The 57671-nt window shown below is 41.9% G+C and carries 59 protein-coding genes and 1 pseudogene (2 of these 60 cut by a window edge); 1 reads left to right on the plus strand and 59 read right to left on the minus strand.

Annotation, left to right across the window (positions count from 1 at the left end):
- The 6 genes and pseudogenes from metK to ftsW all read right to left on the minus strand — a co-directional run.
- Positions 1–489: the 5' end (the start) of a methionine adenosyltransferase gene (metK, locus tag A3I5_RS0106595; protein ID WP_018373819.1), read on the minus strand. The gene continues 702 nt to the left of window position 1, outside the view; the window shows 489 of its 1191 coding nt (coding positions 1–489); it begins with the start codon at positions 487–489; its stop codon lies off the left edge, out of view.
- 849 nt (positions 490–1338) lie between these two features.
- Entirely contained in the window at positions 1339–2535 is a 1197-nt protein-coding gene (tuf, locus tag A3I5_RS0106600) for an elongation factor Tu (RefSeq protein ID WP_018373820.1), read from the minus strand.
- A gap of 124 nt (positions 2536–2659) precedes the next feature.
- Positions 2660–3607: pseudogene (locus tag A3I5_RS0106605) on the minus strand (anti sigma factor C-terminal domain-containing protein); the annotation flags it as partial.
- A gap of 22 nt (positions 3608–3629) precedes the next feature.
- Positions 3630–4133 (minus strand): RNA polymerase sigma factor, encoded by a 504-nt coding sequence (locus tag A3I5_RS0106610; RefSeq protein WP_018373822.1) that lies wholly within the window; start codon positions 4131–4133, stop codon positions 3630–3632.
- Positions 4134–4526: 393 nt separating this feature from the next.
- On the minus strand, positions 4527–7223 hold the full coding sequence (ppc, locus tag A3I5_RS0106615; protein WP_026216970.1) for a phosphoenolpyruvate carboxylase: 2697 nt from the start codon (positions 7221–7223) through the stop codon (positions 4527–4529).
- A 211-nt stretch (positions 7224–7434) separates the two neighbouring features.
- Positions 7435–8652 (minus strand): cell division peptidoglycan polymerase FtsW, encoded by a 1218-nt coding sequence (gene ftsW / locus A3I5_RS0106620; protein ID WP_018373824.1) that lies wholly within the window; start codon positions 8650–8652, stop codon positions 7435–7437.
- A gap of 133 nt (positions 8653–8785) precedes the next feature.
- On the opposite strand from ftsW, the gene A3I5_RS0106625 reads away from it, so the two are divergent.
- Complete coding sequence (locus A3I5_RS0106625; RefSeq protein ID WP_018373825.1) at positions 8786–9268, plus strand: glutathione peroxidase; 483 nt, start codon at positions 8786–8788, stop codon at positions 9266–9268.
- A gap of 279 nt (positions 9269–9547) precedes the next feature.
- On the opposite strand, the gene A3I5_RS0106630 is transcribed toward A3I5_RS0106625, so the two are convergent.
- The 53 genes from A3I5_RS0106630 to eutS form a co-directional block, all read right to left on the minus strand.
- A complete protein-coding gene (locus A3I5_RS0106630; RefSeq protein ID WP_018373826.1) occupies positions 9548–10120 on the minus strand; it encodes a flavin reductase family protein in 573 nt (190 codons plus the stop codon).
- Positions 10121–10138: 18 nt separating this feature from the next.
- Positions 10139–10894: an ABC transporter ATP-binding protein gene (locus A3I5_RS11755; RefSeq protein WP_083903314.1), complete on the minus strand. Its 756-nt coding sequence runs from the start codon at positions 10892–10894 to the stop codon at positions 10139–10141.
- Positions 10887–11675 (minus strand): ATP-binding cassette domain-containing protein, encoded by a 789-nt coding sequence (locus A3I5_RS0106640; RefSeq protein WP_018373828.1) that lies wholly within the window; start codon positions 11673–11675, stop codon positions 10887–10889. Before A3I5_RS0106640 ends, A3I5_RS11755 begins: the two co-directional genes overlap by 8 nt.
- The gene (locus A3I5_RS0106645) at positions 11660–12469 is read right to left on the minus strand and encodes an ABC transporter permease (protein WP_018373829.1); all 810 of its coding nucleotides are present in this window, start codon (positions 12467–12469) and stop codon (positions 11660–11662) included. Before A3I5_RS0106645 ends, A3I5_RS0106640 begins: the two co-directional genes overlap by 16 nt.
- Positions 12462–13397, minus strand: a complete 936-nt coding sequence (locus tag A3I5_RS0106650; RefSeq protein ID WP_018373830.1) for an ABC transporter permease — start codon at positions 13395–13397, stop codon at positions 12462–12464. The genes A3I5_RS0106645 and A3I5_RS0106650 overlap by 8 nt, the downstream gene beginning before the upstream one ends.
- Before the next feature lie 854 nt (positions 13398–14251).
- Positions 14252–15862 (minus strand): nickel ABC transporter substrate-binding protein, encoded by a 1611-nt coding sequence (gene nikA, locus A3I5_RS0106655; protein WP_018373831.1) that lies wholly within the window; start codon positions 15860–15862, stop codon positions 14252–14254.
- Positions 15863–16216: 354 nt separating this feature from the next.
- On the minus strand, positions 16217–17320 hold the full coding sequence (locus A3I5_RS0106660) for an NADH-dependent flavin oxidoreductase (protein WP_018373832.1): 1104 nt from the start codon (positions 17318–17320) through the stop codon (positions 16217–16219).
- A gap of 392 nt (positions 17321–17712) precedes the next feature.
- Positions 17713–18300: a histidine phosphatase family protein gene (locus A3I5_RS0106665; protein WP_018373833.1), complete on the minus strand. Its 588-nt coding sequence runs from the start codon at positions 18298–18300 to the stop codon at positions 17713–17715.
- On the minus strand, positions 18297–19019 hold the full coding sequence (cobS, locus tag A3I5_RS0106670) for an adenosylcobinamide-GDP ribazoletransferase (RefSeq protein ID WP_026216971.1): 723 nt from the start codon (positions 19017–19019) through the stop codon (positions 18297–18299). Before cobS ends, A3I5_RS0106665 begins: the two co-directional genes overlap by 4 nt.
- Complete coding sequence (gene cobU / locus A3I5_RS0106675; protein WP_018373835.1) at positions 19016–19600, minus strand: bifunctional adenosylcobinamide kinase/adenosylcobinamide-phosphate guanylyltransferase; 585 nt, start codon at positions 19598–19600, stop codon at positions 19016–19018. Before cobU ends, cobS begins: the two co-directional genes overlap by 4 nt.
- Entirely contained in the window at positions 19593–20879 is a 1287-nt protein-coding gene (gene hemL, locus A3I5_RS0106680) for a glutamate-1-semialdehyde 2,1-aminomutase (protein ID WP_018373836.1), read from the minus strand. Before hemL ends, cobU begins: the two co-directional genes overlap by 8 nt.
- Before the next feature lies 1 nt (position 20880).
- Entirely contained in the window at positions 20881–21861 is a 981-nt protein-coding gene (gene hemB / locus A3I5_RS0106685; protein WP_018373837.1) for a porphobilinogen synthase, read from the minus strand.
- 2 nt (positions 21862–21863) lie between these two features.
- A complete protein-coding gene (locus A3I5_RS0106690) occupies positions 21864–22574 on the minus strand; it encodes a uroporphyrinogen-III synthase (RefSeq protein ID WP_018373838.1) in 711 nt (236 codons plus the stop codon).
- On the minus strand, positions 22571–23479 hold the full coding sequence (gene hemC, locus A3I5_RS0106695) for a hydroxymethylbilane synthase (protein WP_018373839.1): 909 nt from the start codon (positions 23477–23479) through the stop codon (positions 22571–22573). The genes A3I5_RS0106690 and hemC overlap by 4 nt, the downstream gene beginning before the upstream one ends.
- Positions 23445–24725, minus strand: a complete 1281-nt coding sequence (gene hemA, locus A3I5_RS0106700; RefSeq protein ID WP_018373840.1) for a glutamyl-tRNA reductase — start codon at positions 24723–24725, stop codon at positions 23445–23447. Before hemA ends, hemC begins: the two co-directional genes overlap by 35 nt.
- Positions 24726–25200: 475 nt before the next feature.
- The gene (locus A3I5_RS0106705; protein ID WP_018373841.1) at positions 25201–25632 is read right to left on the minus strand and encodes a precorrin-2 dehydrogenase/sirohydrochlorin ferrochelatase family protein; all 432 of its coding nucleotides are present in this window, start codon (positions 25630–25632) and stop codon (positions 25201–25203) included.
- Between the two features lie 8 nt (positions 25633–25640).
- Positions 25641–26216 (minus strand): cob(I)yrinic acid a,c-diamide adenosyltransferase, encoded by a 576-nt coding sequence (locus A3I5_RS0106710; protein ID WP_018373842.1) that lies wholly within the window; start codon positions 26214–26216, stop codon positions 25641–25643.
- 2 nt (positions 26217–26218) lie between these two features.
- The gene (locus A3I5_RS0106715) at positions 26219–27715 is read right to left on the minus strand and encodes a cobyric acid synthase (protein WP_018373843.1); all 1497 of its coding nucleotides are present in this window, start codon (positions 27713–27715) and stop codon (positions 26219–26221) included.
- A 2-nt stretch (positions 27716–27717) separates the two neighbouring features.
- Positions 27718–28518 carry an energy-coupling factor ABC transporter ATP-binding protein gene (locus tag A3I5_RS0106720; protein WP_018373844.1) on the minus strand — a complete coding sequence of 267 codons (801 nt, stop codon included), beginning with the start codon at positions 28516–28518 and terminating at the stop codon, positions 27718–27720.
- A gap of 17 nt (positions 28519–28535) precedes the next feature.
- On the minus strand, positions 28536–29201 hold the full coding sequence (locus A3I5_RS0106725) for a CbiQ family ECF transporter T component (RefSeq protein WP_018373845.1): 666 nt from the start codon (positions 29199–29201) through the stop codon (positions 28536–28538).
- A 173-nt stretch (positions 29202–29374) separates the two neighbouring features.
- Positions 29375–29659 (minus strand): energy-coupling factor ABC transporter substrate-binding protein, encoded by a 285-nt coding sequence (locus A3I5_RS0106730; RefSeq protein ID WP_018373846.1) that lies wholly within the window; start codon positions 29657–29659, stop codon positions 29375–29377.
- Positions 29656–30381: an energy-coupling factor ABC transporter permease gene (locus A3I5_RS0106735; RefSeq protein ID WP_018373847.1), complete on the minus strand. Its 726-nt coding sequence runs from the start codon at positions 30379–30381 to the stop codon at positions 29656–29658. Before A3I5_RS0106735 ends, A3I5_RS0106730 begins: the two co-directional genes overlap by 4 nt.
- A gap of 337 nt (positions 30382–30718) precedes the next feature.
- Positions 30719–31420 (minus strand): cobalt-factor II C(20)-methyltransferase, encoded by a 702-nt coding sequence (locus A3I5_RS0106740; RefSeq protein WP_018373848.1) that lies wholly within the window; start codon positions 31418–31420, stop codon positions 30719–30721.
- A 9-nt stretch (positions 31421–31429) separates the two neighbouring features.
- Positions 31430–32197, minus strand: coding sequence for a sirohydrochlorin cobaltochelatase (locus tag A3I5_RS0106745; RefSeq protein WP_018373849.1), 768 nt, complete (start codon positions 32195–32197; stop codon positions 31430–31432).
- Positions 32194–33648, minus strand: coding sequence for a uroporphyrinogen-III C-methyltransferase (gene cobA / locus A3I5_RS0106750; protein WP_018373850.1), 1455 nt, complete (start codon positions 33646–33648; stop codon positions 32194–32196). The genes A3I5_RS0106745 and cobA overlap by 4 nt, the downstream gene beginning before the upstream one ends.
- Before the next feature lie 16 nt (positions 33649–33664).
- Positions 33665–34423, minus strand: a complete 759-nt coding sequence (gene cobK, locus A3I5_RS0106755; RefSeq protein WP_018373851.1) for a precorrin-6A reductase — start codon at positions 34421–34423, stop codon at positions 33665–33667.
- Complete coding sequence (gene cobJ / locus A3I5_RS0106760) at positions 34420–35145, minus strand: precorrin-3B C(17)-methyltransferase (RefSeq protein ID WP_018373852.1); 726 nt, start codon at positions 35143–35145, stop codon at positions 34420–34422. Before cobJ ends, cobK begins: the two co-directional genes overlap by 4 nt.
- Before the next feature lie 786 nt (positions 35146–35931).
- On the minus strand, positions 35932–36990 hold the full coding sequence (locus A3I5_RS0106765; protein ID WP_018373853.1) for a cobalt-precorrin 5A hydrolase: 1059 nt from the start codon (positions 36988–36990) through the stop codon (positions 35932–35934).
- Positions 36980–37753 (minus strand): cobalt-precorrin-4 methyltransferase, encoded by a 774-nt coding sequence (locus A3I5_RS0106770; protein ID WP_018373854.1) that lies wholly within the window; start codon positions 37751–37753, stop codon positions 36980–36982. Before A3I5_RS0106770 ends, A3I5_RS0106765 begins: the two co-directional genes overlap by 11 nt.
- Before the next feature lie 2 nt (positions 37754–37755).
- Complete coding sequence (locus A3I5_RS0106775) at positions 37756–38322, minus strand: decarboxylating cobalt-precorrin-6B (C(15))-methyltransferase (protein ID WP_018373855.1); 567 nt, start codon at positions 38320–38322, stop codon at positions 37756–37758.
- Positions 38312–38926 carry a cobalt-precorrin-7 (C(5))-methyltransferase gene (locus A3I5_RS0106780; protein WP_026216972.1) on the minus strand — a complete coding sequence of 205 codons (615 nt, stop codon included), beginning with the start codon at positions 38924–38926 and terminating at the stop codon, positions 38312–38314. The genes A3I5_RS0106775 and A3I5_RS0106780 overlap by 11 nt, the downstream gene beginning before the upstream one ends.
- Complete coding sequence (gene cbiD / locus A3I5_RS0106785; RefSeq protein ID WP_018373857.1) at positions 38917–40041, minus strand: cobalt-precorrin-5B (C(1))-methyltransferase CbiD; 1125 nt, start codon at positions 40039–40041, stop codon at positions 38917–38919. Before cbiD ends, A3I5_RS0106780 begins: the two co-directional genes overlap by 10 nt.
- A gap of 28 nt (positions 40042–40069) precedes the next feature.
- A complete protein-coding gene (locus tag A3I5_RS0106790) occupies positions 40070–40750 on the minus strand; it encodes a cobalt-precorrin-8 methylmutase (RefSeq protein ID WP_018373858.1) in 681 nt (226 codons plus the stop codon).
- Positions 40750–41448 (minus strand): cobalt-precorrin-8 methylmutase, encoded by a 699-nt coding sequence (locus tag A3I5_RS0106795; protein ID WP_018373859.1) that lies wholly within the window; start codon positions 41446–41448, stop codon positions 40750–40752. Before A3I5_RS0106795 ends, A3I5_RS0106790 begins: the two co-directional genes overlap by 1 nt.
- Before the next feature lie 11 nt (positions 41449–41459).
- On the minus strand, positions 41460–42407 hold the full coding sequence (cbiB, locus tag A3I5_RS0106800; RefSeq protein ID WP_018373860.1) for an adenosylcobinamide-phosphate synthase CbiB: 948 nt from the start codon (positions 42405–42407) through the stop codon (positions 41460–41462).
- 1 nt (position 42408) lies between these two features.
- Positions 42409–43767, minus strand: coding sequence for a cobyrinic acid a,c-diamide synthase CobB (locus tag A3I5_RS0106805; protein WP_018373861.1), 1359 nt, complete (start codon positions 43765–43767; stop codon positions 42409–42411).
- Positions 43768–44128: 361 nt separating this feature from the next.
- Positions 44129–44581 carry a cupin domain-containing protein gene (locus tag A3I5_RS0106810; protein ID WP_018373862.1) on the minus strand — a complete coding sequence of 151 codons (453 nt, stop codon included), beginning with the start codon at positions 44579–44581 and terminating at the stop codon, positions 44129–44131.
- A gap of 17 nt (positions 44582–44598) precedes the next feature.
- Entirely contained in the window at positions 44599–45693 is a 1095-nt protein-coding gene (locus A3I5_RS0106815) for an ethanolamine utilization protein EutH (RefSeq protein WP_018373863.1), read from the minus strand.
- Positions 45694–45709: 16 nt separating this feature from the next.
- Positions 45710–45991 carry a EutN/CcmL family microcompartment protein gene (locus A3I5_RS0106820; protein ID WP_018373864.1) on the minus strand — a complete coding sequence of 94 codons (282 nt, stop codon included), beginning with the start codon at positions 45989–45991 and terminating at the stop codon, positions 45710–45712.
- A 13-nt stretch (positions 45992–46004) separates the two neighbouring features.
- A complete protein-coding gene (locus A3I5_RS0106825) occupies positions 46005–46634 on the minus strand; it encodes a hypothetical protein (protein ID WP_018373865.1) in 630 nt (209 codons plus the stop codon).
- A 22-nt stretch (positions 46635–46656) separates the two neighbouring features.
- On the minus strand, positions 46657–47286 hold the full coding sequence (gene eutD, locus A3I5_RS0106830; RefSeq protein WP_018373866.1) for an ethanolamine utilization phosphate acetyltransferase EutD: 630 nt from the start codon (positions 47284–47286) through the stop codon (positions 46657–46659).
- Positions 47287–47306: 20 nt separating this feature from the next.
- Positions 47307–47954: a hypothetical protein gene (locus A3I5_RS0106835; RefSeq protein ID WP_018373867.1), complete on the minus strand. Its 648-nt coding sequence runs from the start codon at positions 47952–47954 to the stop codon at positions 47307–47309.
- 122 nt (positions 47955–48076) lie between these two features.
- The gene (locus A3I5_RS0106840) at positions 48077–48352 is read right to left on the minus strand and encodes a BMC domain-containing protein (protein WP_018373868.1); all 276 of its coding nucleotides are present in this window, start codon (positions 48350–48352) and stop codon (positions 48077–48079) included.
- A 39-nt stretch (positions 48353–48391) separates the two neighbouring features.
- Entirely contained in the window at positions 48392–48682 is a 291-nt protein-coding gene (locus tag A3I5_RS0106845; protein ID WP_018373869.1) for a BMC domain-containing protein, read from the minus strand.
- 32 nt (positions 48683–48714) lie between these two features.
- The gene (locus A3I5_RS0106850) at positions 48715–50196 is read right to left on the minus strand and encodes an acetaldehyde dehydrogenase (acetylating) (protein WP_018373870.1); all 1482 of its coding nucleotides are present in this window, start codon (positions 50194–50196) and stop codon (positions 48715–48717) included.
- Between the two features lie 3 nt (positions 50197–50199).
- Positions 50200–50766 (minus strand): BMC domain-containing protein, encoded by a 567-nt coding sequence (locus tag A3I5_RS0106855; RefSeq protein ID WP_018373871.1) that lies wholly within the window; start codon positions 50764–50766, stop codon positions 50200–50202.
- 16 nt (positions 50767–50782) lie between these two features.
- A complete protein-coding gene (gene eutL, locus A3I5_RS0106860; RefSeq protein ID WP_018373872.1) occupies positions 50783–51436 on the minus strand; it encodes an ethanolamine utilization microcompartment protein EutL in 654 nt (217 codons plus the stop codon).
- A 20-nt stretch (positions 51437–51456) separates the two neighbouring features.
- On the minus strand, positions 51457–52380 hold the full coding sequence (gene eutC / locus A3I5_RS0106865; protein WP_018373873.1) for an ethanolamine ammonia-lyase subunit EutC: 924 nt from the start codon (positions 52378–52380) through the stop codon (positions 51457–51459).
- Positions 52381–52396: 16 nt separating this feature from the next.
- The gene (locus A3I5_RS0106870; protein WP_018373874.1) at positions 52397–53767 is read right to left on the minus strand and encodes an ethanolamine ammonia-lyase subunit EutB; all 1371 of its coding nucleotides are present in this window, start codon (positions 53765–53767) and stop codon (positions 52397–52399) included.
- A 27-nt stretch (positions 53768–53794) separates the two neighbouring features.
- Positions 53795–55225, minus strand: a complete 1431-nt coding sequence (gene eutA, locus A3I5_RS0106875) for an ethanolamine ammonia-lyase reactivating factor EutA (RefSeq protein WP_018373875.1) — start codon at positions 55223–55225, stop codon at positions 53795–53797.
- Positions 55226–55325: 100 nt separating this feature from the next.
- Positions 55326–56774, minus strand: coding sequence for a sensor histidine kinase (locus A3I5_RS0106880; protein WP_231869670.1), 1449 nt, complete (start codon positions 56772–56774; stop codon positions 55326–55328).
- Complete coding sequence (locus A3I5_RS0106885; protein ID WP_018373877.1) at positions 56761–57336, minus strand: ANTAR domain-containing response regulator; 576 nt, start codon at positions 57334–57336, stop codon at positions 56761–56763. Before A3I5_RS0106885 ends, A3I5_RS0106880 begins: the two co-directional genes overlap by 14 nt.
- Before the next feature lie 27 nt (positions 57337–57363).
- Positions 57364–57671, minus strand: the 3' portion of a protein-coding gene (eutS, locus tag A3I5_RS0106890) for an ethanolamine utilization microcompartment protein EutS (RefSeq protein ID WP_026216973.1). It continues 37 nt past the right edge of the window; 308 of the gene's 345 nt are visible here — the last part of the coding sequence; its start codon lies beyond the right edge, outside the window — the gene reads right to left on this strand; its stop codon occupies positions 57364–57366.

Consider the following 57671-nt stretch of genomic DNA (forward strand, 5'->3'; position numbering starts at 1 on the left):
CAAATCCGCTAACTTTTTCACCAATTGATGACTAAGCGAAATGGGTAAAGGCATGAGCTCAGGCGTCTCATCAACTGCAAAACCAAACATAAGCCCCTGATCTCCTGCTCCAATCAAATCCAGTGGATCCTGTCCACCAGTTTCACGGACTTCTAAGGCTTCATTGACCCCTTGAGCAATATCAGGCGACTGCTCAACCAGTGACGGATGTACCCCCACTGACTCCGCAGCAAAACCGTACGCAGCATTAGTATAGCCAATATCAGCGATGGTATCACGCACCACACGGTTAATATCTACGTACGCCGTGGTCGAGATCTCCCCAAAAACATGAACCGAACCTGTATAAACAGCTGTTTCAGCTGCAACGTGAGCTTCTGGATCCTCAGCTAAAATAGCATCCAAAATGGCATCCGAAATTTGATCAGCAATCTTATCAGGATGCCCCTCTGATACCGATTCCGATGTAAAAAGTTTACGTTCAGACATACTATGTCCTCCTTGAAATAAAGTTATACCGACCTTTCCTCACAAAAACCCAAGTGCTACAATGAATTTTTGAGCTTCGATAGTAGGTTCTAAAAAATAGATAAGTCGACTAGATCATCCAGCTGATAACGGTTAACAACAGATGACAAGACACTTTGGTGGTTGACACGCTGCGCTTAACTACAAAATACTTTTAATGACTAGTGTTAAGACACAAATAGTAGCGAAACAAAATACCCTAACCACTGAAAATGTTAAGCATGAAAACCACCTTTCAGGACTCATTAACCCTTCTAGTCTATCATTTTTTGAGATAAATGAAAAGATATTAAACACATGAAAACAATCGGTCATTAGAAAAAGTTTGAAAATAGCATATATACTTTTGGGGATTTTGAGTCCCTATTTCAATGGACTTGTTCAGAAAGGCATTGAAAAGTCACTATCTTTGATTTTACGGACGATTTCCGATATGTCTAGATAGTCCATCTATTCCATTTTTTACTTATGCGTTTATCCTGATGATTAAACTGCTCTGTCAAAGTCTTTTATACGGGAATGGGAAAGAACTCGAGCAACCAAAAAAGAGTTCGTTTTCCCACTCCGTACCGTTACGGCGGTAACACTGATCCAAACTGAGAAGAACCTTCGTCTTGCCCTTTCCAACAGTAAACTCTAATCGCAGTAGCTGATTGGCTTCTCATTCACCTCTTTCGTAGGTTTTAACAAGCCTAATCAGCCTTACCAGCTTTTGAATATAAACTTTTAAATCCTAAAAAGCAAAAACCCTGCTCGAAAGCAGGGTCAATTAGGGTTGTCTGACTCTAATTGTTAATCTGGGAAACTTGATTAAGCTTCGATTTCAGTTACCATACCTGAACCAACTGTACGTCCACCCTCACGGATAGAGAATGTAGTACCTTGTTCTACGGCGATTGGGTGGATAAGTTCAACTGAGATAGTTACGTTATCACCTGGCATTACCATTTCAGTACCTGCTGGCAACTCGATTGAACCAGTTACGTCAGTTGTACGGAAGTAGAACTGTGGACGGTAGTTGTTGAAGAATGGTGTATGACGTCCACCTTCTTCTTTAGACAAGATATAAACTTCGCCTTTGAATTTAGTGTGTGGGTTGATTGAACCTGGTTTCGCAATAACTTGACCACGTTCGATTTCGTCACGTTGAACACCACGAAGAAGGATACCTACGTTATCACCGGCAAGACCTTCATCCAATTGTTTACGGAACATTTCAACACCAGTAACAACGGCTTTAGTAGTTTCTTCCTTGATACCAACGATTTCAATTTCGTCATTGACACGAACAGTACCACGGTCGATACGACCTGAAGCAACTGTACCACGACCAGTGATAGAGAATACATCTTCGACTGGCAACAAGAGTGGCTTGTCAGTGTCGCGTGCTGGCTCTTCGATGTACTCATCAACAGTGTCCATCAATTCCATGATGATGTCTTCGTACTTAGTGTCGCCTTCAAGGGCTTTAAGAGCTGAACCTTGGATAACTGGAAGATCGTCACCTGGGAAGTCGTATTCTGACAAGAGGTCACGGATTTCCATTTCAACCAATTCAAGCAATTCTTCATCATCAACAAGGTCAACTTTGTTCATGAAGACGATAAGACGTTTAACACCAACCTGACGTGAAAGCAAGATGTGTTCACGTGTTTGTGGCATTGGACCGTCAGTTGAAGCAACTACAAGGATCGCACCGTCCATTTGGGCAGCACCAGTGATCATGTTTTTAACGTAGTCCGCGTGTCCTGGGGCGTCAATGTGGGCATAGTGACGTTTAGCTGTTTCATACTCAACGTGTGCAGTGTTGATGGTGATACCGCGTTCGCGTTCTTCTGGAGCAGCATCGATAGATGCATAGTCTTTTGGTTGGTTAACTGAAGAAGGAAGACGACGTGCCAAAACAGTCGTAATCGCAGCAGTCAAAGTAGTTTTACCGTGGTCGACGTGACCGATAGTACCAATGTTAACGTGTGGTTTACTACGGTCGTATTTTTCTTTTGCCATTTGAGTAAAAGCCTCCAATAAAATATATTTTATAGATAGACCGTAGGCATTACAGTCTAACTTTACCTTACTATTTTAACAAATTACAGTTAAAATGCAAGCCTTTTACCTGTTTTTTCAAAGATTATTCTTTGTCTAGCTGGTAATAAGGCTGATTTGGTGTGCTGGCTCCGATAGAGGAAGCGTAAATCCAGCTAGCATTCTCCAGTTGGGCAAAGTTTTCGGATTTTCCTGTGAGAATAATACCTGCGAATTTAGCAGTGTCAACATCTGGATTATTTTTCAAATAATGCTCTGCATTTTTTTTAAACAATCCCGACGCCATCCATTTTTTATCAATGGCTTCTGAAAGATTCTTGCGAAATGCTTTAAAAACATAATCAGCTGTGTCAAGTTCTTCGTACTTTGTTCCTTCGTAATGGGCGTTCCCCCAAGCTCTTACTCCATATAGTATCTCTGGTGGCCAGTACTCTGTATTAAGCTTCGTATTTTCTTCACCAATCCAATACCAGTTTATTTTTAGATTATCTGGTATCAACTTGTCAATTTCCTTAGCTGTATAGGGACGATCAAACGTGACTGCTAATTCAACCAATTGATTAGGCATTTCTGCTATCATCGGGTGCTCCAAAACAGGGGTAATTGGGGCTTGATCATTTTGATAATTGATATTATAGAACGTCGGGTACTTTTGAAAAAGCTGCCGAGTGTAATAGATCGCAGAATCCCTCCTCTGTTGCTCAACACCGCTTCCAAGACTACCTTCTGACAATATATTAGACCATATATTAAATGGTAAATTGTAACGATCAAAGGCAACATCAACTCCATTCAAGTCCTTTTTACGGTTGATCGTTAATTGTCCCGAAAATATATTTGTTTTCTCCATTCCTCCACTTACTTCCTCAACATTAGGACCAGTTATCATTGACAGAGTGCTACGTTTCATCATTAAATCTTGATATTTTTTTTCAAAACTGTAATTCAGTAAGAAATTTCCACCAACAAGAACAAAGACAGTCATTATTAAACTGATCATCACTATTTTAGATAAATTCTTCTTTTTTTTCTTTTTGGCAATCTTTTCAAATTGATCAAAAGTTTTCATAATATAATCCTTCCTTTTCTAAAATATGTTTGAGTTTCTCCCTACCACGCATCAGGTCAATTTTCACCTTACTGGTAGAGATATCAAGAATATGGCTGATTTCCTTAACTGAAAAGCCTTGGAAATAATAGAGTTCTAAGACCAGTTGCTGACTTTTATTGAGCTTAGAGATGGCCTGATGTAAGGTTTCGCCATTTTCCTGATCATAATAGAGCAAGTCTTCCTTTCTGAAAAACTCCTTTTTGAGAATATCTTGATAGGTCTTATCTCTGCGATAAAGATCAATATAGCGCCTAACAGCAACTCGGTACATCCACGCCCGGAGTTTACCAGCTGGTAAAACCATCTCGCTCTCCAAGAGCTTGACAAAGACGTCTTGGGTCACATCTTGAGCATCGGCTGGTGAAGCGCCAGACTTGACCAAATATCCAACAATTTCATGAGCCCATGAAATTAATTCTTTTTCATAATCATCCAGATGTATCACCATCACCTCCTACTCAGGCTTTTCGAGAAGATTGAACATATATGCTCCTTTCACTAGTATAACGGTTTCAATGCTATTTTGGTTACACTTTAGCATCAAAATTCTCAAAATTTTTGAATACAGTTCATTGAAGTCAGAGCCTATGTTCCCTGATAAAAGGATTGAGTAAGAAAAAACACTGAAAAAGACTCCACTATGAAAAAAACAGAAATCACAAAAAATACGAACGACAGGCTCCTTCTATGCTTGAAAGGATCACTATCATTCGTTTTTTTATTTCCTGACTTTTATTGTTTCGGTAGCTGCGGCTACAATTTATTTTCTTCGAATATCACATCCACTAGGCTGATCTTATCCAAGAAAAACTACTGATGAGTAAGATTCTAATGTTTTTTATCAACCAGAGTTACGCAAGCCTGTCGCGACACCATTGATGGTGGTGTGAATGAGTTTTCGGACTTCCTCTTCTGGCATCCCTTTTCGAATGCGTTTGATCAGTTCAATTTGCAGGTAATTGAGGATATTAAAATAGGGCATACGGTAATCTAGGCTAGCTTTCAAAAAGGCATTGTCCGCTAGGAGCTCTGCTTCTTCCTCAATGGCCAAAATCACATTTTTAGTCAATTGCCATTCATCCAAAATGGTGTGAAAGACCGCCTGTACTTCTTCTTTTTGGCAAAGTTGTGCATATTTGAAGGCGATGTTCATATTGGTCTTGGACAGCACCATATCTACATTGGATAAAAGCGATTTAAAGAAGGGCCAAGTTTTATACATCTTTTGCAAGAGGGCTAGATTGCCTGAATCTTTGTCGATAAAGTGTTTAAAGCTTGAACCAACCCCGTACCAGCCTGGAAGCATAATCCTATTTTGCGACCAAGAAAAGACCCAAGGAATCGCTCGAAGCCCACTAATATCAGTAATAGTCTTGCGGGCTGCTGGCCGAGAGCCAATATTGAGCTTGGAAATGGACTGGATCGGACTAGCTTCAAAGAAATACTCATAAAACTCAGGCGTCTCAAAGACCAAATCACGATAGATCCTATTGCTATCTGTAACGACCTCATCCATAATAACCTCGTAATCATGAGATAGGCTGATGTCACTCTCCTTGGTTGAAACCATGCGGTCCAGGGTAGCAGATAAAAGCATCTCAAAGTTGAAATAAGCTGCATCCTTGTTGCCGTACTTATTTCCGATGACTTCACCTTGTTCGGTCAAACGAATGCGGTCATTGATGGAGCCAAACGGTTGAGAGGTAATTGCATCATAAGACGGACCACCACCGCGGCCAACTGTCCCTCCACGTCCGTGGAAGAAGGTGATTGCCACCCCAAATTGCTTCCCGATACGAGTCAAGTCTTGCTGCGCTTTATAAAGCGTCCAACCAGATGAGAGATAGCCTCCATCTTTATTAGAGTCTGAATAGCCCAGCATAATCTCTTGATAGCCATGATTGGCCTGAATCCATTTTTGAACCATCGGAATCTGTAAGTATTCCTTCATGATGGGATTGGCATTTTCCAAATCTTCAATGGTCTCAAACAGAGGCACAATCTGCACACGCGCACACTCGGCGTCCACGAGTCCTGCTTCCTTGAGCATAATGGCCAATTCTAGCATATCTGACACGCTTTCAGTATGAGAAATGATCGTTTGCTTGATGACGTCTTCACCCAGCTTGTCCTTGAGCTCACGCGCCATCTGGAAAATCGCTAACTCGGACTGGAGCAGTTCTGATTTTTCAGCATAGGTTGCTGATAAAATCCGAGGATCATCGGACAATTGCTTGAGCAAGAGAGCAACCTTATTCTCCTCTGAGAGATTGGCATAGTCCTGTTCGATGTTAGCAGATGCTAATAACTCAGCCACACAGGCTTCATGAACCGAGGAATCCTGACGCATGTCAATAGAGGCCAGGAAGAAACCAAAGACTTCTACTGCCTCTAATACTTCTGTAAATGTCCCTGAAATGAGGTTCTCCGCGTGATTTTCCACTAAAGAATCACGGATAATATGCAAGTCCTTTTTGAAATCTGACAGGTCAGTATAACGTGGCATTAACTCCTGATTGTAAAGCAGATAGGCTCGCGTATTCTGGATATTTTCACGGATATAGTAAAAAGCCTTGCGGTAGGGTTCTTTCTCACGATAAATGGAGACATCTTGAGACTTTTCAGCGAGTTCTTTGACACCATCACTGGTCTTGACAAAGTTTGAGGACAGTGCAACCTCTCGATAGAGCTCGTAGAGCTTGTCATCATAATAATTTAAGATGAGTTCGGCCTGAGTCAGAGCTGATTCCTTGAGGGTTTCAGCAGTCACAAAGGGATTGCCATCACGATCCCCTCCAACCCACATTCCCATACGAATAGGACGTGGATTCGTTAACGCAATGCCCTTCTCAGCTGCTAAACGCTTATACTCGGTGTTCAGATTGGTAATGGCTCTAATGATTGAAAAGTCATAATAGGACATAACATTAGTGATTTCGTTAGTCACCTTAAGCTTTTTCTCACGAATCATGTCTGTCTGAAGCATGATTTCAATGTAACGCCGAAGGTCAGCATACCACTTGTCTTCATTGACCAGACCAAGCTGAACATCTCGGTACTTCCGTAAAAGTCCATGCAAATGATTGGTCAATTCCAACATCGTCTCGCGCTGAACCTGAGTTGGGTGAGCAGTTAGCACAGGGACAACATGGACATTTTCCAAAATCTCAGCAGCATTGTCAGACTGTGAAACAGCTTCAATGGTCGTTGATAGACGGCCGAGGTAATCCTCTTTGTTATTGTTCTTGCGGTTAATCTCGTAGGCTAAGTCAACGTCCTCAGAAATATTGATCAAAAGAGGCAAGATAGAGAAATAACGGCCAATAATATCCATCTCTTGGCTGGTCAAAGACTCTACTAAGTTGTCCAATTCCTGAGAATGGTCCATCGTTGCTAATTTTTTCAGTTCTTGAATTTTAGCAAAAGTCTCTGATGCGACGAGCTTTTCAGTTGCTTCATCAAGGAGTTGGGTCAACATTGCCACCTCTTTTTGAATTATCTTCTTGCTGTTATTACTTTCTAACTTTGGACTGGCCATGACAAGCTCCTCAATTGTTTTTTTAGTGTTTTTTCTATCATACCATTTTTTTAGAAAATGGCTACGATTTGCCTCATCATTTTCAGAAAAAAGAAATAAAAAAGGAACAAGACCGAACTCCTTCATCGAAATCAGGTCTTGTTTCTTGAAATTATCTTACGTTATCAATAGATTTGTTCGGAATTTACAACAATTTCTAAAGGGTCCATGTCTAATACTGACTAACTTCTATTTCTCGTTCTAGGGAGTCGCGCTTTTCACTGGCATCGATATTTAGCACAAAGGCGATAGCTAAGGAAATGGTCAAAAGGCTGTTCCCTCCTTGGGAAAGAAAAGGAAAGGTAACACCCGTTGATGGAATCAAGCCTGACATACCACCAATATTAACAAAAGTCTGCATGAGGAGCATTCCACCAACACCAAGCGCCATCATGGCGTTAAAAGAGTTTTTGGCACGAATACCGACCAAGAAAATCCGCAAAATCAAAAAGAAAAGCAGAGCTAAAACAAGACCAGCACCGATAAGCCCCAACTCCTCTATCACGATAGAAAAGACAAAGTCCGTATGGGCTTCTGGTAAGAAGCCATTCTTTTGAATGGAGTTGCCTAGACCTCGGCCAAACCAACCACCATTGACAATGGCGTAATAAGAATTGGTCAACTGCAAACCAGCCCCTTGCGGGTCAGCAAAGGGATCATAAAAAGCGCTGAAGCGTCTGGCAACATAGCCAAAGACTGGAACACGGGTCATGACATCAACACCGACAATCCAAATCAAGCCAAGAAAAGATCCCGCACCTAAAACGATAGCTCCAATAATCACCTGAAACCAACGATGCCCAATACCCGAAACAGATACCATAATGGCAATCGTTAAGGCGATAATCACAGCGTTTCCCAAGTCAGGCATGATAACAACCAGACCTACCAAGAGAGCTGAAACTGTCCGCCAATCGTTTAACGTTCGCGGAATCATCTGGTTCTCCGTAATGACCTGATAGTCGTACTTAGCGATCATCTCCTCCTTGGTGGAAAATTTATAAGCCAAAAACCAGACAATAATAAGCTTAAGGTACTCAGCCGGCTGTAAAGTCACACCGGGGGCCACACTGAGCCAGCCATAAGCGCCATTACGGGTTTCCCCTAAAAAGCGAGCCAGAATCAGTAATATTGCCTCAACTATAATCACTATCCCTATAATGTTGCTATTCCCCAGAAAGGTTAATTTCATACGGTAGATAATCCAAAGCAAAGCCAAGCTTAGCACAAAAAAGCCTGCTTGGTTTACCACTGCGCTAAAAGGACTAGCACCATTTAATACCGAACTTGCACTGGTCGTTGAATACACAATAATTAAGCCCAATACTGATAAAATCAAGTAGGGCAATAAAATTGAGTAATTCAAGAGATGCCGTTTATCAATCTTCATACTTCACCATATTTCATTCATTTATCGTCAAACTTCATTATAGCATTTTTCACAGTAGAAACAAACTGGAAAGAAAGGTTTGTGGTAAAATAATAATCACACAAATTGTTGCATTTTTAAGGAGTAAACTACTATGACAAACATTTATCAAATCCCCATCGAGCTCCAAAATGGAGGTCAGACAACCTTAGACTCCTATAAAGGCAAGGTGCTCTTGATTGTTAATACCGCAACTGGTTGTGGCTTGACTCCTCAATACGAAGGTCTCCAAAAACTCTACGATACCTATCAAGAAAAAGGCTTAGAAATTCTAGACTTTCCCTGCAACCAGTTTATGAATCAAGCACCTGGAACCGACACTGAAATCAATAGCTTTTGCGAGCTCAATTACCAGACGACTTTCCCACGATTTAAGAAAGTAGATGTTAACGGTAAAGACGCCTGTCCTCTCTTTGTGCATCTCAAAGACCACAAATCCGATCCTTTACTTGGAAAGGCTATCAAGTGGAATTTCACCAAATTCTTGGTTGACCGAGAGGGGCAAGTCGTTGCCCGCTTTAACCCACAGACTGAGCCTGAAAAAATGGAAGAACAGATTAGGCAATTGTTAGGATAGGGTTGTGAAGTAACGTCCGAAATATCAGTCAGGCGCTGGCAGATTTAAGAGAAAATCCTAATTTTTACAAGAGTGCTGAAAAACAATATCCAATAAACCAAAACGAATGTGAGCACTTCTTTCAAGTCTGTGAAAGATGCTCATCATTCGTTTTTTATCATTTCTGTTTTTTCAGAAGACACTGTATCTGTCGGATGTTTTTCTAGAAAACTTGATCTCACTTTCAAATATCTGGTGTCAAGTTTTTGACTTCTTTGTTCATCCTAATCGTCAGGAAATTTACTTTTCCTTGTCTCTGATTTCTTTGATGATACTTCCCATCTTGACAAAGTCATCATTATAGTAACGATACAATCTTGCAGCTCCATCTCCTATATAGCTAATGGGTGAAAAGTCCTGGCTTTTAAACGCATTGTTTTCATCAATTAAGCTTTCTTCAACCACTCGGCGTGTGACACGTCCGATGATATTGGTCAGCGCTCCACATTCGACGAGTTCAATGACCTCACACTCGATAGAGACAGGACAAGCGTCAACAAGAGGGGCGTCTATTGTCTCTCCTACAGTGTAACGTAAACCTGTTATGGCAAATTTATCTTTTCGGCTATTAAAACCTGCTATTTCTGCTTCTTTGGTTAGTTCTTGTGTTGGAATATTAACGGTGAACTGTCCGTGCTTTGCAATCTCGGTTACCGCATTTCCTTTTGTTCTCATAGCAACGACCATCATACTGCCTAATGAATAAGCTGAACTGGACGTAGAAATATTGTAACCATGGACGTCGTCTTTGTATCCTAGAAAGAATACGGGAAAACCAAAGTATAATTTTCGTGTTTCAAATGTTTGTTTCATATTTTTCCAATCTTTTCGTTATTTCGTCTCTAATGTGACCATCATTTTTCTTAATTGGCACTTAGAATATTTGGGATTTTGACTTTCTACTAGCAGATTTTGTGTCGCAGGGTGATGAATCTGAATCGGATTTTCAAAACGAGTGATTTCATCTACAATTGTCCCATCAAACATGACCAATATTCGATTACAAATCGCATAACAAAGGTTAAAGTCATGTGAGATAAAGATATAAGTCTGCTGATAGGTTTCTTTTAATTGATAGAGTAAGCGTAGCAACTGTCCTTGAATCAAGGGATCTAAGCCACTTAGCGCCTCATCAAAGATAATCACTTCTGGTTTTAATAAGAGCGCACGCGCAATGCAGACACGCTGCAATTGCCCACCGCTTAATTGTCGCGAGGTCTTGGTCAGATAGGACTCATCTAGGCCAACATCGTTTAAAATAGAAACCAGCTCATCTTGCGCTACTGTATCCTGCCTAGCTTCGGTTAAGATTTCCTTAACCGTAAACAGAGGGTTCACCGCATGAGTAGCATCTTGAAAGACCAGTAAGACTTTTGCTCCTTCTTTTGCGCTATAAGGTTTTCCGTCTAATAAAATTTCCCCAGAGCTTGCCTTTTCCAGTCCAACAAGTAAACGGGCTAGGGTACTTTTACCAGTACCACTTTCCCCCATGATACCAACATTCTCGCCTTTTTTCAGGGAGAAATGGCAATCTTTGAGCACTTCTTTTTTGTTAAATTGCTTAAATACATGTCGACACTCAATCATCATTTCTCACCAGCCTTTCATAAGGATTTCCAAGAATTAGCTCTCTCGTATAAGGGTGCTTAGGATTTTCTAAAATCTCCTCAACATTTCCCTGCTCTACAATCTCGCCTTGATAAAGGACAAAGATAGTCCCTCCTAAAGATTTTGCTAAGTCATAATCATGCGTTACTGTGATAATAGTCTTTCCTTGCTCTTGCAATCGTTTTAAAATAGTAAGAATATTATCGCGATTGTAAGCATCTAAAGAAGAGGTTGGCTCATCAAGAATAATGGTATGGGAATCTAAACAGAGGAGAATCGCTAGCATAATCCGCTGCAACATACCGCCACTCAGTTCAAATGGATAACTTTCCAACAACCGATCAATGTGACCCAACCGCACTTCCCTCATCGCTAGGCTTGCTTTTTGTAAACACTGCTCTTTTGAGTAAGAAAAATGGCTCTGCATCGTCTCTATAAAATGTATCTTGATTTTCTGAAAGGGGTTAAACATGGCCATTGGATTTTGCATCATATAAGCGAGTTCTTTCCCATGCAAGTGCTGCCATTCTTTGGGAGTAAGCTGCTGTAAATTCTTCGTTTTATAGTGAATCGTACCTGTTAATTGGGCATTGGCAGGAACTTGTCCCACCATCAGTTTGGTCAGAAGTGTTTTTCCAGCGCCACTTTCACCGATAAAGCTATAGGATTGCCCCAACTCTAGGCTCAGATTAATGTCATTTAGCAAGAGCTTTTGTTCCAGCCGCAAGGACAGCTGATGAATACTTAGCCTTTCTTCCATCGCCTTCTCCATCCTTTCTCATCAACATATTCTCCAGCTAGATTAAAAGAGATAACGGTTAAAAAGATGGCCAAGCCAGGTGACATCATCATCCAGACAGCCGTTCTAAAATAAGGTCTAGCATCATGCAACATCATTCCCCATTCTGCAATATTCGGCTGAACACCGATCCCAAGAAAGGAAAATCCTGAAATCATCAAAATAATATTGCCAATATTCATCAAGGAAATCACCAAAATCGGTTTGTAAATAAATGGCAGGATGTGGTGTCTCAAAATGTGAACAGTGGATAATCCCATGGTCTGGGCTGCAATCACATACGATTCTTGCTTGGCACTTCGGACGAGATTTGTCACCAAGCGCGCATAATAGATCCACTCAACCGCGACAATAGCGACCACCATGTTGGCCATACCTTGTCCCAAAATCCCTATAGTTGCTAAAGAGAGCAGAAAACTCGGAAAAGACGAGATGACATTTGAAAACCAGAGAAAAACTGCTTCTACTTTGCCCTGATACCAACCAACAACCAACCCTACTCCAACTCCCAATATCCCCTCTAAGATAGTAATGACAAGAGAAAGAAAGAGAGAAAATCTTGCTCCAGCAATCAAACGGGAAAAAACATCACGTCCTAACTGGTCGGTTCCTAAAAAATGAATGGCACTAGGAGGAGCAAGCTTATTGGCTACATCTACATATTGCGGATCAAAAGGTGTCAGAAGAGGAGCAAATAATGCGCAGAAGACAAGCACTATCAATATGAAGCTAGAAAATACGAACCGCTTACTCATGTGCACTCCTTTCTTTTTTCCTTACCCGAGGATCAATCCTCCGAATGAAATGCTGATTCACTAGATTATTGAGTAAAAATAAGAACCCAAATAGAAGCATACAGGCTTGAATAACTGGAATATCAACCGCTTGTAGGCTATGGACAAAGACACTGCCTATCCCATTCCAAGCAAAAACTTCTTCAACAATCAACGATCCTGTCAGTAAATAAATATAAGTTAAGCTTAGCCCAGTCGCTAGAGCTGGCATGGCATTTGGAAGCAGGTGGTGCTTGATAATAAACCATATCTTGACACCGCGTAAGCGTGCATTTTCGACATGAAGACTTGTCAATTGCTCATTAATTGCCTTTCTAACGAGAGCTGTGTATTGCCCGATTAAAGAAAAACTCAAGGTGATACTTGGTAAAAGGACACTCGTAAAACCTGCCTTTCCCGATACAGGGAGCCATTTTAAGTGAACAGCGAAAAGGAGAATCAACAGATAGCCTAGCCAAAAACTTGGCATTGATACGCTCGCAAAGGAGAAAAATTGAACAATGCGGTCAAAGTAAGAATCTTTGTAGATACCGCTCAAAATACCTAGTGGCAAGGAAATCACTAGAATCAAGAGAAAAGAAACGAGACCAAGATAAAATGTCGATAAAAAGCTTTCTAAAACGAGTGGTAGCACAGGCACCTTCCAGAGATAGGAGATTCCAAAATCTCCTAAAAAAGCCTTTTGCAGCCATGATAGGTACTGCTCTAACCATGACTTATCAAGCCCCAGATACTCACGTGCCTGTTCTAAAGCTTCGGGAGTAATCGCAATTCTTGAAATCCGCAAGTAATTTTCAGCAGGATTGCTTGAAGATAACTTCGTCAAAAGAAAAGTCAAAACAGAAATCATTAGTAAAGCTGTTAGAAATGAAAAGCATTTTTTAAGCATCACATCTCCTTAAAACAAGATACGAGAGCGTGAAAAGCACAAAGTGCACTCAAGAGTATCCATATCTGTAAAGTGAGCGAAGCTCACAACAGCTACGGAAATATAGGAAATCTGACGAAGAGTCTCTGGGACTCTAGGAAGATTTCTACCTAAAGGTAGCCACAGCTGTAATCAACTGAAGTTGGAACACCTGCGTCTCTTTTTCACACAGTGCTTAGCTCGAGTTCAACCAAGATATGAGGACGTTAAGAAAATGTAAGGAAAAATAGAGAATCGGAGAAGATTATCGTAGTAATCAATACGATTCATCTTTTTTCCAACATTTTTAGTCCGAATTCAATTACACAAGATACAAAGCCCGTTAAAAACTCAAAACAAAAATAGGCGGCCGAACAGGCAGTGGAACAAAAATCGGTAATTTTGAAGAAATTCGATTTCCCTCGCTCTCCAGTTTCTTGGCTCGGGCTAAAATAATCCACTGGATTATTTTACTCCCAGCCCCGCCGCAAGGCTGGGAGTAAGACTTGTTGCCCGTGCCAACTTAGTCTTCCCCCTGCACAGATCATTAGGTGCTTTAACACCAATGAACCACTGCTGATTAGGTTTGTAAAAGCCCATTTATCGGCGCATTAGAAATCAATCAGCTACTGCGTCAACAGCTTTAATCTAAAAAAGATAAGCACAGACCTACAAAATTAACTTGACGAAAACATGGCGGAAGCCCTTTCTCCCTTCAAAAGGGTAGAAAACATCTTATATCTTACTTGTGAATACAGGTTCTAAAATAGATTTCCTGCGAAGCATTGCTTCTTATTTTGGTAAAAGGAAGAATGTTTCGCAGAAAGTCTAGTGCCTTATTTTGTCTTGCTAATGTAGCGCACAGGCAAGGCATTTTCCTCTGGTGCAAAACGGACACCTTCAAGCTCACCAGTACGGTAAACGGATACCACTGACTGATAAGTAATAGGGATATAGAGCGCTTCTTCATGTAAAAGCGTCAAAGCTTTTTTATATCCTTCATCAACCTTTTCTTCGTCCGGTTCAACCAAGGTAGCTTTAATCACTTGATCCAGTTCTGGTTTGATGGCAAGGGATTCTAGTGAGATATTCTCAGGATGACCGTGTGCTGCTTTTGCTGTTAGCGCAGACATCCAAGCATGCGGATCCCAAGGTGCTCCCCATGAATAAGTCAGCATCAGATCAAAGTTTCCTGTCTTGGCATTGGCCCAATAGTCATCTTCTTCCATCGCTTTTAGCTGCACATCAATGCCAAGTTTTTTCCATTCCCCTTGAAAATATTCTCCAAGATCTTTATCGGTTGCTTTTGTAGAGATATACGGCATATTGAGGGTAAGTTTTTGCCCATCTTTTTCACGAATCCCGTCAGCTCCTTTTTTCCAGCCAGCTTCATCAAGTAATGCTTCTGCTTTTGCTAAATCATACTCATAGGGCGTTAGACCTGCGTCAGAATGCGGGGTTGATTTTGAAAAGATAGTGTCTGCTGGTGTCTCGGTTCCCCTAAAGAGGTCATTTGCAATAGACTTTTTGTTCATGGCATGGTTCATGGCAATCCGAACGTTCTTATCTTTAAAGACAGGTTGCATAGCGTTTAAAAGTAGCAAACGAGTAGACATTGGTTGAGACACAGCAGTCGTATACTTGTCGTCTTTGGCATATTGAGCAAAGGTGTCTAAACCAATCAAGCCATTTCCATATAATAAATCTAAATTACCAGCATCAAATTCGAGCGCACGTGTTTGCGCATCTGGAATGATTTTGATGGTCACTTCTTTTAATTTTGGTTTTTCGCCCCAGTAATTCTCGTTGCGCTCAAAGGTAATGTACTCATTTGATTTTTTATCCTTGACAATCCATTGACCTGTACCAATTGGCTTTTGGATATTATCTTTTGTCGTGTCATCCCCTTTAGGAAATCCTGCGTCTCCTAAAAAGCGGATCGGACGAATCATTGCCAAATCATACATGGTAGCACTATAGGGCTGTTTCAGCTTTATTTCAAATGTATGATCATCAACCACTTTGTAGGTGTCTAGCTGATCTGTAAAACCAAACCAATTGTGGTTGCCTTTGTTTGCTTCTGAAAAGATAGTGTCAAAATTTCTTTTGACATTTTCTGCTGTAAAGTCTGAACCGTCGGAGTATTTTGCTTGACGAAGTTTAAAGGTATAAGTTTTTCCGTCCTCACTCATTTCCCATGATTCGGCTAACGCAGGCTCAATCACGCCATTATCACCATAGCGAACCAAGCCTTCATAGACCATATCTTGGATGACAAATTGATCTGGGTTATAACGATGAGGATTGACATCTCCAAAATCTTCTCCCCATGCTAGTGTCAAGGTATCTTTGCTTCCTCCTTGTGAGGTCGATATGCCCTTTGCTTGACAAGCAACTAATACAAGAGAGCATAGCGCGATAACTGCTATTAGTAATTTCTTTTTCATCATAACTTCTTTCTATTTCGCTTAGTAAGTTAGAACCTGTATTCACAAGTAAGATAGATTGATTCAAGGAATCGTTTTTTGAAAATCTAGGGAATAGGGGGGTTATACTCAATAATAATCAAAAAGCAAACAAATTGAACTGAGTTCAGCCTAAAACCTCGGAAAATAGAGACACAGGTGTTCCAACTCTAGTTGGTTACAGCTGTGGCTACCTTTAGGTAGAAATCTTCCTAGAGTCCAAAGACTCTGTGTCAGATTTCCTATATTTCCGTAGCTGTTGTGAGCTTCGCTCACTTTACAGATATGGATACTCTTGAGTGCACTTTGTGCTTTTTACGTCCTCGTATCTTAATATTAGTAGTTTCCTTCAAGGTAATCTCGTAATTCTTCAACAAATGAGGCTGGAAGCTGTAAATGCTCCTTCAACTCATCGCGATAACGTAAAATCATTTCCCCTTCTTTCTTTTCCAAAACCTTTTGTGTCCAATCAGGCTCCAACAATAGAGCCTTTCCTAGAGCAACTAAAGGAACACCTGCATCTAGGACTTTTTGAGCGTCTTCTCCTGTCTGAATGCCACCCACAGCAATCAAAGGAACGCGATGACCCACTTTTTTGATGATCGGATACAAAATAGGCTCTTCTGCCGTGACATTTCGAATCGATGACTGCCACGCATTGCCAATAGAGAGATGCAGATAATCCACCTGTAAGCGAATCAATTGCTCCAATAATTGCAAGGTATCATGCAACTGAATCCCTGGCTCTTCAATTTCTTCGGGTGAAAAACGATAACCGATTAAAAATGGACGTCCTGCTTCTTCTTTGACCAACTGCTTGGCTTTTTTGAGCAATGTTTTTGCAAAGCGCATACGATTGTTTGCTGTGCCACCCCATTTGTCTTTACGAATATTCGAGTGCGGGGAATAGAATTGTTGAATCAGATAGGTATTTGCTCCGTGCAATTCCACACCATCAAAACCAGCCTTAATGGCACGACGGATAGCCTCTAAAAAGTAGCCTATCATCTCGTCTACTTCCTCATAGGTCAAGGCACGTGGTTCTGCAACATAGCCATGTAAGGCTTTTACAGCACTTGGGGCAACTGGTTGGCCTTCTATCAGATTTGGCAACACCATGCGCCCTCCATGATAGACTTGGAGTATCGCTAAGCAGCCCTTTTCCTGGATGGCTTTTGCTAGGCGGCTCAGGCCTTCTATTTTATCATCTTCTGCCACGCTAAAACTATCTGGAAATGCTTGCCCTTTCGGATGAACATAGGCACTTCCTGTAATAATCATGCCAGCAGCCTCTGCTCGTCGAGCATAGTAATCAATATCTGCCTGAGAAACATAACCTCCTGGCTCGCAGGCACTAATGGTCATCGGAGCTAGTACAACCCGATTTTTCACCTCTAAACCATTTGAAAAAACAAGTTTATCTTGAATGGATACTGTCATCCGTCTCCTCCTTCATAAGATACAAAGGGCGTGTAGAAATGCGTTGGAAAATAAGGGAGTGACCGATGAGTCCGAAGACTCAAGGGAACTCACGCATTTTACCGAGCATTTTAGCCCGTGTTCAGTTCTAAGATACAAAGCCCGTTAAGAAAAGCGCTGGAAAATCGCGGTAAGTCAGTCATCTTTGATGACGTTGACGCACCCCGACCAAGACGACTAGGGTTTTCACAGATGAAATCGAAGAAAACCCAGACGGCTACGGTCTTAGTCATACCAAAATCAATCTAGCTTTTAGGCCGAATTCAGTTGTAAGATACAAAGGGCGTTCAAAAATGCGTTGGAAAATAAGGGAGTGATCGATGAGTCCGAAGACTCAAGGGAACTCACGAATTTTAGCCCGTGTTCAGTTTTAATATTTCTACATCCCACTGTTTTTCAGAAACCTCTTTCAAGTAGGTCACCGTACCTTGTGGAAAGTCAATCTCCCAGAATACAGCTGATCTATCGATGAGATATTGATAAATTAATCGAAGAACACCTAGATGCGCCACAATGGCAATGGTGTCCTGCGCATGTTTTTCGACTAAAAACTCTGTGGTTTGCCAAACTCGGTTTTGAAATTCATTAAACGGTTCTGCACCAGATGGCGTGACCTCAAACGGTGCCTGTAACCAAGCATTCCACTCGTCTGGAAAGCCTGCTTGGATTTGGTCGGCATTTAACCCTTCCCACTCTCCAAACCCTTTTTCGTCTAAGCTTTTTAGAGCGTCAAAGGACGTAGGAAAGACAAGCTCTGCTGTTTGATGTGTGCGCCGCAAACTACTCGTGTAGACCTTATCTACTGGGTGTTCTGCCATAATCTGGCCAAGAATAGCTGCCTGTTTTTTGCCTCTGTCATTGATGGGTACATCGGTGCTTCCATAAAAATATCTTGCTTGATTATAATCTGTTTCGCCATGTCGCATCAAATAAATCTTCATATCATCAACCCCACTATGAACAATATCTGAGCAATCTCAACGAAAGCCCCCAATGTATCTCCTGTATGCCCATCTATCTTTTGATAGACAAATCCTCGGTAGACAATTGCTCCAAAAAATACGAGAGCATAGGCTATCAAGCCTTTTTGAGCAAAGGCAGCAAATGATAGAAAAATGGGAAGTACTTGACTGAGTGCTATTTGTCCGACAGTAGTCCCTGCAAAAAATTGTCCTGAACCTCCGCCTTCTCTGGCATATGTCATCCGATACAGCTGCAAGGCTAACCCTGCTTTCCCAATCATGGAAAGAAAGGCGACGATCAGCCACTTTGGCTCAGGGAGATAGTCATAAGACACAATCATGATGCTATAATACAAGACCAACGCCAAGACACCGTTACTGCCAATCCGGCTGTCTTTCATAATCTCTAGCATTCTTTCTTTTTTTCGAGAAGAAAAGAGGCCATCTGCCATATCGGCTAATCCGTCTAAATGAAAACCACCTGTCAAAAGAACATCAAATAAAAGTGTCAAAATCCAAGCTATCTTCCCCGGCAAGAAAAGCTGAACCAGATAGTACCAGCCTGCCGACAAGAGTCCCAGCAAAAGACCAAACAGGGTAATGACTGGAATCCCTTTTCGAACATAGGCAATATCGACCTCTTTATTGATGACAATACGACTAAAAAATTGCGTGTAAAGAATCAGTGCCTGAATCATTTCAATCGTTGTGATAGCCCACAAATAACAAGATAGACTTCACTTGCCTCCTTTGCCAATCGTTGATTGATTTTTCCTAAAAGATCGCGAAAATAGCGTCCTAATTTCGTCTCGGGCACAATGCCTAACCCAATTTCATTCGTTACAACGTAGAGGGTTGCCTTGGTGTTAGAAAGCACTTCTAAGAGATTTTCCCACTCTGTTTCGATGGTTTTGGTCACGAGTTCTTGCTCATCTTTGGTCAAAAAATCATCGTCTGCTAGCATCAGCTTTTCTGGAAAATGACGCTCAACAGCATCAAACAGCACATTAGTGGTCAGCATCGTGGCACAATCTAGCAAATAATAATCATAGTCTTGCTCTTTTATCCACTGGCTAAGCCCTGCATATTGCTCATGAGTTGCCCAAGTTTTCGGACGGCGTTCTTGGTGCAGACGCACACGTTCTTGCCACTCCTCATCCTTGTGCTTGATGACACCTGTTGCAATATAGCAGACCCGCTCTTTGTCCCATAATTGCGCTTCCGTAAAACTCGACTTCCCGCTTCTTGCGCCACCTGTTACCAGTACCAACTTACCCATAGATTTCTCCAAATACGTGGTCAAATGCCTGTAATGTCCGGTCAATGTCCTCTTTTGTATGCTCTGTGGACATGAAATTTGACTCATATTGCGAGGGTGCTAGATAAATCCCTTTTTCGAGTAGCAAACGATGGACTTTTGCAAATAGGTGGTGATCACTCGCCTTAGAATCTTCAAAATTGCAGACAGGATGGTCGTTAAAGAAAAAGCCAAACATCGTTCCTGCACTTACAACTTGAAGAGGAATCTGATATTTCTCTTTCAAGCGCTCTAAGCCCGTACACAGCTGCTCAACGCGATCAAGCATTTGCTGAAACAAGTCAGGAGTTAATCGCTTGACGGTCTCATAGCCTGCCGTCATCGCAATCGGATTGCCTGATAGGGTACCCGCTTGGTAGATGGCTCCAAGGGGCGCCACCTGATCCATATACACTTTTTTGCCACCAAAAGCAGCTACTGGAAAGCCACCACCGACAACCTTGCCAAGACAAATCAAATCTGGCTCTACTTGATACAGTCCAATCGCTCCTGTGTAGCTAGCACGGAAGCCCGTCATCACCTCATCCACGATAAAGAGCGCTCCGTACTCCCTTGTCAGATCACGGATAGCCCGAATAAATTCCTCACTTGCCTTAATCAAGCCCATATTGCCAGCTACCGCTTCAATAATCACCCCAGCAATTTCTGTACCGTGTTGCTCAAAACACTCTTTGAGCGCTGCGATATTATTATAAGGCAAGCTGATGGTCTGACTTGCAGTGGCAGCCGGCACACCAGGAGAATCGGGAAGGCCAAAGGTTGCGATGCCTGATCCTGCTTCCACAAGAAAGGAATCACTATGTCCATGATAGCAACCGATAAACTTTACGATTTTATCACGCTTGGTGACTCCACGAGCTACCCGAATGGCACTCATGGTGGCTTCTGTTCCAGAATTGACCATGCGAAGACGTTCTAAGTAAGGCACACGCTCTTGTAACAGTTTTCCAAGTTTGGTTTCTAAAGGACTTGGCGCACCATAGCTCGTTCCTTTTGCCACTGCTTCTTGCACTGCCGCAATGACCGGATCAGGGGCATGGCCTAAAATCATTGGCCCCCATGATAAAACATAGTCAATGTACTCTTGCCCATCTATGTCATACAGATAAGCCCCTTTTGCTTTGTCAATGAATAAGGGAGTTCCACCTACTGCCTTAAAGGCACGTACTGGGCTATTGACACCTCCTGGAAAAACGTCTTGCGCTTCTAAAAAGGCTTTTTTTGATTGTTCTTGCTTCATCTCACACTCCTTTTTCTGAAAGATATGCAGCAACATCTTTCGCAAAATAGCTAATGATTAAATCAGCACCTGCTCGCTTCATGCCGATGAGAGTTTCGAGGACCAGTGATTGTTCATCAATCCACCCATTTTGAGCAGCCGCTTTAATCATCGCATATTCCCCGCTGACATTATACGCTACCAAAGGAAGCTGCGTTTGATTTCTCACATCTCGTAAAATGTCTAAGAAGGCTAGGGCTGGTTTGACCATTAAGAAATCAGCTCCTTCTTCTTCGTCACTCTTAGCTTCTCGAAGAGCTTCCAAGCGATTGGCAACATCCATTTGATAGGTTTTACGATCCCCAAAAGCAGGGGCGCTTTCACCTGCATCACGAAACGGTCCGTAAAAACTTGACGCGAATTTAATCGCGTAAGACATGATCGGAATATCCTGAAAACCAGCTTCATCTAAGCCCTTACGGATGGCATAGACATAGCCATCCATGGCATTTGATGGGGCAATAATATCTGCTCCTGCACGCGCTTGACTAACCGCGACTTTGACGAGACGTTTCAGCGATAGGTCGTTATCCACCACCTCGCCTTTTAAAATGCCACAATGACCGTGACTTGTAAATTCACAAAGACAAGTATCGGCAATCACAATAATGTCAGGATAGGCTGTTTTGATGAGAGAAATGGCTTGCTGGACAATACCCTTTTCTGCTGAAGCTTGTGAGCCCTGTTCATCTTTTTTCTCAGGAATCCCAAATAAGATAAAGGCCTTTATCCCTAATTGAACGCACTCTCTCACTTCCTCGACAATAGCTGTGAGGGGAAATTGGTAAACGCCCGGCATGGAAGGGACTTCCTGTTTTTGGTCTATCCCTTCTTTGACAAACAAAGGCTGAATCATATCATCTATTGATACATGTGTTTCCCTCACTAAATCTCGCATGACAGGATTTTTTCTCAAACGTCTGTGTCTTGAAAATGGCTCCATTGCTATTTTCTCCTTTTTCTAATAATATCTTCGACCATATTTTCAACCGATGGGCTGTCTGGCATAAAATGGACAGCTTGTCCAGCTTCTAGCACCGCTTTTGCTGTGCTGGTGCCAATCACTGCTATTTGGTGTGTCTCTGGCAATTGGGGACAGACCTCATAAAAGCTCTGCCAAGCTGATGGACTGGCATAGGTCCACAGGACATTTTCTTCTATCAAGTACTGGCCAATCTTTTCTTGGCTAACGGTATTGGGCTTGGTATCGTACAAAGGCCAAGCAATCACGTCGTGACCATGTTTTCGTAAGGTATCTGCAAGGACAGGATTGGATAAGCTACTTTGTGGTAGTAAAATCGTTTGTCTGACTAACTTCAAGTCTAACCATTCTTTGGCAAATTCTGTGGCATATTGATAGGTGGATTCAAAGTCAATGGTATGCCCCAAGGCCTGCACTGCTTTGCTCGTCTGATGACCGATCGTTGCAATACGAGTTTTGTCTCCAATGTATGGGGCAAAAAAGTCAACAGCAACAGCGCTGGTAAAAAAGAGCCAGTCAGCTTGTGGCAGCCGCTGTAAGACCCACTCTGGCAGCGGATTTGCTTGACAGGTGATTAGGGGAAGATGGCACACCTCAAAAGAATGCCTTTCGAGCCGTTCTCTCAACTCTTCATCAAGAGGGTGCTCTCTGGTAAACAGAATCTTTTGTGTCATCTTATGCCAAATGCTCCCTGCTTTTCTAGCTGTTCAACCACCTGACTTGCTAAGTTCTGTGTCTTTTCTCCTGAAACTCTTGCATAGACACAGGTCCCATCTGCTGTAGCAAGCATGGCATCTAACTGATAGCCACTGGATGTTTTTTGAGCCAAGGCCGCCAGAGGAAAGGTGCAATCCGCCTGCATCAAGGCTAGAACTTCTCGCTCTAGCGTGACCTCATCTGCCGTTTCCTTATCATGAACTTCCTTTAACAGATGGAGCACATTCATATCACCTTGTCGGCATTCAATCGCCAAAGCCCCTTGAGAAATAGCAGGTAAGCAGTCACTGACGTCTAATACCTCTATGGGAAGAGCCTCGTCTTCTAACCAGCCAATCCGTGATAGACCAGCCATCGCAAGAACAATGGCATCGTATTCTCCGTCTAAGACCTTTTGAACCCGCGTATCAATATTGCCACGTAAGTCACGAATCTCTAAATCTGGGCGCAGTTTCAGGAGCTGTACTTTTCGGCGCAAACTACTTGTTCCAACGCAAGCCCCTTTAGGAAGACGCTCTAAGGTCATGCCTTTTTGATGAAAAATCAGACAGTCTCGCGCATCTTCACGCTTTGGAATAGCCCCTATCTGACAGCCCTCAACCAATAAAGCTGGCATATCCTTTAGGCTATGGATTGCCAAATCAATTTCCTTGTCTAGTAAAGCTCGCTCAATCTCTTTGACAAACACTCCTTTTCCACCAATTTCTTGTAAACTAACGTGACTCAGCCGATCTCCCTTCGTCGTATAAGGAACGAGTTCAAAGGTAATTTCTGGGTGAAACTGCTGAATCTGGTCTAATACTTGCTTGGTCTGGGTTTGAGCTAACTTACTGTTTCTCGTTCCCACTTTGATGACGGTCATGGCCTTCCTCCTCCTTTTGCTTGCCTAAGCCAAAAATCTTGCTAATCAGGGCAATATCATAGGCTGCATTTTCACCGATAGACATTTCTTTTAACTGCAAAATCGGCTCTTTAATGATTTGATTGACAATACTTTTCATATGCTTGGCGATTTGCTTTTGCTCACGCGGTGTCAAATCTGGCAATTTTCGATTGAGACTTTCTAGAGCGGCTTCCTGAGCTTGAATGGCATGTTCTCTTATCTCACGAATCAAAGGAACAATTCCCAACTGCTGCCGCCATTCATCAAATTTTATCAGCTCACCTTCCACCTCATCTGCTATTTTGGCGGCGATTTGCTGCCGTTCAGCTTGATAGAGTTCAAGCTGATTGGTCAGATTTTCAATATTGTACAACTGCAAATCCGAGTTTGGATGAATCGTCCTTGGAAGACATAAATCAAAGGCAATCACATCTTTTTTCATCATGGAAGCAAACAGGATGTATTCACCTGCCTTGACTGCTGAAAACAGGACATCAGCTTGCTTAGCAACAGCTGCTAACTCCTCCCAAGAATGGGCAGAAACACGTGAATCTTCCAGAAATGGACTGGCTTTTTCAATTGTTCTATTGACTAGCATAATATCGCTAAATGGTTTTTTCAAAGCATACTTTGTCACCAGCTGACCAATCTCCCCTAAACCAATAATCGCAATCTTTTTTTGTGTGTAATCTAGCTCCAGATTATCCAGCTGCTGCATAGCCGTCAAACCAATGGAAATCGGACGTGCATTGATACGGTATTCATCGTGCATCCGTTTGGCAAATGTTAGGACCTGCTTAGACACTTCATTTAAAATAACACCTGTTGTTCCCGCCTCTTGCGCCTTTAAAAAAGCCTGCTTTACTTGTCCAAGAATCTGCGTCTCTCCTAAAATTTTCGACTCTAAACCGATCGAAACACGAAGCAAATGCCGCAAGACATCATCGTTTTCTTTAAATAATAGATAAGGCTCAAGGTCTGCTACTTCTATCTGAAACCAATTGGCTAAAAAATGCTTGGCATAGTAGCGACCTGTATGAAGCTGATCAACCACAAGGTAAAGCTCTGTGCGGTTGCAGGTTGAGACAATGACATTTTCTAGCACACTTTTTTCTTTGGCTAATGCTTGAAGGGCGTCTTCTCTCTCCTCATCTGAAAAATGCACTCTTTCTAAGACTGAAAGTGGTGTTTCTTTATGTGTCAGCCCCACATATAATAAATACATACCTATTTCCCTCTTCTATCTTTACTGATGGATATTTGATATTCGCCTTGTCACATCTTGCGGAATTGAGTTCCGCAAAAATAGTCACGCGCTGGTTGGAATTCTATTGATTTATTAGCGGTAGCTCGCTGGGGTCTCACAACGAGGCTGGGACAAAAGTAGCTCCAACCTCCTGTATTTTTAGATTTACTAACAAGACGCAGTGGTTGAGTGGGCTCTAATACGTTGATAAATCAACTTTTAGAACCCTACTCAACGGTTCGCTGTCTCCAATCGTTTGCTTACAACGTGCGCAACTCTTGGACAGCCCCGTAACTGTGCGGAGGTGGGATAGAAATTATCCAGTGGATGATTTCTATCTGAGCCTTGAAATAAGAGAGCGAAGAAAATCGAATTTCTTCGAAATTACCGATTTTTGGCCCACCGCCTGTTCGGCCGCCTATTTTTACCGTGCTCGCTTAACGGGCTTTGTATCTTACAGCTCCTCTAATAGTTTTTCTAGTTTTGTTCGGACTTCTTTGGAGCGTTCTGGTGAGAGGCCATTGGTTGAAATCATGACAGAAAAATCTTGTGCTTTAGCGATAGCGACATTATAGAAATCTGAGAAGTGTTTATCTCCTGTGTTATTGACCAATTGACTAGGATGCGCGTCCATCATGACTTGGCGATTGACAGAAGCGTCATTTGTACAGGCAAAGACCAGCTTCGCATCTGCTAAATCCCCTTTTTGGTAGGTTCTTTTTACCCAAGTAATCGTTTCTGCATCAATCTTCTCATATAAGCTAGGACTGATCACAACTACGTTTGCCTTTTCTGCTATCAGCGTTTTAATTTTCCTTGCTGCTACACGGCCTCCACCGACTACCACAACCTTCTTATCTTGAATATTGATCATAACTGGATACATAAGAACTCCTATGTTTTACTACGAAAAATTTTAGCACTGCGCTTATAAACAGTATCCGAAACGTCTAAGCGATGATTTACCAAACGCGCGATAACAAAGAAATAATCAGATAGACGATTGATATAGGTTAGGCCAACGGGATTAACAGCTTCATCTGCCTCAATAACAGCCACCATACGCCTTTCCAATCTTCGCGTCATGGTACGCGCCATATGAAAGGAACTGGCAATCTTATGCCCACCTGGGATGATAAAATGTTCTAGCTTAGGTGGTATGTGCATATAACGATCCAAGCGTTCTTCTAACCACTGAACATCTGCTTCTTTTTGCTTATACGGACGCAACTCTCTGGGGGTAGCCAAATCACTGCCACAGTCAAATAAGTGCTGCTGGATTTCTTCACACTCATTTCTCAAATCCGCTAAGCAGTCATAGTTGCCCATTTCTGCTACAATCTGCCCTAACAGGGAGCATACTTCATCCATGGTTCCATAGGCTTCCACGCGAACATGTGTTTTGGAGACACGATCGCCACCATAAAGCCGAGTAAAACCGGTATCTCCATACTTTGTATAAATCCTCATAGTTACCTTTCTTGATTGATGATCTGATAAATGCTCTTCATATCCAAGGCATTTCGCAACAAGTCTGCTAATTTATCGTATTCGCGATCTTTAAATTCTTCTAAGGTCACGACTTGTTCGGCAATAGGCGCCAAGCCCTTTTGTTCTCGAATCATATTAAGATAGGCTCTTGTCCACTCCAGATTGTCAAAAACGCCATGCAAATAGGTTCCTTGAACCTGACCACCGTGTGCTACCGCACCATCTGTCCGCCTTGTGTTTTCCCCATTTTGAACGGTAATGGTCGAAAATGGCGTAACGCCCTCATCAAGGGTTGTCTCTCCCATGTGGATCTCATAGCCAGCTAAAACCTGCCCCTGATGCTCTGCTTGAACTTGGGTTGTGCGCTTCACCGCATTGAACCTTGTCGTTGCCCCAATGATTCCTAAGCCTGAGATTTCATCTCGGTCTGACTCGACATGCAGGGGATCCGAGATTTTTTTACCGAGAAGCTGGTAGCCACCGCAAATCCCAAAAATTTGAACACCCTTTTCCAAACAATGCAAGATTTCTTTTTCCAATCCCGATTCACGCAGATAGAGCATATCTTCAATGGTATTTTTACTTCCTGGTAAAATTAATAAATCAGGCAAACCAATCGCATCACCTGGCATCACATACCGAACGGAGACATCAGGTTGGATTTCTAAACTATGAAAATCAGTGAAATTGGACATTCTCTTTAAGCCGACAATAGCAACATCCAGATCTTTTTTGACATCAAAGCGACGACTTTTCTGAACAAGGGCAACACTGTCTTCACTATCAATCGCTAAATCAGCATAAGGGACAACTCCCAGAACAGGAACGTCCGTTAGCTCTTCAATCATGTCAATCCCTGATTGCAGCAGTGCAACGTCTCCGCGGAATTTATTGATAATGACCCCTTTTATACGTGCTCGATCTTCTTTTGGCATCAGTTCGATCGTTCCATAGATCGAGGCAAAAACACCACCTTTATCAATATCAGCCACCAAGATGACAGGCGCATCAACCAATTTTGCCATGCCCATATTGACAATATCGTGGCTATTTAGATTGATTTCAGCTGGACTGCCCGCTCCCTCTAGGACAATGACATCATTTTCGCTGCCCAATTCTTCATACACTTCCTTGATTTTAGGAAGCAGTTCTTGCTTGAATTCGTGGTACTCTACCGCGTCCATATCGGACAATACCTCTCCCATGAAAACGACTTGCGATTTTCTGTCTGATGTTGGTTTTAACAGGACAGGGTTCATTCGAACATCTGGATCTACCCCAGCTGCTTCAGCCTGAACAACTTGAGCCCGCCCCATCTCATAACCTTTTTTTGTGATAAAAGAATTTAAGGCCATATTTTGTGATTTAAAGGGAACAACCGCAAAACCGTCCTGCTTCAAAATCCGACATAGGCCAGCAACAATGATGCTTTTTCCTGCATCAGAAGCTGTTCCTTGAACCATGATTGATTTAACCATTTTCACTCACCTTTCAATTTCTTAAAAAAATCCATTTCACTCTCTGCCAGAGGGGTCTGTAGCGCTTGGTGCAATTTGACAATCCAAGGAGCTTCTAATCCTGCTTCTTCTAACAAAGCAACCTGCTGGAAAAACTCTCTTTTTTCACCTTCTGTAACAACTCTTCCCTTATTTAATAAATAAGCGTAGTCGCAACAATCATACATCAAGTCCATATCATGACTGGTTAAAAGAATATTTGTCCCACTTTTGACCAATTTCTTCATCGTTTGCGCCATTTGCTGGCGTCCTTTAGGATCTAATCCAGCTGTCGGCTCATCTAAGAGAAGATAGTTGGGCTGCAACGCCAACATGCCAGCTATAGCGACACGCTTTTTCTGGCCGTAGCTGAGGTACTGCAAGGGTTTATCCCCTAAATGCTCAATATCAAGCATCTTCATAGCTTGTAAAACACGACGCTCTATTTCTTCTGGTTGATACCCTAGATTTTCCAAAGCTAGTCCAATATCGTCTTTGACAAGGGTATAAAACAGCTGCTGCTCAGGATTTTGAAAGACCATATTGACCTGTTGACGATAGTGATACAAGGCCTTTTTCGTCCTTGAAACAGGAATGCCATTGTAAATCACTTGCCCTTCTTGAGGTAACAAAAGCCCCATAATCACTTTCATCAAGGTGGACTTACCAGAGCCATTGGCTCCTAAAATCCCTGTGATCAGACCTTCCTTAAAATCCATCGAAATATCTTTCAGCGTCAGATTTTCCTTATCGTAAGAAAATGAGACTTGTTTTACTTGCAGCATTTTGTTTCCCCAGCTTTTTAATGTGTATCAAATTTCAACGTTAAGACTTCATTTAATCGCTCATTGTCGTCTAGTAACTTAGTAAATAGGGTACTGGCCAGCATTCCCCATGCTTTATAAGACTTCCTTTTGTAGAAAAAGGCAAACTTCAAATCAAGCGTGTCGCGAATTGTCAAGCATTCATACAGTACCAAAAAAATAAAGCGGTACATGAGAATGATAATGTCCAATAGCACAATAGGAACATGGATTTTCTTAAAAAGTTGAACCATTTGAACAAATGGTACGGTTAGAGTAAAAAAGTAAGTAGATGCTAAAGAAGCATAGATCCTCATCAAGATAAAAGTCGCTTGTGGTAAGGCAGCCTTACTCACACCTAGATAGCCATTTCCAAAAGGAAAGGCAAGAAGAAGGCTTGCTTTTTCTTGATGATAAGTCACAACAAAGGTCAATAAACTGATAAAGATAAACACACTAGCGTGAAGATACCATTTTAGATAGCTCGTGATAGACATACGAGCCACATAGCACGTCAAGGGTATCAGAATCACTACCAATAGTCCTTGTAACGGAATAATACCTGAAAAGCTAATGACTAATGAAAAGAGGTAAAAGATCCCCTTATAGGAAACAGGAACATCTTTCCATCTATTTTGATAAGCATATTTATCAATTAAAAACATGTTATTGACCTCAATCGTGACAGCTGATGTTGTTGAATAAAACTTGAGCTCAGCGCTTCGTAATCTGTAGCCGCTGCAGACTTTGTCTGCTTACAGATATGGCTACCTTTAGGGATAGTTCATCCTAGGAGCGATTGCTTCGTTGTTAGAACTCCTAATTTTGCTTTGCTCGTTCACATCTTAGCTTCCTTTTTACCTTTGTTGTAGCCGATGACATAAAAGATAATTCCTGCTCCGATACTTCCTTGTAAGGTAAATAGCAGACTTTCCACCTCTGATCCTGCGGGTTCAAAGATGGGGGAAAACCACGGTTCATAATCTTCCTGTAGAGAAGAAATGGCTGTTTCCGCTGCATCGTCTGTTCCACTGTATTCAACACCTTTTGGTGCAAAAACAAAGGCAGATAGAATAATAGCAACTGCTGCTAAAAGTAAGAGTAGATTTTTATGTTGTTTCATGCGAATAGCCCTTCCTTTTCTTTCACATGCTCTGAGATGAGATTATAGAGAACGACGGTCAATAATCCTTCTACAATGGCAATTGGGATTTGTGTTGTAACAAAGACACCCATAAATTTCATAGCTGAACCAACGACTCCTGCTGTAGGATCTGGGAAAACGAGCCCCAACTGCAATGAGGTTGTAGCATAAGTTGCTAAATCAGCCACCACCGCACATAAGAACAAGGCGACACGGCGAGAGAGTTTCATTGATAAGGCTAATTTATAAATAAAGTAACCAACGAAAGGCCCTACAACAGCCATTGAAAACGCATTGGCTCCAAGCGTGGTCAATCCTCCATGTGCTAACAATAGAGCTTGAAATAATAAGCAAATGGTTCCCAAAACGCTGACAACAGACGGTCCAAACATCGCTGTTCCCATCCCAACTCCAGTCGGATGAGAGCTAGAACCTGTCACAGAAGGAATTTTCAAAGCAGATAAGATAAAGATGAAAGCCCCTGATAAGGCTAGCATCGTTTTAGAACTAGGATTTTTAGCAACGATTTTTTTGATATTGATCACACCCATGACAAAGAAGGGCAGGAAAATAACGAACCAAATGACAGACCACATAGGAGGCAGGTAGCCTTCCATGATATGCATAGCTTGCACAGGACGTGCAGACAACAGATGCAGAAGTATCGATAAAATAAGAAGATTTTTGACTTGTTTTTTCATATTGAATTCCTTTCATGAAGATAAAGATACGAGCCAGTTAAAAACTCAAAGCAAAGATAGGCGGCCGAACAGGCGGTGGGCAAAAACAGAATTTTTAACGGCTTCACTACTTAATTGAACTCGAGCTACAACTCACTGACAAAAAGAGACGCAGGTGTTTCGGCTTTAGCTGGTTACAACTGAGGCTCCCTTTAGGGATAAATCTCATTGGTTGCAAGTTAACCTGCTTCGATTTCCTATTTTGTCTAGGAGTTGCTTCAACAGTCTAGGAATAGACTATTGAAGGTTGGACATAAAACGAGTAATACTCGTGTCAAACGCCATCGTATCTTAGTTTTCACAACACATTTTTCTTGACAATCATTGTTGTAAAGTAGCTCAGTTTGCTGTCGGGTGCTAGCTTATCCACTCCTTTCATTATGATTTGTTTTTCTGATGAAGAATGGCTCACTAAAAATGTCTGCTCTAATAGCTGGTGTTTCGCTAGTAAGGGAAGAACGACATCTAGGTGGTTGGCCACCTTCATCAAAACAACTGTATCGTGCAATCGCAGGGCTGCGTCCATCTTTTCGACATCAGTTGTGGCAGGAACGACTGCAAAAGATTCTTCGTCCATTGTTAAGGGCTGCCCCAGTTCAGAAGCCATGCTCGTAAAAGAAGTAATCCCTGGAATCGTTTGTGTTTCAATATCTTCTTTTAAAATATCTAATAAATAGCTGTAGGTACTATATACCATAGGATCACCCAGAGTAATAAAGCCAACATTTTTCCCAGCTTGAACATCTTCCACAATTTCAGCAGCAATCGCTTCCCACTGTTTTTTCTTTTCATCTAGTGAAGCAATCATCGGAAAATGGCGTTGCTTAATTTCCAACTGCTCACTTAGATAGGGTTCAGCGATTGAAAGCGCTAGGCTTTTGCTTCGTTTTTTAGCTTCTGGTGTATAGACAATGTCCAAATCTCCCAGCAAACGACTAGCTTTGACAGTCACTAACTCGCTATCACCCGGACCGATACCAATTCCATAAAATTTTGCCATCTGCGCCTCCTACTGTATAATTTCTTCTAAATGCTCAATGTAAAGCTCTTGAATTTCAGCATATTCTCCAAGACCAATCAAATGACTAGAGACCTGATACCCTCGCGATGCAAAATAGGTATACCATGAATCGTCAGCTTCTGACACCAAGTCATTAGTAGCATGATCACCTGCTACCAACATAAAAGGGGCTAAATGAACATCTGTGATAGCATCCTTTTGCAATTGCGCTTCAATCATGTCAATCGGAGGATAGCTCTCTACGCACCCAAGTCTAACAGGAGAACCTGCTAGCATGTGATCCATGGCAGCATAGGCTGTAAAAGCGTAATGTTGACTACCATGCCCCATTAAAACCGTCGCAGACTTCTCACCAAACTGACCGTATTTCTCAAGGAGAACTGCCCTCACTTTCTCATAGTCTTCTTGGCTATTTAAAAGAGGTTTTCCGATTTTTAAAACATCAAAGGCAGCTGTAAATTCTTTGGCCTGTGTCACAATTTTCTCATACTCAGCTCCTAAAATAATGTGAAGAGGCTGAATATAGACTTCACGAATGCCTCGGGCACTCATCTGTTCCAGAGCTTCCTTAACAGTCGGCACAATCAAGTTTTCGTTTTCCTTGATTCGACGCATGACAATCGTAGACGTAAAGGCACGGTAAACCTGATAGCCTGTAAAACGTCTTTGAATGGCTAGCTCGCAGGCTTCAATCGTTTTTTTTCTTGTTTCTGGATAGGTCGTTCCAAAACTCACCACTAAAATAGCTTTTGTCATTTGGCGCTCCTTTTCAGGATTTCTCTACACTTATCACGAATGGAGGCAATCGTTAAGTCGTCCGTCATGATGAGAGACGTGAAGCCTGCTTGTTTTAATACCTCGCTGGTACTTTCTCCCATGACAACAATCGGGATATCTAAAGATGTTACTCCAGTTTCTTTAGCAAAGGCAACAAAGTTCATGGCTGCTACAGAGTTAGGCAAGCAAACGGCTTCTATCTCTGCCCAGTCAATCTTCTCTAATGTGTCCTCAAATCCTAGCGAATGCGTTTTCAAAACAGGGAAAGGATAGAGACGTGCTAACTCTTCTGCCTTATGTCGTGGTGCTATACTATACCAGTTTCCTTTTTCCTCACTCATAGCTGCCAAAAGAGCAGCGTCTGTCATGGTAGCCCCTTTATGCTCAAGCAAGATTCCCGAACGCTCGATTTCTTTTATGGTATGCTGGCCAATTGCTGCAAACCTGATATGCGCAAGCGTGCGTAGGTCAATCTTTTCCTGACGTAGCAGCTCTAATAATAAGCCCCAGCTTTGGGTGTCAGCAATGAGCAGACCGTCCACCGTTGACAAATCGGGCAAGTCACAGGTCAATTTTTCAACCTTATTGCGAGCTGGGAAGGTGACGAGATTGGCACCATCATCCTTTAGTAAGGTTGGTAATTTGCCTGTCGGTGATTCTTGAATCACAATTTTCTTTGCAAACAGTGGTAGGTGCTCATAGAAGTTTAGCTCTTTGCGGAACGCTACGACGTCTCCAACTACAATGAGACTTGGTGCTTTAAACGCATGTTCAGCTACCAACGACACAATCGTTTCCAAATTCCCATCAATCGAGCGCTGCTGAGGATGAGTTCCCCACTCAATGATAGCTACTGGTGTTTCTTTGTCAAATCCTCTTGTTCGTAATTCATGCACGATCGTTTCCAAGTGTTTCATGCCCATCAAAAAGACTAACGTTCCTTTCAATTGGGAAATAGCTTCCCAATTGAGGGCTTCTGTCTCATCCTTTAGATGACCTGTGAAAACGTGAAAGCTAGTTGCGATATCCCGATAAGTCATAGGAATTCCCGCATAAGCAAGACCTGCAATTGCTGATGTAATTCCTGGAACAACTTCAAAAGCCACACCAGCCTTCACAAGAGTGCTGGCTTCTTCACCACCACGTCCAAAAATGTAAGGATCCCCACTCTTCAAACGAACCACACGTTTGCCTTCTTTTGCTTTTGTGATGAGAATGTTCTCAATCTCTTCTTGGCGAACACAAGGCATGCCAGGCTGTTTGCCAACATCTATTATTTCACAATCCGCCTTGACATAACGCAAAAGAGAAGGATTGACCAAGCGGTCAAATACTAGGACATCTGCTTCTTGTAAGCGTCTAACTCCTTTTACGGTTAGCAGATCCACATCACCTGGACCCGCTCCTAATAATGTTACAAAACCCGTCATTATCTTCCTTTCCTTTTTACCGATTTGTTTTTGTCAGATATGCTTCTAGCTCCTCGATCGTTGACACCATTTTGGGATAATCAATCAAGGGCCGAGAAATGATAATGCAATCAATTCCCAGCTCCAGACAGCCATCAATCTTTTCTCGGATGCCGCCAACCGTTCCACTTTCTTTGGACACAAAAACATCTGCTTTGGCGCGTGCAATCAACTCCTTGTTGCACTCTTTTGAAAAAGGAGCTTTAATCGCATCAATCTGATCGGCAACCATGCCTAAGGCTTCGCAAGCAAGGAGCACCTCAGATGTCGGAAGCACACGAGCCACGATTCGCTTGTCTGGCAAGCCCTTGACAAACAAGGGCAAGGTTTTACTCCCTGTTCCAAGATAGACCGTTCCATAATCTTTTTTTCGGATAACTTCGATCGCTTCTTCTGTGGAATGAACGACGATACTGCCACTCAAATCAAGCGTAGCACTACGCTCAAAACGCAGATAGGAAATACCCGCTAACTCTGCTGCTCGAATGGCTTCTTTTGAGACAATGTCTGCAAAAGGATGTGTGGCATCAATGATTTCATCTACCTGATTCTGTTGGATAAAGGCCACCATATCCTCGGCAGTCATACGCCCCTGAATCACAGGCTGCCCCCACTTTGAAGCCAGATGCTTCCCATAGTCTGTGACAACAGAGCTTGTGACAGCAATCTCCATGTCGTTTAATAAACTTAAAATCGCTGTGCTATCTGAAGTTCCCCCTAACAATAACTTCATCATAGCGTATAGCCTCGAGGGGTGATCATACGTCCATTTTTCACATAAGTTTCTTTATTGCCAATAATGACAATGGTCGTCATATCTACTAAGGATTCGTCTAAATCCTTGATAGTTGTTAAAATATAATCTTCTTTTTTCCGACCGACGTCCTTTCCAATTCCCACGATTGTATCCTCAGATTTGTACTGAGAAATGATGGATAATGCTTTTGACAAGTGATCAGGACGCCCTTTACTTCTTGGATTGTATAGACAAATAACAAAGTCTCCTTGTGCCGCTGCATGTAGACGTTTTTCAATCACTGACATCGGAGTCATCAAGTCACTCAAGCTAATATGGCAAAAATCATTCATGAGAGGGGCTCCCATGACCGCAGCAGCTCCTAAGCTAGCTGTGATTCCTGGAATGACTTTGACTTCCAAGTCAGCATTGTCACCAATCAACTCTAAAATCAAGCCTGCCATACCGTACACACCTGCATCACCACTAGAGACAACCCCAACATTTTTCTCCGTCTCTAATGCCAAATCAATAGCCTTTTGGCAACGATCAATTTCCTGTCTCATTCCTGTTGCGACATGTTCTTTATCCTTGACCAAATCACGAATCAAGCGCATATAAGTGGAATAACCCACAATAATCTCACAATCCTTGATCGCATCTAGCGCTTCTTGAGACATCAATTCTTCTTTTCCTGGGCCTAAGCCAATAACATATAACATAGTTTCTCCTTATATTAAGATACGAGCCCGTTAAAAACTCAAAGCAAAAATAGGAAGTCTGACGAAGAGTCTCNGGACTCTAGGAAGACTTATCTTTTTTGCACAGAGTTTAGGGCGGGTTCAATTCAGTAAGATACGAGCCCGTTAAAAACTCAAAGCAAAAATAGGAAGTCTGACGAAGAGTCTCCGGACTCTAGGAAGACTTATCTTTTTTGCACAGAGTTTAGGGCGAGTTCAATTCAGTAAGATACGAGGGCGTTAAAAACTCAAAGCAAAAATAGGCGGCCGAACAGGCGGTGGGACAAAAATCGGTAAATTCGAAGAAATTCGATTTTGTAGTCACAGCCCCGCAAGGCTGGGAGTAAGACTTGTTGCCCGTGCCAACTTAGTCTTACCCCTGCACAGGTCATTAGGTGCTTTAGCACCAATGAGCCACTGCTGATTAGGTTTGTAAAAGCCGATTTATCGGCGTATTAGAAATCAATCAGCTACTGCGTCAACAGCTTTAATCTAAAAAAGATAAGATCGAGACACTTTTTCTTAAGCTCGTTGTGAGATCCCGGCGAGGATAGCTAGATTAGTCACAAATGAAATGCTGTGAGTAACCAGCTAGCTACCGCTAAGATATAAAAGCCGTAAAGCGAGCACTGTAAAAATAGGAGGTTGACGAAGTGTTCAAAGGAACACAAGGAACTCTATCCACTAAAGGGATGGATTCTCAGCTGTAGCCAACTAAAGTTGGAACAGCTGCCTATCTTTTTTACACCGCTCGTAGTCCGAATTCAATTATTTATGATTTCTTATTTTCGCTAACGCATAGGTACAGCCATCTCTAGCGAAGCGTTCGGTGATGACCTGACCGCCACTTGCAACATCTGCACTAGCTAGGGCAACACTTCCTACTCCTACTGTCTTTTTGACAAAGGCCGATTGAGGGTATTTGTCCGCAACGGTTGCTAGTTCTTCTTTTGAGAAGGTCTCAAAGGGACAATCCAATTCTTTTGCTAAAGCTAAAATTGCTTTTTCTTCTTTTTTGACATCAATACTGACAATCTTAGCGATTTCATTCGGGTGAATACTTTCCTGCTGGCAAAACAGTTCAAAGCCCTCTTTAAAGATTTCTGGTGCAATGTCTTTTCTGGCTCCGACGCCTAAGATATAGGGCTTGGGATAGATGACAGCTAGATTTTCCCGCTGAATCAAGCACTCCTTAGTCGTCAAAAGAATCAAGGGGTCTTGCCCTGCTAAAGTCGCATCCAACTCTTCTTTGGTAAGAACCGTTAGCCCTCTTAGATCGGTCACCCAGTCTTTTTCTTGGTAGAAATAGACGGTTTTTTTCTGGCCTAAATAGCTATTAAACGGCTTAATCAAAGGACGAAGTTCCGCCCGCCAGCCATTGACCGATTGGGCGAGAGTATCCAAAGCAGTCACCTCTTGCACATCTGTCGCTGTCGTAATCACTGGATTTGCTCCCATCAATTGGGCAATCCGCTGGGTGAGGTCATTTGCGCCTCCTAAATGACCACTTAAAAGACTAATCACATTGGTCGCTTTTTCGTCCATGACAATCACTGCTGGATCAGCTGCCTTGTCAACAACCACTGGTGCAATAGCGCGAACAACAATTCCCGTTGCCATGATGCAAACTAAGACATCCACCGTTGTAAAGAGATGAGCAATCGCTTGGATTGGACTTCCCTCTAGCGCATGGGCTCTGTCATCTGCTAATTTGGGCATGGTATAGACCTGACTATTAGTTTGGAGCTTTTCTTGCAATGCAAGCGCTGTTGCTTTTCCCGTCTCTGTCAGAGCAACCAGAGCATAGTGCGACTGATTATTGGGCATGGCTGCTCTTTCCGTGTCGAAATTCGTGTTCAAACTCCTCGTGGTAGAGCTTAGAATAGTAGAACTCCTGCCCTAAGAAGTCACCCACTAAGATTAGGGCTGTTTTGGTAATTCCTGCTTCAGTGACTTTCTCAGCAATCGTTTCCAAAGTTCCAAAGACCTTCTTTTCCTCTGGCCAAGTCGCCTTATAGATGACAGCCACAGGTGTCGTTGAAGGATAGCCTCCCTCAACCAACTCCTCAACGACTTTTTCAATTCCCTGGATCGAGAGAAAAATCGCCATAGAAGTCCGATGTTGAGCATAACTTCTAAGAGATTCTCGATCTGGTACTGGAGTGCGCCCAGCCATCCGAGTGATAATGACGCTTTGAGAAACCTCTGGTACCGTATACTCTGTCCCAATACTAGAAGCTGCCCCTAAGAAGGAACTTACACCTGGGGTACAGTCAAAGACAATGCCTCTTTTTTTCATCTCCTCTGTCTGTTCACGAATAGAACCGTAAATCGAAAAATCCCCCGTTTGCAGGCGAACAACATCTTTGCCTGCTTTGACACTAGCTTCCATAACGTCAATAATTTCCATCAAGTGCATGCTAGCACTGTCATAGATCTCTGCACCTTCCTTGCAATAGTCTAACAAAGCAGGATTGACCAATGATCCCGCATAAATGACTACATCAGCCTGTGACAACTGCTTATACCCTTTTAATGTGATTAAGTCCACATCACCTGGACCTGCTCCTACAAAATGTACTTTAGACATCTCTACTCCTTATTTTCTGATTTTTGACACGACACAATGATCGTTGGATTTTGAGGTTTAAAATAATGTCCCTTGCCTAGTCCTGTAAAACGGCTAGCCTGAATCGAGACGACCTCGACATCTTCCCAGTTCATCTCCTCAGCAATTTGAGCTGCTTCTAAGGCATTTTCCATGAGAATGAAATTAAGTACCAATCGCCCTCCGTCTTCTAGCAATTGGTGGCACCAGTCAAAGATCTCCTGCATATTGCCACCTGTTCCACCAACAAATATCGCATCAAAGGTTCCTTCAAGCTCAATAGGCGCTAGGCCTTCATGAAAGGTCACATTGTGACATTGAAAATGCTCTATATTTTGACGGGTCAGCGCGACAGCATCTGGATTGCGCTCCACTGCCACAACCTCTAAGTTCGGGTAGGTATGGGCCGCCTGAATGGTAACGCTCCCTGTACCTGAGCCAACATCAAGCATGCGTTTGGCTCGGTGCAACTGCAATTTATCCAAGCTAATCGCTCGAATTTCTTCTTTTGTCATCGGAACCTTGGTCCGAATAAATTCACTATCTCTCATCCATTACCACCACCACATTCATTTTATACTTTCTATTCTGGACTTCGCTTGCTGGCAAAATCGTAATCTTCTCATCATCATAACTTAATTGTTCACCTATGATGATGGTCTTTTTCAGTCCTCGTTTGACAGCTTCTTGTGCAATTTGATACGGCCCTACGTTATCATCCGTTACCATGAAGACCTTTGACAAGCTCATAATCAGATCAAAGTCGGGTGTCTTAGCATGGCTGCTGGTCAGGTAAGCATCATTCATTGGGATAAATGCCTGACTAGCTAGGTACTGCATCGCACTGATCCCTGAAAAAATACGTGTCCGCCCTTTGAATTTTTCTGACATCCATTTCCCCAATCCATAGATAAGAGGATCACCCGATACTAAATACACAATATGGCTTTCTTCCGGATAGCTAGCAATCAAGCTTTCTAACGCCGCTAATTTCTTAGGAGGAACAACTCCTTTATGGGCATATTGGGCAGGTAGAATCTCTAAATGACGTTCGCTCCCTAAGATGTAATCAGCTTGCTCATAGAGTGCTTCACTCCCTAACAGCCCATAGGATACATCACCCGGTCCAATTCCTACAACGTCTATCATCTCCATTCCTCCTTAATCATGTCTAACGGTTTTGTAGACGCTAGATAGCCTTCTTTTGACGCAAATAACACAACATCTATATGAACCTCTGGCTTTCTATACTTGAGCAAGCGTTCGCTGCGGAACTTAATCTTATCCGCCAAAATTTGATAGACGCCTTCATAGCCGTACTCTTTAATCGCTTCACCAGCAGCTTCGGTCGTTGTACAACCATCTACTTTTTCTAATAAGTCAAGGGGTGCTCCCATCAATGCCAGATTGGCAATCAAGGTTTCCATACGTGCATCAGCATCCTTACTATGAGTTGAGAAAATGCCTGATGCCACCTTGACTAATTTTCCCATATGACCGACAATTAAAACCTTGGTAAAGCCAATCCGCTGCACTTCTTTTAGAACATGACCTACGAAATTACTCATATTGACAATGCGTGATTTGTCAATTCCTAGCACAGTTGTTGTGAAATCCTCCCCATAATTCCCCGGAGCTAGGACTACTGAGCGATAACCTTGGTTGTATAACATGGTCAATTCAACAGTAATCGCTGCTTTCCAGCTGTCTTCTGACATTGGATTCACAATCCCTGTTGTTCCTAAAATTGAAATACCACCTACAATTCCCAAGCGGGGATTATAGGTTAACTTGGCTCGCTCTTCACCTCCTGGCACCCAGATCAAGACATGAGCACCACAATTGTCGCCAATAATTTCTCTGACGGATTTTTCAATCATGCGTCTAGGAGTTGGGTTAATCGCAGCCATGCCAACAGGATTGGCAAGACCTTCTTCTGTCACCCGACCAACTCCAATACCACCGTCAATCTCAATGTCTGTCTGGTCAGGTAATAGAGTGACTGTAGAGTAAATCAAAAGCCCGTGTGTGGCGTCTGCGTCATCTCCACCATCTTTTTCGACAGCTGCTGTTGCTTTTTCGAGCTCATAAGAGGGATTTTGAATGTCCATCGTCACTTCGACACCAGACGCTGTCTGAACGGTTATTTTTTCTTCAATCTCCTGATTTAAAATCATGTAAAGCGCAGCCACTGTCGCTGCGGTGGCACAAGTCCCTGTTGTATAGCCCCGCTTTAACTTTTTTCCATCAACATAGACGTATTCATCCATTCTTTAACCCTTTCCTAGACATACCTATCTATGATTTTCCAAATGCCGTGCAACGGCGATAATCTTCGGTTTCATCGCCCAATTGATACAAAATCGCATTGATAATTGCGGCTGCAATGGTGCTTCCACCCTTGCGACCTAGCGCTGCAATAGAAGGAATAGAACTTTCGTGCAACTGCAATTTTGACTCAGCAGCTCCCACAAAACCAACGGGAACACCAACTACTGCATCAGGATCGAGGCGCCCTTCTTCTACCATATCTAACACTTTAAAGATAGAAGTCGGCGCATTTCCAAAGACAAATAGCTTAGGGCCCTCTACCTTTGCAGCATATTCAACTGCTGCCATGGAACGCGTGATCCCTTTTTCTTTCGCCTCTTTGAAAATCTCTGGCTCATTGACTAGGCAACGATAGGCCACTCCTCTTTGTTCGAGCAAGGTTTTATTAAACCCTCCTAACACCATTGTTGTATCTGTAAAAATCGTGCCTTTATTTGTCAAAACATAGATAATTTTTTGAATCACATCGTGAGAAAATTTGATCTGATAGAGGTAATCAAAATCGGCACTGGCAAAAACAACTCTCTTTAACACCGCTTCTTCAAATGGATCAGAAAAGGTGATAGACGGATGCTCTTGGTCAATGATTTCTTGGATTTTTTGAAAACTTGCGGCTTCAATCTTGTGTGCTTCTTTCAGGTAGGACATCAATTTTCTCCCTCTTTTTTAGTGGTCGGAGTTGAATAACGAACATAATCATCGGTTATCACTTCTCGCATTTGATAAATAATGGCATTGATAATAGCCACGACAATAGTGCTGCCCCCTTTGCGACCAACCGTTGCAATCGCAGGCACAGATGACTCTAGTAGAGCATTTTTCGATTCTTCAACATTGATAAAGCCAACAGGAACACCAATTACCGCATCAGCCTGCACCAAACCTTGTTCCACTAATTCTAGCAAGTGAAAGAGTGCCGTAGGAGCTCCACCAAAAGCAAAAATCTTTGGTCCTTCAATTTTTGCTGCATATTCAACCGCTGCCATGGCACGCGTGATTTGCTTTTCACGAGCTAAGTTGACCACTTCTTCGTTATTGATCAAACACTGGTACTTAACTCCCATTTGGTCTAAAACCCGCTTATTGATGCCATTTAGTGAAATTGAAGAATCCACAAAAATCGTTCCCTTATTTTGCAGCACTTCAATGATTTTGTCATTGACATGATGGGTAAAACGCAGATTATATAAGTAATCAAAATCACCTGACGTATGAATCGCACGTTTGATAATAGACTCTTCCATCTCGGTTTGAAAAGTATAGCCTGCATGCTCCTCATCGATAACAGATTGGATGATCTTAAAACTTTTTTCCTCAATAGAAGAAGGATTTTGGATATATGACATCAATAAAACTCCTATAAGATTGATAAAATGAGCGACACAATGACACCAGCTATCAAAGCGATCATTGTACTCATATAAAGAAGAGAAACAGTCGTAACAATATCTTCAGCAACAACTTCTCGTGTGGCATCACCAATGGTCGGCTTCTCAATCAGCTCTCCATGATAGATGTGAGCACCGCCCAACTGAATGCCAAGTGCTCCTGCTACCACAGCTTCAGAAAAAGCACTGTTTGGGCTGGCATGCTGATAACGATCCCTGACACCAATCCGATACGCGTCTTTCGCATTTAGTTGCAAAACATGACTCGCCAGCATTAGGCAAACCCATGTGACCCGCGCAGGCACTAAATTTGCCAAATCATCGATTTTCGCAGAAATGTAACCGATTTGACGGTATTTTTCTGTCTTATAGCCAACCATAGAATCCAAGGTATTGATGGCTTTATAGGCGATGGCTAAGACCGGACCACCAAGTAACAGACAAAGAAGCGGACCAATCACACCGTCACTTGTATTTTCAGCGACTGTTTCAATGGTCGCTTTTGTAATTTCAGAATGTGTCAACTCTGCGGTATCTCGACCAACAATCATACTCACTTGGTAGCGTGCTTCTTCGATGGTTCCTGTTTTTAGCGTTCGATAAACCTTCAAAGCCTCAACAGCTAAACTTCTGGTCGCTAGGCTAGCATAGGCTAAGTAAATCGATATCACCCAATAGACAATAGGATGCACACGCAGAGCAAGCCACAAAACAAGCCATACACCAGTAACCGCAAGTCCGACCGTTGTTCCCCACAACAGAAAACCAAAGACATACGGAGGAATCCGGCGTTTCTGATAAAGAGAGAGGCAAAACTGGATATAACTTCCAATCCATTTGACAGGATGAGGCCATGAGTAGGGATCACCGATTAGCCAATCACATAAGAGGGCTATTAGAATACTGATAATTGCCATATTAGCGCGCCTCTTGAATGTAGTTCAGCCAATGATGAAGCAAGGATTCTCCTTGGTAAAAATGAACATGCAAGTAACTAGCAAAGGTATTTTTCTTTTGATAACCCCCTGTCCAGCTAGCCACTACAGCACCATCTCGCGTTTTCTCTAAGGCTAAAACAGGTTCTTCTTGGGTTTCAAAGGTAGAATGATGAAACTCATGTCCTCGAACCTGTGTTCCTTTAGGACCAAATAAACTGTCTACTTGTGTTGTGGCTTGACAGTAGCCAAATCGTTTGAGACGTGGTGTCATGATACTTTTTCCTTTGAAAATCCCAACCATATCATAGCTCACCTGATCAACTTCTAGACTGCTTCCCAGATACATCAAGCCACCACATTCTGCATAGATGGGATACCCTTTTTCATGCGCTTCTAAAACCGATTGTCGAAATGAAACATTTGCCATTAACTCTTTGGCATATATTTCTGGAAAACCTCCTCCAAAATAATAAGCATCTGCTTGTGGTAATTGCGGATCCTTTAACGGACTAAAGGGAACTAAGGTCACTCCTAAATCTCTTAATAAGTCGAAATTATCCTCGTAATAAAAATGGAAAGCATCGTCCATCGCATAGGCTAAGGTTAGTGGAGCATAGTTTTTAGTAGCAAAGGGATTTTGCATGCGAACAGTTGCCTTTTCCACGTGCTCCAAAAGACGGGACAATTCAATGTGCTCTTCAACTAATTTTCCTAAAATATCAAACTTTTGATCTAAATCTTCCATCTCTACATCTGGTATAAGCCCAAGATGACGCGAAGGAAGATCCACATCCATATTTTTCGGCAAATAACCCAAAACTTCCACATCTGTATAGCGCTCAATCGCTCCCTTAATCAATTCATAATGATTCTGAGACGCAACGCGATTCACGATAACACCTGCAATGGTAAGCTCTGGATCAAAAGTAGAAAAGCCATGCACCATTGCTGCGGCAGAGGTTGATGTAGCTTTCCCATCAATCACTAAGATAACAGGGATTCCTAGCTTTTTAGCAATATCTGATGAGGAAGCACAATCCTTATCTGTACCTAAACCGTCAAATAACCCCATGACGCCTTCGACAACGGCAACATCCGCATCTTGATGCCATTTATAATAAGACCAAGCCAAAGCAAGTGTATCAGGAATCATAAAGCTATCCAAGTTCCGTGATGCTCGTTTGGTAATTCGGCTATGATAGGCTGTATCAATGTAATCAGGGCCAACTTTATAGGGCTGAACTTGGTAGCCCCTATTTGCCAAGGCTTTTAGTATTCCCAGAGTGACAGTTGTTTTTCCAACACCACTTGAAACTCCGGCTAGCATAAATTCTTTCATTAACTTCGTCCTTACAAAAAAATAAAACAATGCTACAAAAAATAGTATTATTTTTTGTAGCATCGTTGCTCTCTTTTTCATTAAAACACATCGTTGTGCCAGAAATTGCTTTCTTAATCTTGTACGAGTATTAGTTTACTATGAAATGAAAAAAATGTCAAGTATTTTGAAAGCGTTTTTCAAATCAGTGTTGCATAGATATTTACTAAAAATAGTAGTAAGACAGAAGCCGTGATTTCGTTGAAATCGACTTCGTCCCAAAAAACCACTATATCAAACTGATCAATCTACAAAAGAAACGAGGCCGAGTACTTTTTGTCTCAACCTCAGGTAGTTATTAATTAGTATTAGATTCAGTTTTTTACTGATTTTGCCAATCTGCTGGATAGGTCACATAAATAAAACGTGCTTTTCCTTTGACAGAAAACTTGATATCACTTCCTTTGGGAATAAAGAGAAGCTCACCTGGTCCAGCCGACATCACTTCGTCACCGACGATGATGTCTAGTCTGCCTTCAATCACATAATCCACTTCGTCATAGTCTAAATGCCATGGGAAGGTTGTTTCTTCCATTGTCATTAGCCCTAAGCCCAAGCGAGGACTTTCTTTTAAATCAAGCAAGTCTCTGGTATAAACTTTGTCTGCTGGATTTCCAGTGTCAAGACGGTCTTCTGGACGCACATCTAAACTTGGTAAAGCGATAGATGCAACTCCTGACTTCCCGACTTTTTTAGCAGTATCTTTGGCAAGGAGTTCTTCTAATAAAATCTTCCGAACTAAAGATTCCAACTCTGAACGATTTACATCTGCCATTCTCTATTTCCTCTCGTCTATGCTTCCTTTTTTGTTAATACAAATGCCAACAAGACAGCTGTTACACCACCAACAATCTTACCGACCATCATTGGTACAATCATCTCAGCATTCTGTCCAGCGGTAAATCCTAAATGGTCACCGATGACAAATGACGCAGAAACAGCAAAGGCAACGTTGATGATTTTACCACGCTTGTCCATGTCTTTTAACATTTGGAACATGGCAATATTGTTAGCAAGTGAGGCAACCAAGCCTGCTGCGCCAACTTCATTCATCCCCAATGATTTTCCGATAGCAGAAAGTGGCTTATTGGCTACTTTTGTAAAGACAGCAACAAGACCAAAAGCACCGGCCAAGGTAACTGCGATTGTTCCAACCACTTCAAAGGCTTCTTTCAAGGTGTCTGCTCCACTTGGATAAAGGCTGTTCAACCATTCATTACCTGTTAGCAATTGAGCCGCACCAAAGGCTAAACCAAGTGTCGCAATGATGACAATAATTTGCCCAAAGATTTCAAATCCCTTAATCATACCGTTTGGTGCTACTACTAAGCCCAAGAAGATCAAGGCAGAAACGATGATGATTGGAATCAAGTTGACCAATAAGGTTCCAGCCGATAAGCCTGGCACCAATAAACCACCAACCAAACATCCAATAGGAACAGTGACCAAACCATATAAAATACCGCGAGCAAGTAATGGACGATCTTCTTTTTCAATAATTCCTAAAGCAACCGGAATCGTAAAGACAATCGTTGGCCCCATCATCGATCCTAAAACGTAGGCTGCAAAATTTCCAACTGCTGGATCTTGTGCTAGGCTAAGTGCTAGTGGCGCTCCACCCATATCATTTGCGATGAAAGTCGTTGCAAAAATAGACGGATCTGCTCCTACTAAACCATATAAAGGCACGATGACTGGTTTTAAAATATCTGCTAACAAGGGGGCTACCACCATAATCCCTGCCATTGAAAGCGAAAGGGCTCCCATTGCCATGATACCTTCTTCAAACTTCTCACTTAGGCCTAATTTGCCACCGATACACTTATCAATTGCACCGACAATCATAAATAGAACCATGATGTAAATGATGATTTCATTTATACTCATAATCTTTGTTTATCTCCTAATTGTTTTCATTATCTGGATATTCTACTTTGTCAATGATGGCCGCAACGACCATATCAACAGGAACATTTTCTTTATTTAGACTAACACGTGCAGAACTGCCAGTTGTCACCATGACCAGATCCCCCTCTCCAGCCCCGATACAATCTGCCGCAATAACCAAAGCAGGATCCGTTTGATGTTCATTTAATTGGCGCTCCACTACTAAAAATTTCAAGCCATTTAATTTTTCATCTTTTCTAGTAGCCCAGAGGCTTCCCCTTACTTTCCCAACAAACATAGTCCTACTCCTTTTAGTTTACAATTCTAATCTTATGACGTTTTAAATAGTCCTTGGCTAACGCTGTTACAATCATTCCTTTTTCAAGGGTAAAAGTATCACCTTCACTCAACTGCATAGCACGTAATTTTGATTCTGTGATTAGCTTACTTTTGGATGACTGAGAAACAGGTGTTGATTGATGTGTGGCAACAACATCTTTTGTTGCTTCCTTTGCTTCCAAAAGCGACAGCAATTGAGTTTCACTATAAAACGTCGCGCCGTATTTTTCGAGTTTTGCTTTTTGCGCTAGCAGTTCGCGGTATAACAATGACTTAGCAGACTGCTTATACTGCTCTATATTAAAAGCTTCCAGAGAAATCAGTACCTTTTTACCCTCTAATAAGCTCGTTAACAGACTTGATTCTTTTGCGTCTGCGGGGCAAAGTGAAGCAACTCGTAAGAAGGCATCTAAGGCTAGATCATCTACCACAACAAAGTCTGCACTCGTATGCTCTTGAGTTACACGACACCCGTGACTTGCTAGGTATTCCCTTGTACTTTCTTTTCCAATCAAAAAAACAGATGTTTCATTTGGCTGATGCTGAAGGTTTTCTAACAAACGGTCTGTGATAAGCTGGACAAGTTTGTCTATATTTTCCATTCTTTTTTAGCCTTTCTGTATGTTATCCCTTTTTAATAATGCGTCCGCGGATGCCTTTTTTAAAGCCACAGGCATTTGCTTCATCATAATCAATGTGCATATAGGTTGCAAATTGAGGGCTAACACGAATAACAACATCATCAAAAATTAACGGGCGCTCTCCCTCAACCTTGACTTGAACAATCTCATGATTTTCAACACCTGCACGCTTAGCGTCTTCTGGTGTCATATGCACGTGACGTTTTGCCACAATCAAGCCCTTATCAAGCGACACACTCTGATTACCATTGGCTAAAATAACACCCGGTGTTCCTTCAATATCGCCACTCTCACGGATAGGCGCTTTTGTTCCTAATTGTAAGCAATCTGTCAATGATACTTCAACTTGTGATTCTTTTCGTACAGGTCCTAAAATGACAACATTATGAAAAGCTCCTTTTGGACCCAAGACAGTCAAACGCTCTTTACAGGCATACTGTCCCGGTTGAGACAAGTCTTTAGCCTTTGTTAATTGGTATCCTGGACCAAATAAAGCGTCCAAATCCTTTTGGCTCAAATGAACGTGACGTCCACTTGCTTCTACTTCAAAACTTCCTTGTAATTCATCTTGAACACGCTCAACAATTTTATCTACTAATTGCTCTAACGACACTTTCAAACCTCCTTTCCCCTCTATTCACTTGCTATCAGCCATAGTAAAACTTCTATTGATTTCAATAATTGAGAAACTTTTGTCGCAAATACATCTTGATCATTATCTGCCACTCGCTCGATTTCTTTTCTTACGATTGTTGTTTCAATATAGGTTTCATAACAAACCAAGCGCCACGCTGCTTCTTGATAGCCCATCATGACATTTTGCTGATCCAATTGCTTGGTGACACGAATGGCCTGCAACTCCGCATTGGTCAATACTGCCGTGTCGTAATCTGCAATATCATCTAAAATATGATGTCCAACCATTTTTTCAAGAATCGCAAGGATGACACCCAGTTGATCACATTTTTCAGTTTGAAATGCTAAATGTAATTCTCTTTGACTGCGCAAAAAATAGCTATATAACTTGGTTAATCTAAACAGTAGTGGATACACAACAGAGTCTTCAATAGTGTTAATAGGCTCTTTGCTTATTTCATATTGTGATACAGGTGCTCTCCCTTTTTGCTGATTAGAATGAACCACCTTTACATGATGATCATTTAGAAATCCTCTTGCAGCAGGGGTCAGTTTTTCATTGGTTGCCAACTCAAAAACACCGTTTTCTGCAATCGTGGCATTTCTAAACAATTTTCTAATCTTTGCTTCTGTAAGAACTGACATGCATTCACATCCTTCTACTGATTTGTTTGTGCGGATAGGCCGAAATCGGCATGAACTCTATCAACTAAGAAAGGGACAGAGCCAATTCCAGCCCATCGCCAAACAATCTCATTTGTCAACGATTATTTTGGTAAAATAACTTCAACTTCTGAATGTGGACGTGGAATAACATGAACAGATACCAAGTCACCGACATTTTCTGCTGCCGCTGCACCTGCGTCTGTCGCTGCTTTGACAGCACCGACATCACCACGAACCATAACGGTTACAAGTCCTGCACCTACTTGCTCTTTACCAATCAAAGTAACGTTCGCTGCTTTGACCATTGCATCAGCTGCTTCAATTGCGCCGACTAAACCTTTTGTTTCTACCATTCCGAGTGCGTTTGCATTTGCCATTTGTTATTTCCTCCGTTAATTGTTGCTATTTTTTATGACTTATTCTTTGTGGCTTCCTACAGGTAGGATAACTTCAACTTCTGAATGTGGACGTGGGATGACGTGAACAGATACCAAGTCACCAACATTTTCTGCTGCCGCTGCACCTGCGTCTGTCGCTGCTTTAACAGCACCAACATCACCACGAACCATAACTGTTACAAGTCCTGCACCTACTTGCTCTTTACCGATTAAAGTAACGTTCGCTGCTTTGACCATTGCGTCAGCTGCTTCAATTGCGCCGACTAAACCTTTTGTTTCTACCATTCCGAGTGCGTTTGCATTTGCCATTTGTTGTTTCCTCCGTTATTGTTTGTTTTAAATTATTTATCTAATTTTGCAAGAACACGTTGAACCAAGAGTTCAACTAGTTTGTCTTCATCTGCTACTTGTTCGACTGTTGATTCTTTTGCAACTGTGGGCGCGCCTTCATTTTGACGAATGTCAGACAATTCAAGAGTGCCATACGCTACACGACGTACATTGTAGAGATTTTCTGGGCTGATATTATCAGATGTTGCACTTCCCCCAACAGCTCCACAACCTAGAGTAAAGGATGGGAACAAGCCTGTTGTCGCACCGACACCTCCTAAAGCAGCAGGTGTGTTAATCAAGAGACGAGACACTGGTTTTTTAAGAGCAAATTCACGCACAATGTTTTCATCGTTTGTATGAATCGCCATAGTATGACCAGCTCCTTCGTGGTGCAAGATCTTCATACTCAACTTACATGCTTCTTCCCATGTCTTAACCGTATAGAAACCTAACACTGGAGCAAGTTTTTCCATTGAGTATGGATGTTGCTTGCCGACGCCTGTTTCTTCTGCAATCAATACACGGGCATTCTCAGGTACATGGATACCAGCTAATTTTCCAATCACTTGTGGGGTTTTCCCAACCATTTTTGGATTCATAGCGCCACTTGGCAAGATAATGAAAGCACCCAATTTTTTAGCATCTTCTGCTGGTACAAAGTAAGCACCTTGTTTTTTAAATTCTGCAACAACGGTTGCTTTCATGTCTTCTTCAACAATGATGGACTGCTCTGATGCACAGATAACACCATTATCAAAGGTCTTAGAATCCATGATCTGACGAACAGCTTTTGGAACATCTGCTGTGCGTTCAATGAAGGCTGGACCGTTACCAGGCCCCACACCAATCGCTGGTGTTCCTGAAGAATAAGCTGCCTTGACCATAGCTGTTCCACCAGTTGCCAAAATCAAGTTGGTGTCGTTGTGTTTCATCAATTCATTCGTTGCTTGAATGGATACGCGATGAATGGCACTAACAGCTCCATCTGGGCAACCTGCGCTTTTAGCAGCGCGCTTAATCACTTCAACTGTTGCTTCAATACTCTTTAAAGCGTTTGGATGTGGTGAAAAGACAATACTATTTCCTGCTTTCAAGGCAATCAAGGCTTTGTAAATAACAGTTGATGTTGGATTCGTTGATGGGATCAAACCAGCAATCACACCGACAGGAACAGCGACTTCCGTCACCTTGTTTTCCTTGTCTTCACGAAGAATTCCAACGGTTTTCATGTCCTTGATTTCTTCTAAGATTCCTTTAGATGCCAGAGCATTTTTGATCACCTTATCTTCCCAACGACCAAATCCTGTCTCTTCTGCTGCCATCTTAGCCAAGCGCTCACGCTCATCATAGCAAGCTTTTGCGACAACTTTCACGATCGTATCAATCTGCTCTTGGCTCATCTCTGCCAATTGCTCCTGCGCCCGTTTGGCTTCACGGATTAAGTTGCGCACTTCTTGGATTGAGACTAAGTCTTTATCCTCTAAAAACATTCCTTATGACTCCTTTCCTGTGATTTTAATCAAAGCTTCAATCAATGAACGCTTATTCGCAAACTTAATCTCTTTCTTTGATAAATCAATACCTTCTTCACGGTAGGCAATACTACGCAATTGTACAACTTTTAATTTTTCTAGCTCTTCTCTAGTATAGGCAGTTTTTTCTTTTGCACCATCTGCTATTTCGACAACAGTATCTGAAGGGTGTTCCTCAGCTGTGACCAATGTCTCATTTTCTTCTTGTACAAGAGGTTCAGTGACTGCTTCTGTCGTTTGAGTTAATTCTTCTTGTCTTGACTGAAAAAGAATATTTGTTTGGTCGTCTAACCTAGAAATCACATGACTGGCTAAATAATAGGGCTTATCACCAACTTCTTCTACTGCTGCATCAACTGCTGCCCGAACAGCACTCACATCACCTATTAATTGAACAGTATTTAACCCTGCTTTTACAGTTTCAATATTCAGCAATGACACATTCGCTGCTTTAACAGCCGCATCTGCTGCAACCACCGCACCTAGATAACCTCTTACTTCAATTAAACCGAGTGCTCTTTTTGTCATCTAGTTACCCTCTGTTTTAATAGCTTTTTGGATCCTCTGCAACTGCTATTACTGTTTTAGCAAAAGCATCGCAGGCTGCACGACAAGCGGATTGTGAGCCAACCAATAAACCACCGGCAAAGTTTGTTTCACTTGGTGGACCATAGAAAGCACCAATTTGGACATCTGCTGCTTTTAGAGCTGCATCTAAACCAACCATCGCCTCTGCTGGAGGAGCAATCAAATAAGCAATTGCTGTTCCTTCTTGTGAGTTAGCACCTTCTGACAAATAAGATCCCGCACGAGAAACACAATGAGCAAAGTAAGGCACACTATTGTCATCATTGGCACTGTAAAAGCTTGCGCCATTTTCAATTTCATAAACCGCTACGTCTAAACCGCTACGAACTTCTTCAGGATTTGGACCTGCGATAATGCCGATCACTTCACCAGCTAATTTCGTAGAGGCATTTCCTGCTCCAGCATACATACTACGAGCATAGACAACTTCAACATCGGCGGCCTTTGTTGCTTCGTCTAAGGCAACATAGGTCACATCGTCACAATCTGAAGTCACAATCCCCAAACTTCTATGATGTGGCTTTAATTCAAGTGAAGCAGCTAAGCCTGCGTCTACATTTGAAATCACTAACGCACTTAGTACATTTGCGCCTAATCGTTCATTTTTCAAAACAATGTCCTCCTAAAAAATTATTTTAAGTCAACCCCTGATTTTTTATTGTCAAGAATCTTCTTAATGATTTCGGCCACATAAGCCCCAGCTTCAACAGCTGGTGTTCCACCTTTATGGATATTAGATAAAACCGTACGTTTTGCCTCTGGCATACCGACTGTTGGGCGATAGGCCAGATAAGCACTCATAGACTCGGCCGTTACCAAACCTGGACGTTCGCCAACTAACATACAAACGACTTCTGCACCTGTCAATTCAGCAATCTGATCCATCGCAGCCACGCGAGCATGTTTGATAAACAAGACTTCATTGTAGTCCAAACCAAACATTTTCAAACCTTGCTTGAGGGCTGGTAAGAAGTCTTTCACATTCGCTTCAATAGCAGATGAACTTAAACCATCTCCCACAACGATTTGAACTTTAGCATTGTGAGTGCAGTTATCTTTAATGAACTGTTGTTGCTCTTCTGAGAAAACTCTTCCTAGATCTGGACGTGTCAAGTATTCATCTTTTGATGAGGCTTTTGTCTCTACTGGAATAAAGCCCATTTCTTTCACAAAATCATCTGAAACATATGAGAATACCGCATCCTGAGCTGCTGCATGGTCTGCTCTAAAGCGTAAAACAGACTGTGTCATATAGCGATTTCCTGCTCTCCATAATCCTAAACGAGCAGGAGTGAATTTTTTAATCTTACGATAGGCTTCTTCGTTGATCGCATTTGGAATAAGAAACTGCTCTTGAATATCAACTTCTGTAATATCTGGAATCATTCCGTCTTCAATAACCGATTCTTCAGTCAAAGGACAGCCACTACTTGCCACTTCCTTTGCTGCTTCTTCTTTTGCAGGCGCTGATACAGCTTGTGTATCAGTCGACTCCTTAGTATCCATCTCACTTAAGAGTGAGCGAATCATTTCTTTTAATTGCAATTCATCCACAATGATTTCCTCCCAACTAATTTGATTTCATAAAGACAGAACCATCTCCGCCAATTGCTGTTAAATGTCCATTTTCCATTAAGCCCATTTTTTCCATCCATTCTTCAAATTCCTTGATTGGACGTTTGCCTAATAAATCACGCATCGTAGCTGTTTCATGGTAACCTGTTGTTTGATAGTTCAACATGATGTCGTCTCCATGAGGGATTGCCATGATATAGTTAACGCCAGCAGTTCCTAACAACACCAATAAGTTTTCAGCGTCATTTTGGTCTGCTTTCATATGGTTTGTATAACAAATATCACAGCCCATTGAAATACCTGACAATTTGCCCATGAAGTGGTCTTCAAGACCTGCACGGATAACTTGTTTTGAATCATAGAGATATTCAGGACCGATAAATCCTACTACGGTATTGACCAAGAATGGATCAAAACGCTTAGCAAAGCCATAACAACGAGCTTCCATGGTTACTTGGTCAGCATCGTAGTGCGCATCTGATGACAATTCTGAACCTTGTCCAGTTTCAAAGTACATGACATTTGGTCCAGCAGCAGAGCCGACTTTAAGCGCTGTATCACGAGCTTCTTGAATCGTTGCAGCGTTAAATCCAAAAGCTTCATTTCCTTTTTCAGATCCAGCGATAGACTGGAAGACAAGACCAGTAGGCGCCCCTTGATTCATGGCTTCAATCTGAGTAGTGACGTGAGCCAAGACACAGTGTTGAGTTGGGATTTGATATTCTTCGATGAAATCATTGAATTTGTGAAGCACTCGCTTCGTACTTTCAACCGAGTCATCAACTGGGTTCAATCCTAGCAAGGCATCCCCACAACCATAGGCAAATCCTTCCATTGTCGATGCCATAATACCATCTGGATCGTCTGTTGTGTGGTTTGGCTGCAAGCGAGAAGAGAAGGTGCCTGGTCTACCAATTGTGGTGTTAGCTGTCTTGGTAATGATGATTTTTTGTGCTCCAACAATCAAGTCAAGGTTGGTCATCAACTTCGCAACGGCTGCCACCATTTCAGATGTCAAACCACGTGAGATCCACTGAATGTCTACATTTGTCGTATTGTTATCCAAAATCCATTCACGCAACTCTTGCACAGTCCAGTTTTTAATTTTCTCGTATGTACGTAAGTTGACATCATCAATAATGATTCGCGTCACTTCGTCTTCTTCATAAGGAACAACTGGGTTGTTAAACAAGTCTGATAATTTCAATTGAGCCAAGACAACTTTTGCTGCCACTCGCTCTTCAGCAGACTCAGCCGCAACGCCTGCTAGCTGGTCTCCCGATTTGTACTCATTTGCTTTTGCCAGCACTTCTTTTACTGACTTAAATTCATAAATTCTGCCAAATAATTTTGTTTTCAAAATCATGTTTGACTTCCTCCTTTTTTATATACATTAGTTAAATACCAAGGTCTTCACAACCACTGGTAAGACCGAACCATCAATCACAGGATTTCCAATATCAATGTAATCCCCATTTTGCACATCAACCGAGTCAATACATACAAATGGATAATCTTTTGGAAGCTGTGCATGCAGACATTGCCCCAAGACTTTCGCCATATCTTCACGGACTACGACTAAAATCGGAAGTCTCTTTTCAATGCTCTTTTGCATTCCTTTGATAATAGCCTCGGTGTACTCCACAACACGAGTGAAACTCGGACTTTTTTCGCCATTGATGGCTAAAGCGATTTGCTGCACTTCATTTTCTAAGGTAAACCACTCAACCTTATCTCTGATAATCTCAGTCAGTGTTTCCTTATCCTCACGCTCATCACTAGAAGCTAATTTCAAGACTGGAACGTTCTTTATTGGCAACACATCTGAGATATAGGTAATGGTACTGCCGCTAACATCTGTCGTATGGCTTCCTGCACCAACAACCGTTGCACGGATCGTTTCTGCGGACTTGATGACCCTCTTTTGGTCAAATATTTTTGATTTTCTAAGGGCACGTCCTAGTAAGATACCGATGTCTCCATATTGAAATTCATTGGTAAGACTTGATTCTAAAATCGCATCTGCTACCCCACCTGAGAAAGAGACACATTTGATTTCATAGTTTAATTTCAAGCCATGATTGGTTTGAAGTAAGTCATAGTAAGGACTGTGATTGTCAATACCAACGGACTGTTCTAAGACCTCTACCATCATCTGAATCAACCGATCCAGATCAGCATGATTCACCACTTCTCCTACTTGCAATTTCAAGTTTTTGTCTGAAATAATCGTTTGCAACTTTGGAGCAATGTAGCTAATTCGGTGAGTAGTAGGATCGAGCTTAATCAAGCGTCCGCCGATGTCAAAACATCCCGTATCAATCAAATCACCCTCACGAAAGACAGCTAAATTCGATGTTCCACCACCAATATCAATATTAGCAACAGATGTGTGATGTTCTTGTGAATATTGGTGACTGCATGCTCCTTTTCCTGCGATGATGCTTTCTAGGTCAGGACCAGCTGTTGCGACCACAAAATCACCAGCATAGCCACTCAAAGCTTGTAGCACTTGACTAGCATTTTCTTTCCGAGCTGTTTCACCTGTAATAATAACAGCCCCCATCTGAATATCTTTTTTCTCAATGCCGGCCTTAGCGTACTCGCTCATAACAAATTCCTTAATCCTATCCACTTCAATCAGCAATTGATCAGAAATAGGCGTAAAGATAATCTCGCTTTTATAAAGAACTTTCTTATCGGTAATCGATACGCGAGGAACGGTAAAGAGAGATGAGATATTTTCGATAGTTAGCTCGGATAAAATCAATTGCGTCGTCGCAGTACCAAGGTCAATGCCCACACTCAAAATTTTATCTGACATGCTATGAACCTCCAAAAAAAGACACTCAAAGTAATATAAATAAACCTAGGTTCATTTATATTCTTCAAGCGTCATTGCTTTTATTAGACCGACATCGTTGTTAGTCTTTAAACTTTTTAAATGTAATCGTGGTTTCCGTCCCCTTATCATTGGAATAAATAGACAGTTTTCCCGACAACTTACTTTTGACAAATCGCTCCACAATCATCAAGCCTAGATGATCATCAAATGAGCGACTGGTATCGTAACCGTTTCCATTGTCGGCCACTCTAACTTTTATTATATCATCTTCTGTAACGATTTGCAAATGGATTTCTGGATTTTTTTGCTTTATCGTTTCAAACGCATGATCATAGCTATTTTGTAAGAGTTCATTGACAATCAAAGCTAAAGCAGTCGCACGATTACTATCCAGATAAAGATTGGGATCTAGATGATAAGTCAGTGAGATAGCTCCATGCCCTTTAAAATAACTTTGAACATTCTCAACTACCCCTCGCAGTAAATGCTCAATGGACACCTCATCCTGCTGTTGAGAAGATAATAACTCATGTGTCATCGCAATGGATAATACACGATTGACACTATCTGTCAGATCTTTTTTCACAGCTTTAGAGGGACTACGTTGTGCCTGCAAGCGAAGCAGAGATACAACTGTTTGCAAATTATTCTTCACTCGATGATTCATCTCATGAATCGTCGTCTCTTTCATCAGCATTAGCGATTCCATCTGCTTTACGTCACTAATGTCCTTATAGATCATGATCAAAGACCTAGAATCACGCACAACATATTGCTTAATCGCGAAATAGCTGACGCCATACTGAACTTCAGATAGGGTTGAATAAGATTTCTTTAAATTCTGACTCTCTTTATAAATATCTTCAAACCGGATATTTCCTAAAACTAAATTATCGTAGTGCATTCCCTCAATGGAATCCATGTATCTCAGTTTCTTCCGATACAATTCTGCCGCAGAGGGATTAAAGTAGGTTAGGAAGCCTTCATCATCGAAGAATAACACCGCATCATCCATATATTTTAATAAAGAGAATTGCTCTGAATCAACTTCAAGGCACACATCATCCACTTCATAATGACCTAGCTCGGTTGTCTTCAGTGAAAATTGAGTAGGCAAATGCTCAGAAGCGTCTTTTTCAAGGATCAAGGTCGCAATAACGCGGCCTTCTCTCTTAATCGGTAAAACCGTCTGCTCAATAGGAATGCCTTCTTGCGATAAAGCTGACAAACCAATGGACGGTGCCCCTGTCTGTAAAGTACGAATCACACCCGGCTCATTTTGTAAATAGGCAACACTTCCTACCACACTTTTTTCATATAAACTCCCCTTCGTCTGAGGCTTTTTATGAAAAATAACCGTAGCGTGTTCAGAATAAATATTTTGAACATCAATAAACACATCTTCACTCGCATAATCTGAACTCTTCATTAGCAGATCTGCTTGCTCAATGAGCATATCAATGTCTTCATCACTTAAATTCGTTTGTTCTTGGCAAAGTTTTTTAATTTTTTCTCTATACTTCATCATGCAGAACCAATAATTTTGCAATTTCAACCATTGGAACTCGTTTTTGCATACTAATTGTACGAATACGCTTAAATGCCTCAGGCTCTGATAACTGATCACGAACCATGAGCAGTCCTTTGGCTTTTTCAATCACAATCCGATCGTCTATCTTTTTAGACAACTTAATCATCTCATTTGACATTTGCTGCAGTTGACGTCCTTTTTCAATGCAGACCTCAACCATAGGAATCAAAGACTTAGCATCTAAAGGCTTGACTAGATAGGCACTTGCTCCGTAAAGCTTAGCCTTTTGAACATAGCTTTCATCATCATAAGCTGATAAAAGAATCACACCGTAAGCTAAAGCATCATCCAGTATTTTCTTAGTAGCTGTTAGTCCATCTAACAGAGGCATCTTGATATCCATTATGACCAAGTCTGATCGGTATTTTTGACACAGTTCAATCGCTTCAAAGCCATCTGAAGCTTCTGCCACAACCTCGTAGTCTGCCTCTTCTAAAATTCGACGAATATCTAGTGTTATGATTGGATCATCATCAGCAATTAATATTCTACCTTTCATACTTCCTCTTACCAGTTTCTTTCTTACTTATGTTCGTGTTACAACTGTGCTCGAAAAACCTAAAATTTCTTCTAAACCTTGCAATACCGCAACTAGAGCAGCTTCAACAGAAGAGACGTCTCCTGTCATGACGACTGAACCACTAAAGCGATCCACAAAGCCAATTTGAACATCTGCTGCTTTTGTTGCAATGTCAACTGCGATGATAGCGGCCTCGCTCGGTGTGATGGTCAAAATGCCAATCGCACCTTTTTTCTCGACAATCAAGCCCAACTTTTCATAAATCGCATCATCTGGATTAGCGATAAGATGTGCCAAGGTGACCTGTTTTCCCG

The organism is Streptococcus merionis DSM 19192 (genome assembly GCF_000380085.1).
Lineage (GTDB): Bacteria > Bacillota > Bacilli > Lactobacillales > Streptococcaceae > Streptococcus > Streptococcus merionis.

Coding starts and splice junctions, on each gene's coding strand:
- tuf (WP_018373820.1), bottom strand. CDS start 2,535: ATGGCAAAAGAAAAATACGACCGTAGTAAACCACACGTTAACATTGGT.
- A3I5_RS0106610 (WP_018373822.1), bottom strand. CDS start 4,133: ATGGTGATACATCTGGATGATTATGAAAAAGAATTAATTTCATGGGCT.
- ppc (WP_026216970.1), bottom strand. CDS start 7,223: ATGGCCAGTCCAAAGTTAGAAAGTAATAACAGCAAGAAGATAATTCAA.
- ftsW (WP_018373824.1), bottom strand. CDS start 8,652: ATGAAGATTGATAAACGGCATCTCTTGAATTACTCAATTTTATTGCCC.
- A3I5_RS0106625 (WP_018373825.1), top strand. CDS start 8,786: ATGACAAACATTTATCAAATCCCCATCGAGCTCCAAAATGGAGGTCAG.
- A3I5_RS0106630 (WP_018373826.1), bottom strand. CDS start 10,120: ATGAAACAAACATTTGAAACACGAAAATTATACTTTGGTTTTCCCGTA.
- A3I5_RS11755 (WP_083903314.1), bottom strand. CDS start 10,894: ATGATTGAGTGTCGACATGTATTTAAGCAATTTAACAAAAAAGAAGTG.
- A3I5_RS0106640 (WP_018373828.1), bottom strand. CDS start 11,675: ATGGAAGAAAGGCTAAGTATTCATCAGCTGTCCTTGCGGCTGGAACAA.
- A3I5_RS0106645 (WP_018373829.1), bottom strand. CDS start 12,469: ATGAGTAAGCGGTTCGTATTTTCTAGCTTCATATTGATAGTGCTTGTC.
- A3I5_RS0106650 (WP_018373830.1), bottom strand. CDS start 13,397: ATGCTTAAAAAATGCTTTTCATTTCTAACAGCTTTACTAATGATTTCT.
- nikA (WP_018373831.1), bottom strand. CDS start 15,862: ATGAAAAAGAAATTACTAATAGCAGTTATCGCGCTATGCTCTCTTGTA.
- A3I5_RS0106660 (WP_018373832.1), bottom strand. CDS start 17,320: ATGACAGTATCCATTCAAGATAAACTTGTTTTTTCAAATGGTTTAGAG.
- A3I5_RS0106665 (WP_018373833.1), bottom strand. CDS start 18,300: ATGAAGATTTATTTGATGCGACATGGCGAAACAGATTATAATCAAGCA.
- cobS (WP_026216971.1), bottom strand. CDS start 19,019: ATGATTCAGGCACTGATTCTTTACACGCAATTTTTTAGTCGTATTGTC.
- cobU (WP_018373835.1), bottom strand. CDS start 19,600: ATGGGTAAGTTGGTACTGGTAACAGGTGGCGCAAGAAGCGGGAAGTCG.
- hemL (WP_018373836.1), bottom strand. CDS start 20,879: ATGAAGCAAGAACAATCAAAAAAAGCCTTTTTAGAAGCGCAAGACGTT.
- hemB (WP_018373837.1), bottom strand. CDS start 21,861: ATGGAGCCATTTTCAAGACACAGACGTTTGAGAAAAAATCCTGTCATG.
- A3I5_RS0106690 (WP_018373838.1), bottom strand. CDS start 22,574: ATGACACAAAAGATTCTGTTTACCAGAGAGCACCCTCTTGATGAAGAG.
- hemC (WP_018373839.1), bottom strand. CDS start 23,479: ATGACCGTCATCAAAGTGGGAACGAGAAACAGTAAGTTAGCTCAAACC.
- hemA (WP_018373840.1), bottom strand. CDS start 24,725: ATGTATTTATTATATGTGGGGCTGACACATAAAGAAACACCACTTTCA.
- A3I5_RS0106705 (WP_018373841.1), bottom strand. CDS start 25,632: ATGTATCCAGTTATGATCAATATTCAAGATAAGAAGGTTGTGGTAGTC.
- A3I5_RS0106710 (WP_018373842.1), bottom strand. CDS start 26,216: ATGAGGATTTATACAAAGTATGGAGATACCGGTTTTACTCGGCTTTAT.
- A3I5_RS0106715 (WP_018373843.1), bottom strand. CDS start 27,715: ATGGTTAAATCAATCATGGTTCAAGGAACAGCTTCTGATGCAGGAAAA.
- A3I5_RS0106720 (WP_018373844.1), bottom strand. CDS start 28,518: ATGCTGCAAGTAAAACAAGTCTCATTTTCTTACGATAAGGAAAATCTG.
- A3I5_RS0106725 (WP_018373845.1), bottom strand. CDS start 29,201: ATGTTTTTAATTGATAAATATGCTTATCAAAATAGATGGAAAGATGTT.
- A3I5_RS0106730 (WP_018373846.1), bottom strand. CDS start 29,659: ATGAAACAACATAAAAATCTACTCTTACTTTTAGCAGCAGTTGCTATT.
- A3I5_RS0106735 (WP_018373847.1), bottom strand. CDS start 30,381: ATGAAAAAACAAGTCAAAAATCTTCTTATTTTATCGATACTTCTGCAT.
- A3I5_RS0106740 (WP_018373848.1), bottom strand. CDS start 31,420: ATGGCAAAATTTTATGGAATTGGTATCGGTCCGGGTGATAGCGAGTTA.
- A3I5_RS0106745 (WP_018373849.1), bottom strand. CDS start 32,197: ATGACAAAAGCTATTTTAGTGGTGAGTTTTGGAACGACCTATCCAGAA.
- cobA (WP_018373850.1), bottom strand. CDS start 33,648: ATGACGGGTTTTGTAACATTATTAGGAGCGGGTCCAGGTGATGTGGAT.
- cobK (WP_018373851.1), bottom strand. CDS start 34,423: ATGATGAAGTTATTGTTAGGGGGAACTTCAGATAGCACAGCGATTTTA.
- cobJ (WP_018373852.1), bottom strand. CDS start 35,145: ATGTTATATGTTATTGGCTTAGGCCCAGGAAAAGAAGAATTGATGTCT.
- A3I5_RS0106765 (WP_018373853.1), bottom strand. CDS start 36,990: ATGCCCAATAATCAGTCGCACTATGCTCTGGTTGCTCTGACAGAGACG.
- A3I5_RS0106770 (WP_018373854.1), bottom strand. CDS start 37,753: ATGTCTAAAGTACATTTTGTAGGAGCAGGTCCAGGTGATGTGGACTTA.
- A3I5_RS0106775 (WP_018373855.1), bottom strand. CDS start 38,322: ATGAGAGATAGTGAATTTATTCGGACCAAGGTTCCGATGACAAAAGAA.
- A3I5_RS0106780 (WP_026216972.1), bottom strand. CDS start 38,926: ATGGAGATGATAGACGTTGTAGGAATTGGACCGGGTGATGTATCCTAT.
- cbiD (WP_018373857.1), bottom strand. CDS start 40,041: ATGGATGAATACGTCTATGTTGATGGAAAAAAGTTAAAGCGGGGCTAT.
- A3I5_RS0106790 (WP_018373858.1), bottom strand. CDS start 40,750: ATGTCCTACCTGAAAGAAGCACACAAGATTGAAGCCGCAAGTTTTCAA.
- A3I5_RS0106795 (WP_018373859.1), bottom strand. CDS start 41,448: ATGTCATATATCCAAAATCCTTCTTCTATTGAGGAAAAAAGTTTTAAG.
- cbiB (WP_018373860.1), bottom strand. CDS start 42,407: ATGGCAATTATCAGTATTCTAATAGCCCTCTTATGTGATTGGCTAATC.
- A3I5_RS0106805 (WP_018373861.1), bottom strand. CDS start 43,767: ATGAAAGAATTTATGCTAGCCGGAGTTTCAAGTGGTGTTGGAAAAACA.
- A3I5_RS0106810 (WP_018373862.1), bottom strand. CDS start 44,581: ATGGCAGATGTAAATCGTTCAGAGTTGGAATCTTTAGTTCGGAAGATT.
- A3I5_RS0106815 (WP_018373863.1), bottom strand. CDS start 45,693: ATGAGTATAAATGAAATCATCATTTACATCATGGTTCTATTTATGATT.
- A3I5_RS0106820 (WP_018373864.1), bottom strand. CDS start 45,991: ATGTTTGTTGGGAAAGTAAGGGGAAGCCTCTGGGCTACTAGAAAAGAT.
- A3I5_RS0106825 (WP_018373865.1), bottom strand. CDS start 46,634: ATGGAAAATATAGACAAACTTGTCCAGCTTATCACAGACCGTTTGTTA.
- A3I5_RS0106835 (WP_018373867.1), bottom strand. CDS start 47,954: ATGTCAGTTCTTACAGAAGCAAAGATTAGAAAATTGTTTAGAAATGCC.
- A3I5_RS0106840 (WP_018373868.1), bottom strand. CDS start 48,352: ATGGCAAATGCAAACGCACTCGGAATGGTAGAAACAAAAGGTTTAGTC.
- A3I5_RS0106845 (WP_018373869.1), bottom strand. CDS start 48,682: ATGGCAAATGCAAACGCACTCGGAATGGTAGAAACAAAAGGTTTAGTC.
- A3I5_RS0106850 (WP_018373870.1), bottom strand. CDS start 50,196: ATGTTTTTAGAGGATAAAGACTTAGTCTCAATCCAAGAAGTGCGCAAC.
- A3I5_RS0106855 (WP_018373871.1), bottom strand. CDS start 50,766: ATGACAAAAAGAGCACTCGGTTTAATTGAAGTAAGAGGTTATCTAGGT.
- A3I5_RS0106870 (WP_018373874.1), bottom strand. CDS start 53,767: ATGATTTTGAAAACAAAATTATTTGGCAGAATTTATGAATTTAAGTCA.
- eutA (WP_018373875.1), bottom strand. CDS start 55,225: ATGTCAGATAAAATTTTGAGTGTGGGCATTGACCTTGGTACTGCGACG.
- A3I5_RS0106880 (WP_231869670.1), bottom strand. CDS start 56,774: ATGATGAAGTATAGAGAAAAAATTAAAAAACTTTGCCAAGAACAAACG.
- A3I5_RS0106885 (WP_018373877.1), bottom strand. CDS start 57,336: ATGAAAGGTAGAATATTAATTGCTGATGATGATCCAATCATAACACTA.